Genomic DNA, 57,671 nt, shown 5'->3' on the forward strand with positions numbered 1-57,671 from the left:
AGCGAGTCTCAGAGAGCCAGTGGTACCTGGGTACCGCTGACGCTATCTACCAGAACATCGACATCGTTGATGACTACGGCGTGGAATACATCGTGGTGCTGGCCGGTGACCATATCTACAAGATGGACTACTCGATCATGCTTGAGCAGCACGTTCGAACCAATGCTGATGTCACCATCGCCTGCCTGACCGTGCCCCGTGAAGAAGCCAGTGCTTTTGGCGTTATGGCGGTTGATGAAAACAGCCAGATCGTTGACTTCCTTGAGAAACCTGCCGACCCTCCCTCAACTCCCGAGGATCCCGACGAGTCGCTGGTTTCAATGGGCATCTACATCTTTGACTGGGCTTTCTTGCGCGAGAAACTGATTGAGGACGCCGCCAACGAAACCTCATCCCACGACTTTGGGCACGACATCATCCCCCAGATCGTTGAGAACGGTAAGGCAGTTGCCCACCGCTTCTGCGATTCTTGCATCACCAGCGGCCTAGAAAAGCGCCCCTACTGGCGAGATGTGGGCACCATCGATTCTTTCTGGCAGGCAAATATCGACCTTACTGACTTTGAGCCGCCGCTTGACTTCTACGACCGAAACTGGCCGATTTGGACCTACGCTGAGATTACCCCTCCCGCTAAGTTCATTCACAATGAAAGAGGTAGGCGCGGTACCGCGGTGCAATCACTGATTTCGGGTGACTGCGTGATTTCGGGAGCAAGCGTGGAGAAGTCCCTGGTCTTTACCGGCGCCCGTATCCACTCTTTTGCTTCTGTCACTGAATCTGTAATTCTGCCCCACGTCGATATTGGCCGTAACGCTCATCTGACCAAGTGCGTGGTCGATAGTGATGTTACTATTCCTGAGGACCTGGTCGTGGGCGAGAACCCCGAAGAAGATGCGAAGTGGTTTACCGTTTCACCGGGCGGGGTAACTCTGATTACCCAAAAAATGCTGAACCAGCGTGAAGAAGCTCTAAGAAAGTAGAAGAGATATGGCACGACGTGTAAAACGCGTTCTTTCGGTTGCCTCAGAATGTGCCCCACTGATTAAAACGGGGGGTCTTGCCGATGTGGTGGGTGCTCTGCCTGCCGCCCTGGAGCCCTTTGGGTGGAAGAGCAAGGTGCTGCTTCCTGCCTACCCCGGTCTCTTAGAGAGGCTAGGACGCGGCACCCGAGTTTGGCGTGACGAGGACCTTTTCGGCGGGCCCGCTGCCGTCATTCGTGGGACTATCGACGGTCTCAACGTGCTTCTGCTCGATGCGCCCCACCTCTTTAATAGGGACGGAGGCCCGTACTCTGCCGACGGAAGAGACTACCCGGATAACCACGTCCGCTTCGCTGCTCTTTCGTGGGTTGCCTCTCAGATTGCCCAGCACGGTACTAGCGACCGCTGGAAGCCCGATCTGGTGCATGCCCACGACTGGCAGGCAGGGCTAACCCCCTCGTATCTCAAGTATGCCGGTGCGCAGGTACCCACCGTGATGACCGTGCATAACATCGCCTTCCAGGGGGTTGTAGGGGCCGATCAGCTGGACTATCTGCGCCTTCCCACCTGGGATTTCACCCCGGATTCCCTGGAATACCACGGCCTGCTCTCAACCCTGAAGGCGGGCATGGTGCACGCGTCGCGCCTGACGACGGTGAGCCCCAGCTACGCGCAGGAGCTCACATCACCCGACTTCGGCTTCGGCCTTGAGGGAGTTGTGGCAGCGCGTCGCGATCGAGGTGAGCTAGAGGGAATTATCAACGGGGTAGATACCGAGGTGTGGGACCCCGCAACTGACCCGGCTATCGTGCCCTACACCGCGGCAAACCCTGCTGATAAGGACGTCAACCGTCAACGCCTCCTCGATGAATTCGGTCTTGACGCTCCGTCGGGGCCCCTGGCGGTAGTAGTAACCCGCTTGACCCACCAGAAGGGAATAGACCTGCTGGTTGATGCTCTGCCCGGTTTCCTCGATCGGGGAGGGGCAGTAGCTATTCTCGGGTCCGGCGATGCTCACTACGAGTACGAGCTCACCCAGCTTGCTGCCCGCTACCCGGGAGCCGTTGGGCTGCGTCTAGGGTACGACGAGGGGCTGAGCCACCGTATGTACGCCGGCGGCGATGTGGTGTTGGTGCCCTCCCGCTTTGAGCCCAGCGGTCTCACCCAGATGTACGGTATGCGCTACGGCGCAGTTCCGCTGGTCGCCGCTACGGGTGGCCTGAGGGACACCGTCACCGACGCAACCCCCGAGAACCTAGAAAACGGCACCGCCACTGGTTTCACCTTCGGTGACGCCCGTCTGGGAGGTGTCATCGATGCAGGTGCCCTGAGCTTCGCTCTGGGCCGTGCCATCGACCTCTACGCTGATACCGAAGCCTGGCTTAAGCTACGTCATACAGCGATGAGCACCACGGTCAGCTGGGAGAAATCAGCAGCCGAGTACGCAAGGATGTTTGATACTCTCATTGCATGAGAATTGAAGTATGGGCACCCGGAGCAAACCGGGTCTGGCTCTGTCTTTTCGATAACCAGAATCACGAAACCCGCCATGAGCTCACCAGCAAAGATGGCGAACACTGGGTAGGCGATATCGCCGGTGTGCACCCGGGAGACCGCTACGGCTTCCGGGCCACCGGCGATTCGCCTGCTTTTGCTGAAGAAAAACTATTGATCTACCCCAGTGCCCGCCTCTTAGAGGCCCCGCTGCGCTGGGATCCCCTGATGAGTGCAGATATGCCGGGCGATAGTGCCCCGGTCGTACCTAAGGGGATCGTTCTTGACGATAACCCCCAGGGCCCGGACCCGGCGTCCAACCGACCAGCCGTACCCTGGGACGAGACCGTTATCTACGAGGCCCACGTCAAGGGGCTCACTCAGCTGCACCCCGATATTGCCCCCGATCTGCGCGGCAGCTATGCCGCTCTCGCAGAGCCTGCTCTCATCCAGCACCTGCGCACACTGGGCGTCACCACCCTTGAACTGCTCCCGGTGCAGGCCTTTATCGACGATCAGCACCTGGTGCAGCGAGACCTCACGAACTACTGGGGCTACCAGCCCATCGGTTTCTCAGCCCTTGAACCCCGCTACGCTTCCCACAGGGAAGAAGGGAACCTCAGCGCCGGTGAACGAGCCGATATCGAATTTCGAGAGGCAGTGCACACCCTGCACGAACACGGTATCGAGGTAATCCTCGATGTGGTCTTCAACCACAGTGGCGAAGGCGGGGACGAAGGGCCGATTCTTTCGATGAGGGGTCTCAACGACGCAGGCTACTACCTGCGCAACACCGACGGCGGCTACACCAACGACACCGGCACCGGGAACACCCTGGCCGTCCGTAATCCTCACGTCCTGCGTCTGGTGCTTGACTCCCTCCGTCATTTCGCCACCCGCTACGGTGTGGACGGGTTCCGTTTTGACCTGGCCACCACCCTGGGTAGAACCGAGACCGGTTTTAGCGCGCAGGCGGCTTTCTTCCAGGCCGTTAGCCAGGACCCCGTGCTCCGTTCTCTCAAGATGATTGCTGAGCCCTGGGACATCGGCCCCGGTGGCTACCAGCTGGGGCACTTCCCTCACCCCTGGCGGGAATGGAACGACTCCTTCCGCGATGGGGTGCGCCGGGCCTGGCGCAAAGACACCGACACGATGGGGCTGCTGGCTTCTGCCCTCTTGGGTACCGCTGGCCGGTTCGACCACAGCGGCCGTCCGGCTACGGCATCCATCAACTTCCTCACCGCTCACGACGGCTTTACCCTGCAAGACCTTGTGAGTTACGCCCATAAGCACAACGAGGCTAACGGGGAAGATAACCGGGACGGGCACAACGATAACCACAGTGACAACCTGGGCGTTGAAGGCCCTACCGATGACCCCGTTCTTCTCGACCGCCGAGACCGCCGTGTCAGAGCTCTGCTGGCAACGCTCCTGCTTTCCCAGGGCGTGCCGATGCTGCTGGCGGGCGATGAACTCGGTAACAGCCAGCTGGGCAACAACAATGCCTACTGCCAAGATAACGAGATCACCTGGCTGGACTGGCAACAGGCAGATACTGACCTGACCGCCTACGTTGCTGCCCTGACCGAACTGCGTCGCCGCTTCGTCCAGCTCCGGCAAAACACCTTTGTACACGATGACCGAGTAACCTGGTGGCATGCCGACGGCAGCCCCGTCCAGGGGGCCGACTGGCACAGCGAAGGGTTCGACTGCTTCCAGATGATGCTGGGAGATGACGACTCAGGCTACCTGCTGGTCGTTGTGAACGTAGGGGGCCAGTGCGACCTTGTACTGCCTGAGCACCCTCAGGGCCTTGAATGGGCACTTGAACTCTCATCAGACCCCGAGAGTGAGCACCCCCTGGGTGCTCAGACGGTCAAGGTGTTTTCAGCGCAGACCGCGGAGTAGCCCTACCGACCCAAGCCCGCGTAGTCCCAGCCAGCTGACTGCCAGGCGTCCTTATCCAGGGCGTTGCGGCCGTCAATAACGCGGGGGCGCTCAACCAGCGACGCTACGCGGGCAGGGTCGAGCCCTACAAAGTCTTGCCATTCGGTGAGTAGTAGAACGAGCTCGGCCCCTGCTAGGGCCTGCTCAGGGTCAAGGACGCCGGTCAGCTGGGGGTAGCGGTCGGCAACGCCGGGTAGGGCTTCGGGGTCGCTGATGGTGACCGCTGCACCGGCATCCGCCAGGCGCAGGGCTACCTCGAGTGCCGGTGAGTCGCGGATGTCATCACTGTTGGGCTTAAACGCTGCGCCGAGGACGGTGATGCGGGCTCCCTCAATCTCTCCACCGAAGGCCTTAATAGACTCGGTGACAACCCGGTCGCGGCGGCGCTGGTTAATGGCGTCGATGTCTCTGAGGAAGCTCACCGCATCCTGGACTCCCAGTTCTTCGGCTCGTGCCATAAAGGCACGGATATCCTTGGGTAGGCAGCCGCCGCCAAAGCCCACACCGGCACGCAGGAATTTATTGCCGATACGCTCGTCGTAGCCGATGGCATGAGCTAGCTCGGTTACATCGCCCCCGGTAGCTTCGCAGAGTTCGGCCATGGCGTTGATGAAGGAAATCTTGGTCGCAAGAAATGAGTTTGCCGCTACCTTGACCAGTTCAGCGGTGGGGTAGTTGGTCTTAATCTGGGGTATGCCGTCAGCCAGCAGGGGAGCGTAAACGGCGTCGAGGGCTTGTGCTCCTGCCTGGGCCGCTTGGGGGTGGGTGGGAAGTCCGTAGACCAGGCGGTCGGGGCGCAGGGTATCTTGTACCGCGAAGCCTTCGCGCAAGAATTCGGGGTTCCAGAGCAGTACCGCCCCTGCCTGCTCAGCGCGTTCAGCGAGACGGCTGGCTGTGCCGACCGGGACGGTCGATTTGCCCACGATAACGGTAGCAGGACGCCCGGGCTCAGCTGCTGCTTTTTTCTCGGCGGGGATCGCATCGAGAATCATGTCGAGGGCTGATTCGACGTAAGAGAGGTTAGCTGCCTTGCCCGATTCTGACTGCGGTGTGCCCACGGCAATGAAGTGAACGTCAATATCGGCAAGAGCGTTACTGGCCGGTGCCAGGGCGAAGCTGAGTTTCCCGCTCTGGAGGGATGCGGTGAGAAGTTCGGGAAAGCCTGGTTCAAAGAAAGGGGCTTTACCGGAAGAGAGGGTTTCGATTTTGTGGGGGTCAACGTCAATCCCGAGGGTTTGGTGACCCAGGTGGGCCATCGCTGCTGCGTGGACGGCGCCGAGGTAGCCGCAGCCAATAACAGAAATTTTCATGGTGTGTTTCTTTCGTGTGGGGTTAGAGGTGGGTCAGAGTGTGCTCGGCCCAGGTATCTAGCCAGCGGTAGGCGGTAGGTCTGAAGCTATAGACACAGGCGATGCGGGCACGGGCTACCTGCCGATAGAGGTCAAGTCGTTGGGGGCTGATGCCAGCTTCGGAGGCTAGGGTTTCGAGGAGCTGACTGATGCTGTGGGAGAAATCTGGTTGATAGATTCCCTGAACAGCCCGCAGCTCAAGATGTGCCAGCAGGTTACCTAGATCGAGGGCGGCTTCGCCGTAGGCGGCCGTGTCGAGATCGATGAGCGCCAGTGACGACCCGTTCCACAGCAGCTGCTTATCGTGAAGGTCGCGGTGCACCAGCACATAGTTATCGTCCGGGGCATCCGACGTCAGCTCAGAGAGCAGCCTGTCGATATGAAGCAGGAGCTGCTGCCCCGATTCGAGCGAAGCGAAAGAACCGAACGCTACTACATGCTGTTTCCACTGCTCCAGAACCCGAGCTTCCTGCTCCTTGCCGTGAGTAGCCGGGCTGAAGACTCCGGAGACTGCGGGAAGCCCAACACCGCTCCGGTAGGCTCTAGCTACCCGAGCCAGGAACTCCGGCCATATTCCGGTGAACCTGACCCAGGCGTCCTGCCCCTGATCTGCCCAGTCAAACAGGGATTGACCCGGCAGGAGCGAAAAGTCCAGGTGACCGGTGCCGGTAGCGAGTACCCGGGCCACAGAAAATCCGCTGGAGGCCGCTAACCCACCCACAGCTTCGGACGCTAGGGCGACCTGAGCTACCTTTGAAGGCTTCAGATGCTTAGAAACTTTCTGGGGGTGCCGCACCACAGCCCGTTTCCCCGCCCGGTGCACCAGGAGCTGGGCGTCAGGAGCCGAGCTATCGGCGGCAAGCGCCGGTAGCTTCGGGTCGGTACCGACAGGGGAGAGCAGCCTGATGTCGCCGTCTACATCGATGGTGCCCGCCCTCAGCTGATTTGTGCGAGCATCCACTAACTCGAACGTCAGGCCACCGGCGGAGCCGGGCCAAGCCCGTGTGACGGTGCTGCCAGCAGGAAGGAGGTCTGATGCTGCGCCGCTGAGTAGCTGCGAAAAGGCAGGGGAGTGCTTCATAGGAGGTTCTCGATTCGTGCCAGATTACGGGCAATATCAACACGCCAGGTGGGACTAGCCCGCCTCAGCGGCTCAACCACTTTCAGGGCAAGCGCATGGGCGCTTCCCAGGAGCAAATCTTCGGGCGAGATCCTTGCCCCACCGGCTGCCCGGTAACCCTCTAAAAAGGCGGCGGAAGCCTGCGGGGAACTGGTAGAGCAGTAGGAGCCCACGTCAAGGGCAGCTGGCCCCATATGAGACCGGTCAAAATCTGTCAGCCACAGCTGATTCCCCTCGTCAGTAATGACCTGGTCAGGTGAGGCATCCCCGTGCAGCAAAACCAGCGGACCATCAACCGGCGGAAGAGCCCTAGCTAGGCGCCGACACCTGCCCGCAAGCTCCGCATCAAGAGACTCTAAGACCGCAGCATGTACCGACAGCTGCCGAGACCCGCTGCTGCCAGCGTCAGCTGAAGGGGCTTTCTCCTCCAGCGCTCGCATGAGGGTAGCGGGCAGAGTAAGGACGCTGGCGTGGAGCTTGGCAAAGAGTTCACCAGCAGCCGCTGCCTGCTGCTCGGTCTGAGCACTGGCGAGGTCACGAGTACCCACATACTCGAGGGCAGGAAGACCGGTATCAGCTGAAGGCTCCAGCAGGGGAGGCACCGGCAAGTAGCCACTCACGAAACGGTGAACCGCTGTATCGGGTATCTGCCCACCAGCTAGCACCCGCTCTACCCGGCGTCCGCGCAGGACCACGAGACGGCGGGCAGGGTTATATCTTAGGATGCGGGGGCTCACCTGCCCGGACCCGGCAGGTGGTTCTAGGGCACCGGTTACCTGTAACGTCTCCATGAGCTTCGGGTCAGACAGAATCTGCCCGTACTGCACCACGGAACCCGCCTCAAAGCCACGAGACCCGATCGCACCTGTGCTCTGGGCAGCTACCGGGAAGAAACCCGGTGCCAGGTGCGGTAGAGCCGGACTCACCGGCGCATTGAGACCCAGCGCCTGAGCCTTAATCTCGTGGCGGGCAGCCTTTTTCGCACCTTCCGGCCACATCACGCGCAGCCAGCCTGGCGCGTCCGCACCGTCACCGGAGGTTCCCCGAAAACCAACGAGTAAAGACGTACCCGGTTTAATACGCACGGACGTCGCCTCAACCTGCTGCCCCACCTGTTCGCTGACCCAGCCGGGAGCCAATACCGCATCAAGAGCCGCTGACGTGGTTGAAGTAGCCACTAGAGACCTCCCATCCGAATGTCGTTATGATCCTTCTCGCCCGCAGAAACCCAGGTGCGGAAGACCTTGCTGGTCTTGAGCAACTCAGCCGGCGAGCCATCGAGCTGCACCTTGCCGTTCTCAAGCCAGACCACGCGGTCAGCACGCAGGGCAACCTCGGTATCGTGGGTGACCGCCAGGGTGGTCTTGCCGTCCACGAGCTGCTCAATAGCGTCCATCACCAGCCCCGCAGACTCGGGGTCAAGGCCGGTGGTTGCCTCATCGAGCACCACAATCGGTGTATCGCGCAGCAAAGCCCGCGCAATGGCGATACGCTGCCGCTGACCGCCCGACAGGGTACCGCCGCGCTCGCCGACCATGGTGTCGTAACCATCGGGTAGCTTCTCGATAAAGGGAGCGGCGTGGGCAGCGCGGGCAGCTGCCTCAATTTCCTCGTCGGTAGCATCGAACCGGCCGTAGCGGATGTTGTCACGGATACTGGCGGTAAAGAGCACAGCCTCCTGATGGAGCAGGGAAATATTGGCGCGAAGCTCCTCAATATCGGTGGTGGCAACAGTCGTCTGATCGATGCTGACGGTACCCCAGACCGGGTCCTGGGACCGGCCCAGCAGGGACACCAGGGTGGACTTGCCGGCACCCGAAGGCCCAATCACAGCCACAAATTCACCCGGCTCCACCGTCAGATTCAGGCCGCGCAGCACGGGGTTGCCCTCGTACTCGGTGTATACGTCGTGAAAGACCAGGCGACCTGTTACCTCGCCCAGAGGCTCAGGTGTCTCAAGCTGGGCGAGGTCGTTTTCCACGTCCATAAGGTCAGCGACGCGCTCGCCGCTTGCCGTAGCGCGGGCGATTCGGCCGGTGTATTTTGCCATATCGCGCAGGGGCTTCATGGTGGTTTTGAGGTAGGTGGTAAAGAGCACCAGATCCCCGATGGTCATGTGGTTTTCCATGACGCGCCAGGCGCCGCCCACCATCACGGCAGCGGTTGCAATCCCCACGATCACGTCGGTTCCGCGCTCCAGTCGCGCAGCCAGGCGGCGGGAGCGGACCCCGTCCTTCAAAGACTTCTTATTGGCCACCACGAAGCGCTGGCCGATGTGCTCCTGCAGACTGTAGGCCTGGACCACCTTAATGGAGGAAAGTGACTCCTGGGCGGTATTTGCTAGCTGGCCTTCTGCCTTGCGGGTGCGGCGGGAGGCTTGAGTGATCTTGCGGGCGGTGCCGCGGGAGATCAGCGGGAAGACGATGAGGGCTACGACCACGACCAGGGAGAGCACCGGGTCAATGACCATCATGACGATGAGCATGACGACCAAGGTGAGCATGTTAGCCATCAGAGGCAGACCTGCGGTGACCGCTACTTCTTGCAGCTTGGCTACGTCACCCACGATGCGCTGGACGGTATCTGCCGAGCGGTTGCGGGCGTGGAAGCCCTGGTGCAGGTCTTGTACGTGGTTGAAAACCCGGGCCCGCAACAGGGTCGAGGCACGGGAACCGACCAGGGTGAAGGCTACCGTAGCAAGGTAGTTGGTAAAGGCACGGAGCGCCACGATGAGGATCAGGACGAGGCCGCACCATAGGATGAGGGACCAGGACGCGGCGGGCCCGCTTTGCTGGGCACCCAGGCTCACCGACAGGGCGTCAACCACAAATTTGAGCGGCCAGGGTTCAAGCACACGAAAGGCAACCTCAAGAAGCAGGGCTAAAGTGCCACCTGCTGCCAGGGTTTTCTGCGGCTTTATATCGGGGCCGATCAGTTCAAGGGTGCGGCGCAGGGCCTTTTTCTGTATGCGTTTAGCCATCCTAGTACCCCGCCAGGCTCATGATGCGGGTGACGGCCTGCTCCCAGGAGTGCTTCTGAACAGCCAGTTCGCGGGCCCGTTTGCCGTAGCTGGCGCGGAGCTGATGATCGGCTGCCAGCTCATCGATAGCGCGGGCCAGGGCTTGCGGGTCAGAGCCGGGAACCAAGGTGCCTGCCCCCTCAATGGTTTCAGGGATCTGGCCGATACCCGTTGCTACCACGGGCAGACCGGCAGCCAGGTACTCATAGACTTTTAGAGGTGAAAAGTAGTGCTCGCTATTGTCTGAGGGAGCAGGGTAGGGGGCAACGCCGATCGCTGAGCCTGCAATGGCTGCGGGCATCTCTTCGGGGGCAATGGCACCGGCGAAATCTACCTCTAAGCCAAGCTGGGCTGCCTGGTTTTCAAGAGCTTCACGCTCGGGCCCGTCACCGAGGATGCGCAGTCTCCAGGGTTCCTTGGCCAGGGTAGCAGCCGCAATCAGGTCTGAGACGCCGTGCCAGGGCTTGAGGGTGCCCACGAAGGTGACAATCACGCCCCGGTCGCTTTCGGGAGCGGGGGTAATACGGCTGATGCTTACGCCGTTGGGCACAGTGGTTACCTGCGCTCCGGGCACCTTCTGCTCTGCCCATGAGCGCACCTGATCCGAGACAGCGATCACAGCTGAGGCTGCTCTTACCTGACGCGCTAGTGCATCGTGGGCCTGGTCTTCGTGGACGAGCACGCGGTGGGTCTTTTGCTCTTCGATCAGGGGAGCATTGACCTCCAGTACACCGGGCAGGCCGCTGTCGGCCAGGACCGTGGAGAAGAGGGAATAACGCTCGTAGACAAAGTCGGCACCCCACTCCTGGAGATCTGCCACCATGTGCGCTGCTACCTGCTGCTGGGCAATTTCGCGCTCACCGGCGTCCTTACTCTCAATGCGGTAGAGCTCAAGGGGCACACCAGCCAAATCCACGGGAACCTGCTTGCCGCTACGGGTAGCAAAAATTTTGACCTCGTGGCCACGGCCCAGTAGCTCGCGCACAACTTCCTGAATATGGACTGAAGCCCCCTTGCTACCAAAAACGGGAATGCCCGGGTCAACACAAACATAGGCAATACGCATGATTATTTCTTTCCTTCTCGATTAGAGGGCTGGTTCAAAGCAGCCAGGGCCCGGGCCTGGGAGCGGCTATCGAAAGACTGCTCGATGAGTGCGCGGGCGGCACGGGACAGCGCCAGGGTATCGACCTGACCGGTTGCTACCGCCTCGAGAGCATCAGCCAGGCCGGTAATATCTTTGGGTTCCAGTAGCAGACCGGTTTCGCGGTCGTGAACGACCTCAGGCAGACCGGTCACGCTGGTGGCAATGACCGGCGCACCGCTTGCCATGGCTTCAAGGACGACGGTGGGCAACCCGTCCATGTTGCCGTCGGCTGCCGGGATGCAGGGGGCCGCGAAGACATGGGCGTCGGCCAGCAGTGCGCAAACCTCCTGCTGGGTGAGGGGACCGGGGAAGGTAACCCTATCGCCCAGCTCTAGCTCAGCCACCTGCTGCTTGAGGGCAGGGGTCAGCTCGCCTGACCCACCCAGGGTGAGGCGGACGTCCACACCCCGCTCAACGGTGAGTTTGAGGGCGTCTAGCAGCTCGGCAAACCCCTTTTTCGTAACGTGCCTGCCGACCGCAACCACCTGCAGAGGCTGGCCGGGCTGGGGCTGAGGGGGAGTGGAGTAGGGAAAGCGGTCAAGTTCTAGAGCGTTGTACTGCAGCACGACGTTAGCGCCGGTACCTTCTAGCACCCGGTTGAGGTACCGCTGGTTGTAGCGGGAGATAGCGATCGTGTGCTGGGCATCGCCACAAATCCGGCGAAGCCAGCCCATATCAACCGACTCATGGAAAATATCTTTAGCGTGGGTTGTTACCGTGTAGGGAATACCGGTGAGCTGGTGGGCAACCCAGGCCATGCGCCCGGCCAAAGACGCAAAGTGGGCATGAAGGTGGGTAATGCCGTCCTGCTGGATGCGCTGGGCCAGCGTCACGCCCTGTAGCACGTCTGAGGCAGAAAGTTCTAGCAGCTGGGGGAGAATACGGCCAAAGCGCTCACGCATTGCTGCGGTGGGAAGGGAATGGGCGATTTGCTCCCAGAACCTAGCTGACTGGCTAGCACGCGGAATCCAGGCAACAGGTGCTTGAACCCGGGCCAGTTCGGGGTGAAAACGGGTGTCGGTGGTGGGGCGAAGAGCGTAAATATTCAGGTCTTCACCGGCAGCTTCACGCGCTAGAATTTCGGTCACCACAAAGGTCTCAGAAAACCTGGGGTAGACCTTGAGCACATAACCTATGCGGGGCATGAGTCCTCCTGAACCGGGGTAGGGCGGTGGCTACCCACCACAATTTCTGCAACAAGGGTGGCGGTGCGCCACAGGCCATCTCGTTCGATATGGGTACGATCCACCCGACGGTGAACCGCCTCCGCTAGCCAGTTTTCAGCTGCGGCGATAGTTAGCTCATGGGCCCGGCAGTAATCGACCACACCGTGATCGCTCATTGCCTGTGCCCTGATGAGCTGTTCGGTTCGCGGGGTTTCTCGGGGAACAATGAGCGCCGGCGTGCTTGATGCCAGCACCTCATTGGTGGTGTTATACCCGCCCATACACACCACAGCGGCAGCCTGATCAATATAGTGACTTAGCCCGGGCAGAGAATGCAGAACACCGGTGGCAGGGGCAGCTAACTGAACCAGACGATCAAACTTCTCGGTAGCCAGCTGGGGGCCGGTCACCACGAGATGATCGAAACCGTCGGGCACGCGCGCCTGCACGAGAATTTCTAGCAGAGCCGCGCCGTCCTCCCCACCACCGGCTGTGGTTAAAATGAAGGGCCGCTTGTGCTGAATCAGCTGGGGCGGTTCAGCTTCGCCCCGGCCGAGGGCCAGATAGCCTGTGAACTTAGCCTTATCGGCCAGCTCCTCCGGTATCTCACCCGCCTCAACCGGGTTGTGCACGGAAGGGTCGCCGTAAATCCAGAGGGAGTCGATGACCGACCTCAGGTCAGCAGGGTCTCCGTTCTTGTACCATTCGGCATGGGCTACCTGCGGGGCATCCAGCACCTCACGAAGACCAAGCACGACGTGGGCAAACGGGTTGCGCTCGCGAAGGGCCGCGAGCGGCTGCTGGAGTTCACGCATGACCCCAAAAATATGCCGGTCAATAATCACAACATCGGGGTTGAAACTCAACAGCGAGGCGTGCAGCAGCTGGGAACGTAGCTCGACCAGTAACGAGGTGGGGGCACCGAGAGAGCGGGAGGCGTACTCACCTTTTGCCTTACGAATACTCGGGATGAAAACCCAGTCAAAACCTGCTGGCAGAGGAAAGACACTGGCCTGAGGCAGCCCGGAGACCAACAGACCCGCGACAGGGCGGCCGGTGAGCTCGGGCACGGTACGCGCTATATGGTGGGCAATTGCCAGGTTTCGGCGCACATGCCCCAGCCCCTGCGAATCATGGCTGTAGAGCACAACGCGCACCGGTTCGGTGGTGTGAGTGTGGTGCATGAAGTGTGTTTCTCAAAGAGACCGGCCCCGCGAAAGGCCGGTCGACGAATGATTGTCTAAGAAACTTTACGGAGCTTTCATTAAGGGAACATGAAAATAAATCGCAGTCACTAAAGAGGGGACACAAGGACGCCGCCCACCCACCTTCTGCCTTACGGCAAGAAAGGTGCGCGGGCGGCGTCCTTATCTTGGGGAGCTAGCGGCGCCTAGCCCTGGGCGGCGGCGCGGCGCTCGTGTTCGCTGGGGTGGCCAGCTGCCCACAGGGCAGCACCCACAATGCCAGCGTTGTTCCGCAGCTGGGCCATGACCATGGGGGTGCGGATTTCATCCTCAAAGTAGGGCATAAACTTCTCGGGGTTCTTCGAGATGCCACCGCCGATGATGAACAGGTCAGGGGAGAAGAGGAACTCCACGTGGGAGAAGTAGCGCTGCAAACGCTTACCGTACTTCTTCCAGGACAGCTCGTGAATCTCACGGGCACGGGCTGAGGCACGGGACTCAGCATTGTGGCCGTCAATCTCAAGATGCCCCAGCTCGGTGTTGGGAATCAGCTGCCCGTTAATAATGAGGGCTGAACCGATACCGGTGCCCAGGGTAATCACGGCGATCAGGCCGTCCTTGTCCTTACCCTGGCCGTAGGTAGCCTCGGCCAGGCCGGCAGCGTCCGCGTCGTTCAGGGCGTAGACGGTACGTCCGCCCAGGGCCTCGCTCATGATGCCCTCAAGGTCAGCACCAATCCAGGACTCGTGCACATTCGCAGCAGAAAGGGTAACACCGTTCTTCACGATGGCGGGGAAGTCGATACCGATAGCCGCATCGGGCAGGGGAGCAAGCTCACGGCCCTGCAGCTCATCAACGATTTCACGAACCACAGATGCGCAGGCCTCGGGGGTGGCAGGCTGCGGGGTGGGGATGCGGAAGCGCTCGCCCACCAGCTGGCCGGTGCGGATATCAACGATACCGCCCTTCATGCCGGTGCCTCCGATATCGATACCGATAACCAGGTCAGCTGCGGTAGGTGCCGGGACCTCGGGGGTGACTGCGTCAGTCATGAGCGCTCCTTTGAGAGTGATGGTGTTTAGGGCAGGGTAAGGATGTCAACGCCGTCGGCGGTGACAACCATGGTGTGTTCAAACTGGGCGGTACGCTTGCGATCGCGGGTAACGACGGTCCAGTCGTCCTCCCACATATCCCATTCGATAGTGCCCAGGGTGAGCATGGGTTCAATGGTGAAAATCATGCCCTCTTCGATGACGGTGTTGTAGGCAGGGGCCGCATCGTAGTGGGGGATAATCAGGCCGGAGTGGAATTCACGGCCCACACCGTGACCGGTAAAGTCACGCACCACGCCGTAGCCAAAGCGGGCGGCGTACTTTTCGATGACGCGCCCGATGACGTTGATTTCGCGGCCGGGGCGTACCGCCTTCATGGCGCGGTTCAGGGCCTCTTCGGTGCGCTCAACCAGCAGGCGGGACTCTTCATCCACATCCCCAACGAGCAGGGTGCGGTTGGTGTCACCGTGCATATCGTGCAGGTAGGCGGTCACGTCGAGGTTGAGAATATCGCCGTCTTCAAGCACGGTGGAGTCGGGGATACCGTGGCAGATGACCTCGTTCAGCGAGGTGCACACGCTCTTGGTGAAGCCGCGGTAGTCAACGGTTGAGGGGTAGGCCCCGTGGTCGCAGATGTATTCGTGCACCAAGACGTCGATGTCGTTGGTGGTGGTGCCGGGAACAGCGATCTTTTCAGCTTCAACAATGGCACCGGCGGCAATTTTGCCGGCCGCCCGCACCTTTTCTACTTCTTCGGGGGTGTAGAAGTTTGAGCCCTGACCCTCGTTGGCTTCGGGCTTGCCCACGTATTCGGGGCGGACGATGTGCGCCGGTACCGGGCGCATGGGGGCTACAACGCCGGGCGTTAGGTTGCCCACGGGGGCTTTACCCGGCTCAGCGGGGAGGTTGTGGCTGTTAGATGATGTCGACATGCCTTCTAGCTTATCCGCTGCGCACCGGCTGGCCCGCCTAGGAGCGTTGCCAAAAGCTGTATCTTTTGCCTAACCGGGCGTAAAGTGGTGCGTGCAACATTCTATAAGAGAGAAGGCAGCACAATGTCACTGAACGACTACACCCCCGGCCCCCACGACACCCAGTACTGGTACAACCTGAGCACCGGCCAGGTCGAAGAGGGCCAGCAGTCCAAAATCACCGAGCTCTGGGGCCCCTTCAGCACCCGCGAAGAAGCAGAGCATGCCATGGAGAAGGCGAAGAAGCGCAACGAAGAATGGGACGAGGGTAAGGACGCCTGGTAAGGAAGGAATTTTTCACTAGCGTTGAGAAAGCTGACCCGGGCTCGCAGCGAAGCTGATGGCTCGGGGCTGGCGTGAATCACGTGTGAGCGCTAGCGAACCCGTGAGAGGGTCGGCAGCGAGCGCGAGCCCCGGGTTAGCTACCTCCCCAACTCTTGGCAACGCAGAATTTTTAACTGTCGAACCTGTGTTCCGCCGCCGGGTAGGCGCCTGAGCGCACGTCTGCCCGGTAGGCGCTTGCTCCCTCAAAGAGGGTGTCGTAGAGGTTGGCGTACTGCTTGACGAAGCGGGCCATCTTGCCCTGGCGCAGCCCGAAGGCGTCCTGCCAGACGAGCACCTGCCCGCTGACGTCCGCGCCCGCCCCGATACCGATGATGGGGATGCGCACTGAGGCGTCGATGTCGGCGGCAACATCGGAGCGGGTCATTTCCATGAGCAGGCAGAAGGCACCGGCTTCTTCGAGGGCCAGGGCTGTGTCTTTGAGCGCCTGACCGCCGTCGCGGCCCTGCACCCGGTAGCCGCCGAGGGCGTGTTCAGACTGGGGCGTGAAGCCGATGTGAGCCATCACGGGTATGCCCGCTGCAACCATGGCGCGCACGTGGTCTACGTGGTGGGCGGTGGCTTCCATTTTGACCGCGTGCGCTCCGCCTTCTTTCATGAAGCGCACGGCGGTTGCTACGGCCTGGACGGGGGATTGCTCGTAGGAGCCAAAGGGCAGGTCAGCGACGACCATAGCCCGCTTGGCTGCGGTAGAAACAGCTTTGACCAGGGGAATCATCTCGTCAACGGTAATGGTGAGGGTTGATTCGTGCCCCAGCACATTGTTGCCCGCAGAGTCGCCAATGAGCAGCAGTTCGATGCCGGCCCGGTCGAAGATGGTGGCGGTCAGGGCGTCGTAGCTGGTGAGCATGGCGAACTTTTCACCGGCGTCCTTGGCCTGCTGCAGGTGCACGGTGCGCACCTTTTTGACGGCGAGGACGCTTGCCTCAGCGTCCTGAGGGGTATTGGCGGGGGTGGGGTTTGAGGACCCGTAGGGTGCTGTTTCTTCGTTGAGCATGCTTTAACTCTAGTAGCCTGCAGGCGCACCGCAACCGGAGCGGGCCCGCTTTATCTCAGTCGGTGAAAGAAATGTTTAAAACACGTTACTGTTACCGGGGTCAGAGCGTGCCAGGTGGGCACGCGAGGCGGTTACGTTCTAGAGTTGATGCTAAGGATTCGTTTGCCCGCCCACCGGGGTGCGGGCGCCACCTTTAGACATGAACGGATAGGTTACATGGATCGTCAGCAAGAATTCGTTTTGCGCACCATCGAAGAGCGCAATGTGCGTTTCGTCCGCCTCTGGTTTACCGATGTGGTGGGCCAGCTTAAGTCTGTTGCTATTGCACCGGCTGAGGTTGAGAGCGCCTTTGACGAGGGTATCGGTTTTGACGGTTCATCGATTGAGGGCCTGTCTCGCGTGTACGAGTCAGATATGCTGCTGCAGCCTGACCCCTCCACCTTCCAGGTGCTGCCCTGGCGCGGGGATGAAGAGCCGACCTCCCGTATGTTCTGCGATATTCTCACCCCCGACGGGGAGCCTAGTGCCTCAGATACCCGCGGCGTGCTCAAGAACGTTCTCTCTAAGGCAGCGGGTATGGGCTTTACCTGCTACACCTCACCCGAAATTGAGTTTTACCTGCTCAAGTCAAAGGAACTGGGCCCCAGCGGCTTCCCCGAACCGGTCGACTCCGAAAGCTACTTCGACCACACTCCCGGCGGCGTGGTGCAGGACTTCCGCCGCAAGGCAGTGACCACCCTGGAAGAAATCGGCATCTCGGTGGAGTTCTCCCACCACGAGACCGGCCCCGGCCAGAACGAAATCGACCTGCGCCACGCCGATGCCCTGCAGACCGCCGATAACATCATGAGCTTCCGCACCGTGATCAAGGAAGTCGCCCTCTCCCAGGGCATCTACGCCACCTTCATGCCCAAGCCCTTCACCGAGCACGCAGGCTCCGGCATGCACACCCACTTCTCCCTCTTCGAGGGCGACACCAACGCTTTCTTTGAGGCAGGAGCTGAGTACCAGCTCTCCCGCACCGCCAAGCACTTTATCGCCGGCGTCCTGCGCCACGCCCCCGAGTTCACCTCGGTCACCAACCAGTTCGTCAACTCTTACAAGCGCCTGTGGGGCGGCGGTGAGGCCCCCTCCTACGTTTCCTGGGGTCACAATAACCGCTCCGCCCTGGTGCGGGTTCCCCTCTACAAGCCCAACAAGATGCAGTCAGCCCGTATGGAGTACCGCGGTATCGACTCAGCTGCCAACCCCTACCTGGCCTACGCCGTCATCCTGGCAGCTGGCCTCAAGGGTATCGAAAACGAGTACGAGCTGCCCAGCGCCGCCGTCACCGAAGACATCTCGGCGATGACCAGCGCAGAACGCCGCGCTATGGGCTACCACGCCCTGCCGTCCTCTCTCCACGACGCTATCCACCGCACCGAAGAATCAGAGTTCATGGCCGAAACCCTGGGCGAGCAGGTCTTTGACCAATTCCTGCGCAACAAGCGCCGCGACTGGAACGCCTTCCGCGCCGAAGTAACCCCCTACGAACTCAAGAACAATCTCGGTATCCTCTAGTGCCCGTATGCAGGCGCAACACCACAGACGGTGTTGCGCCTGCTGTAATTAATACCTAAGGAGACAGCGGTGACCCAGACCCCGCAGAACGAAACCCCCGAAGAAGCCGCCCGCCGCGCCGAAGAAGAACGCAAGGCCCAGGTGCGTCTGCTGAGCGAGATGGCATCGCTGGGGTTCTACGATGCGGCTAAAAGCGCCCGCTGGCTCAACTCCCGGGAACTCGAAGGTCTAGACCGCGCCAAACTGTTTGAGGGCCTGCGCCTAGCCCCTTCTCCCGATATCGCGTTGCCTGCCCTGGTCAGACTCATTGAACGCGCCCCCAAGGTGGCGCAGCTAGCTGCGCGGGGAGCGGACGCCGAGGCCCTCTACCGCTTACTGGGCGGGTCCGAGGCACTGGGGGAGTTCTTGGTTCGCCACCCCGAGCACGCAGACCTGCTAGAGATTGACCCTACGGCTTTTGACGGCCAAGATTTTCCCGTCTCGCTGCTGCCCGAGACCGACGAAGAATACCTCGCCCCTATCGCTCCGCTCGATACCGTCTACCGCCGCGACCTGCTAACGGCTGTGGGAGCCGACCCGGCTGCGTCCGCCCCGGTCGCCCAGCTCACCGGCAAAGAAGCCTACACCGCCCTGCGCGTTGCCTACCGCCGTCACCTGACCGAACTCGCGATCTACGACCTCACCAGCTTCGCACCGGTACAGTTCATGCCCACCGTTGGCCGTCTTCTGGCAGACCTGGCCGCAGCCGCCCTCGAAGGGGCCCTGGCAATCGCCCGCGCCGAAGTAGCCCAGAACCGCAGCGAACAGACCGTAGCCGCTGTAGAACTTGCCATTATCGGCATGGGTAAATGCGGCGCCCGCGAACTCAACTACATTTCAGACGTCGATGTGGTCTACGCTGTCGCCCATAAGCCCCTGGCCGACCTGCCCGAAGATTTTGCCCCCCTCGATGAAAATACCCTGACCCAGATCGGTACCGAGCTGGTCATGGCCCTCTCCAAGGCCATCATGGCCCCGGCCCCCGAACCCGCCCTTTGGGAGGTCGACGCCAACCTGCGCCCCGAAGGTAAGGACGGCGCCCTGGTACGCACCGTGGAGTCCTACACCACCTACTACAAGCGGTGGGCCGAAAACTGGGAATTCCAGGCCCTGCTCAAAGCCCGCCCCATCGCAGGCACCCCCGAGCTAGGCGTCCGCTGGGCACGAGCCATGCGCCCCTTCATCTGGGAATCTGCCGCCCGCGATTCCTTTGTAGAGTCAGTGCAGGCCATGCGCCAACGCGTCACCGACAACATCCCGGCAGCCGACGTCGACCGACAAATCAAGCTCGGCCCCGGAGGCCTGCGCGACGTAGAATTCACCGTTCAGCTTCTGCAGCTCGTGCACGGCCGCACCGATGAGAGCGTCCGCACCCAGAGCACCACCGACTCCATCGCGGCCCTCGCAAAAGCCAGCTACATCGGCCGCAAGGACGCCCACGACTTCGCAGATAACTACGCGACCCTGCGTGTGATGGAGCACCGCATCCAGCTGCTCTACATGCGCCGTACCCACCTGATGCCGGTCAAAGAAAACGACCGGCGCTCGCTAGCGCGCGCCATGAACTCCCCCCTGGCCCCCACCCAGCTGACCGAGCCAGAGATGCTCAAACAGTGGGCCGGTATCAAACGCGCCGTGAAATCCCTGCACGAGCGCCTCTTCTTCCGTCCGCTGCTAGCCGCCGTAGCCCACCTCTCCAAGGACGAAGTGGCCCTCACCCCGCAGGCAGCGCAAGACCGCCTGGCAGCCCTGGGCTACAAGGACCCCCGCCGCGCCATGGGCCACATCGAAGCCCTCACCAAGGGCCTACGCCGCTCAGCCGAAATCCAGCGCACCCTCATGCCCGTGCTTCTCGGCTGGTTCGCCAAGGGCGTGGACCCGGACGCCGGCCTGCTCGGCTTCCGCCGCATCAGCGAGTCCCTGGGCGGCACCCCCTGGTACCTGCGAATGCTCCGCGACTCACCGGCCGCAGCAGAGCGCCTCTGCACCCTGCTGGCGTCCTCCCGCTTCATCACCGACCTGCTCGAAGATACCCCCGAACCTATCGCCTGGCTCGACCGCACCGAAGACCTCAAACCCCGCGCCACCGACGTCATCATCGGCGAACTGCGCTCCCAGCTCACCCGCCACACCGACTCAGCCGAAGCGATCCGCGCCGTCCGCATGATGCGCCGCCGCGAAATTCTCCGCCTCGCCATGGGCGAAGCGCTCGGCATCAATAGCAACGCAGAAGTAGCCCACGGCCTATCCGACATCGACCGGGGCGCCATCCAGTCGGCTCTTGCCATCGCCGAACGAGAAACCTACATTGATGGCCGCACCCCGCTCACCGACGTAGCGGTCATCGCCATGGGCCGCCAGGGCGGGGCCGAAATCGGCTACGGCTCAGACTCCGACCTCATGTACGTGCACATACCGCGCGACGGGGCCGACGAAAAAGCCGCCCAAACCGAAGCCACCGACCTGATCAACCGCATGGTTACCCTGCTCAAACAGCCCACAACCCCGCCCATCCGTGCCGAAAAGGTACTCGAAATTGATGCCGACCTGCGACCCGAAGGAAAATCCGGGGCCATGGTGCGCTCGCTCGAATCCTTTAGGGAGTACTACGAGCGCTGGGCTGATACCTGGGAGTTCCAGGCCCTGTTACGTGCCCGCCCCTTTGCTGGCTCAGAGTACGTGGGCTCCGCCTTTATTGAGCTCATCGACCCCTACCGCTACCCGGCTACCTTCCCAGCAGAGATGGTCACCGAGATTCGCCGGATGAAGGCTCGCGTTGAGACCGAACGTATGCCGCGCGGGGCCGACAAGACCCGTCAGCTCAAGCTGGGCCGCGGCGGGCTGACGGACGTGGAGTGGCTGGTCCAGCTGCTTCAGCTCCAGCACGCCCACCGGGTTGAGGGCATGCGCACCACCTCCACTCTCAAGGCCCTGGACGCTGCCGTGCAGGCTGGGTTAGTTGATGAACGTGACGCCACCCTGCTCACCAATGCCTGGAAGCTTGCCTCAAAGATTCGCGGTCTCAACGTGCTGCGCACCGGCAGGGCATCCGATACCCTCACCACCACACGTTCTGACCTTGAAGCTATTGCCCGCTGGTGCGGCTATGCCCCCAACTCTGCCCGTGTGCTTGAGGACGACTACCTGCGCATCACCCGCCAGGCCCGTGCCGTCTACGAGAAGCTGTTCTACCCGGGGTAAAGATTAGTTGCTCACTTTGGAACTTGCCGTACTTGAGTTCCGGGCTCGTAGCGAAGCTGCTGGCTCGGGGCTGGCGTGAATCGTCGCGTGAGCGCTAGCGAACCAGACGAGAGGGTCGGCAGCGAGCACGAGCCCGGAACAACTGCTATGTTCTAGTGCTTCTCAGCCTTTGATATCTGGTCTGCGAGGTCTTCGGGAGACAGGTCTGCATTCGAAAAGGCCTCGTTGAGGGGCAGGTGCAGGCGTAGACCGGTACCGGGGCAGATTTCTACGTGGGCGCTGCGCAGTTTGAAGTCGACTACGTGGCCGCCGCGGGTGCGCTCGTCGTCGATGAAGTGGGCGTGGCAGCCTGGCACGCCGATGCCTTGCTCGTAGATGGGGGTACGGAAGCCCACGATGGTGCCGGAGACATCATCAAACTGGACGATGTCTTCGCCTTCAACGGCGTCAACCATCTTGGGGTAGGGCTTTTCCTGCTTTTTGACCGTGCGGGTGCGTACCCATTCGAAGTCACCCACGATTTTGATGGCGTACATGTAGTTATCCGACAGGGTGAAGTTATCGAGTACCTGACTGGTTGAGGTCCGCAGCAGGTTGGTGGGCAGATCCCGCTTAATAGCGGGCACGAAGTTGGTGATCACTGCAAAGGGGGTCTTCTGATCGAGCGAGGCCAGCGAGATAGAGCCGTCATAGCGCATCTGGTAGCAGGTACCATCAAGCACGATCATTTCACCGTCTAGCCCGTCAAAGGTGCCCACCCCGAAGTTGCCGTGCCCCAGAAGTTCACCGATGGTCATATCCCCGTCGTAGATGCCGTCGAGTAGCTGGCTCATCAGGCCGGTTTGGAAGACCTCGTTGCGGTAGATGGTGCTGCGGCCTTCAAGAATGGAGCTTTGGGGGCTCATGGGTCTCTCCTTGAGTAAGCGGGGGTGGTGCGCAAAAGCCGCGCTGCGGCGTCCTTGCGGTGCGGACGCCAGCGCGGCTTTGTGCTTGTGAATGTCAGTTTACCGGGGCTTAGACGCCGTAGTACATCTGGTATTCGAGGGGGTGGGGGACCAGCAGCAGGGGAGCGAGCTCGTTGCTGCGCTTGTAGTCGATCCAGGCTGAGATGAGGTCTTCGGTGAAGACGTCGCCTGCCAGCAGGAAGTCGTGGTCCTTTTCGAGGGCGTCAAGGGCTTCTTCAAGGTTGGCGGGTGCCTTCTTGATGTCTGCTGCTTCTTCGGCGGGCAGCTCGTAGAGGTCCTTGTCGATGGGTGCAGGGGGTTCGATGCGGTTGCGGATGCCGTCCAGACCTGCCATGAGCTGGGCTGCGAAAGCCAGGTAGGGGTTGGAGGAGGGGTCGGGTGCGCGGAACTCGAGGCGCTTTGCCTTGGGGTTGGTGCCGGTAATGGGGATGCGGATGCCGGCGGAACGGTTGCCCTGGGAGTAGACCATGTTGATGGGGGCTTCGTAACCGGGAACCAGGCGCTTGTAGGAGTTGACGGTGGGGTTGGTGAAGGCCAGAACTGATGAGGAGTGCTCAATCAGACCGCCGATGTACCAGCGGGCGACGTCTGAGAGGCCTGCGTAGCCGCGCTCGTCGTAGAAGAGGGGCTCGCCGTCCTGCCAGAGTGACTGGTGGCAGTGCATGCCTGAGCCGTTGTCGCCGAAGACGGGCTTGGGCATGAAGGTGACGGTCTTGCCCCACTGGTCAGCGGTGTTCTTGATGACGTACTTGAACTTGAGCAGGTCGTCTGCTGCCTGGGTGAGGGTGGAGAACTTGTAGTTGATCTCAGCCTGGCCGGGGGCGCCTACTTCGTGGTGGGAGCGCTCTACTTCGAGGCCTACCTCGTCGAGGGCTACGCACATGGCGTCACGCAGGTCAGCCTGCTTGTCGACGGGGGAAACGGGGAAGTAGCCGCCCTTGGTGAGGGTCTTGTTACCGAGGTTGCCGCCCTCTTCCTTGCGGCCGGAGTTCCAGGGTGCCTCGTCTGAGTCGATCTTGAAGAAGACTGACTGGGGGGTAACTTCGTGCTGGACGTTTTCGAAGACGAAGAATTCTGCTTCTGATGCGAAGAAGGCGGTGTCAGCGATACCGGTTGACTTCAGGTATTCTTCGGCGCGTTCGGCGACGCCGCGGGGGTCGCGGTGGTAGGACTCGCCGGTGCGGGGGTTGACGATGGAGCCGGTAACGACCAGGGTCTTCTCAAGGCGGAAGGGGTCAACGTAGCAACTGGTGACGTCGGGGATCAGCTGCATGTCTGATTCGGCGATGCCCTGGAAGCCGCGGATTGAGGAGCCGTCGAACATCTGGCCTACGGTGAAGAAGTCTTCGTCGATAGCCTTAGCGGGCAGGTTGAAGTGCTGCTGTACGCCGGGCAGGTCGCAGAAGCGGATGTCAACGAACTTGATGTCTTCGTTCTTGATGAAGTCGAGGACTTCCTGTGCGGTAGTGAACATGGTCGTTTGTTCTCCTTGAGTTGTTTTCGACCCATGGGTGCCCGGTTGGGTGGGCTCCCTCGCTGTTGTTTCTAGCCTAGGGTGTATTTTTTGCCCTAAAGTATCGCTTTTGTTTCGCGTGTGTAACGTACCGGCGCTTGAGTTGCGTTGGTGTTACGTGGGTTTGGGTGGCTAGGTTCCCCTTTTCTAGTGTAGGTGGTTTGGGGCCGGGTTTCTCAGAGGGTAGGACGCCTGCGCCCGGTTTTCTTGGGGCGGAAAGGGGGTAGGAGCCGGTAAGGTTAGTTGGGTGGTTACGAGAAGAGATTTAGGTTCTTGGATAGAGGGGGCTCCTACCGACCAGGAGTACCCCGGGCAGAATATGGGCAGGCCGCGGTCGGGGCGGGGTGCTATCGCTCGCCCGGTGCGCCGTTTGCTGGCCTTTTGGATTGACTGGCTGCTCATTGAGGGCATGTTTTTTGTGCTGGGGCAGACGGTTTTTCCGGGCGTGAATACCGCTGTGCTTGATGTTGCCCAGCTGGTTATTTTCTGGCTCTATATGGTTGCTGCTGTCGGTTTTATGGGGCATACGGTGGGGCATTTTGCCCTCGGTATGCAGGTACAGCGACTTGATGGTAAGCCCGCTGGCTGGCTGACCGCTCTGATTCGCCAGTCTATGGTCATGCTGGTGCTGCCCGTTGTCATTATGGATGCCGACCAGCGCGGCCTGCACGACCGGGCCCGCCATACTATTTTGGTGATGATTCGATAAATGAAAGACGATATGACGAACCCTACCGGCGAAGAGCCGCCGAAAGAGAACGACCCGGCGCTGCCGTCCTTTCTGATCCAGCCCAGACCAATCGACAAGGTCTTGCTGAGCCTACTCGCCTTCATGACCATTTTCTCGATGGTCATGATTCCCCTGCGACCTAATCTGCTGGTCAACGCGCCCTGGCTGGTTTCTTTGCTGACCGGTTCGGGACTGGGGTTGCTGATTACCGCTGCCCAGAATCAGGGAGCTGCCCTTATGCTGGCAGCCCTGACCGCAGCTGCTGCCGCCAGCCACATCAAGTTCATGGCGGTCTACTTCTTTATGGGGAAGCACTGGGGGCAGGATTTCATCACCTGGCTGTTCGCTAACCACACCCCCCTGTGGTGGCGCAAACTTGAGGGGTTTGTTGAGAAGCACCTCTTTCTGAGTCTGCTGCTGGGCTTTATCCCTTTCTCACCGATTCCGGCGACGATTCTGGTGGCTATCGCCGGTATCCGTAAACTCAAGGGCTGGGTTATCGGCCTCTACATCTACCTGCTAGCAATCGGCAATAAACTCTTTTACCTCTACCTGGGGCTGCGTTTCGGCGAGGGTATCCAGCCCACCCTTGAGACCATCGACCGCTACATGATGCAGATAACCCTGGCACTGATTGCCTACGTTTTCATCATGAACTGGTGGCGCGGTTCAAAGAAGAAGCCCGTGCAGTAAAAGCCTGTACGCATCAAGAAGGGGCCCGCTCAACATCTGTTGAGCGGGCCCCTTCTTGATGGGAAACCTGCGGCTTAGCGCATGCCTCGACGGTCGGGGCGCATACGCATGGGGTCAATACCCTTAGGAATAGCGTTCAGCATGTTGTTGTGCTTGGAGAGCGAATCAATGCGGTTAGCTACCTGGTGCATTTCCTGCTGGGTGAGCTTCTTGGGCAGCTTGTTCATGGTCTTGGTGAGCTGCTTGAGTTCAACCTGGCCGTCAGCGTGCCCGGTGTTGATGACGGTTACGGGAACGGTCGGTACGATCTTGGCGTACTTGAGCTTTTCCTTCTGGACCAGGCCGTTGACGCGGCCGGTAGGGCCTTCGGTGACCAGGACGATGCCGGGGCGGCCGATGGCGCGGAAGACGACGTCCTGGGACTTGTTAGCGGCAACGGGCTGCTGCTCGAAAATCCAACCGCGGCGCAGGGTTGAAAGAGCTGCACCGGAGCGACCGGGCTGGCCTTCCAGCTGGGCGAAAGCTGCCTTTTCTGCCCGGCGGGAGAGCACCATGACAGAGAAAAGAACGCCCAGGGGGATACCGATGAGAAGGAAGGTAATCCAGTTGTTGAGCAGCAGGCCGATCAGCAGGAAGACCAGGACGGTGCCAAAGAAGACCAGAGCAAGAATCCAGGGGATGTTGGGGTCCTGCTCGCGGGTCATAGCATAGACCTGCTTCATCTGAGCAAACATGCCGGGGCCGCGCTTGGCGCGGCGCTCTTCGCGAGCCTTCTTCTTTTCTTCGCGGGTCTGTGCGCGGGTGCTGCCACGGGATTCAGCCACTGTGTTTCCTTCGTGAGTCGATTCTGGGCGGGCGGGTGCGATACGCGCCCTAACTTACCCATTCTATACGGCAAGCGCCCACCGATGAAACCGGTGGGCGCTTGAAACCCTAGGGGGTAGCGTCCTTTAGGCCCCTGCTGCTACCAGGGAGCTAGCCTCCTGCATAGCAAAGCCTGAGTCGTCGATATGCGACAGGTGCTCAGGGATTTCGCGTCCCTGCTTCTTCATGGCACGGGCCCAGAGCTTACCGGCCCGGTAGGACGAGCGCACCATGGGACCTGCCATTACACCGGCAAAGCCAATCTCTTCGGCCATCTTTGAGAGCTCAACGAACTCGGCGGGCTTGACCCAACGCTCGATGGGATGGAAGAGGGGGCCCGGGCGCAGGTACTGGGTGAGGGTAATCAGGTCGCAGCCGGCATCGTGCAGATCGCAGAGGGCCTCGTAGACCTCTTCGTTGGTTTCACCCATGCCCAGGATCAGGTTGGACTTGGTAATCAGACCGGCTTCCTTGCCCTGGGTGATGACGTCCAGGGAGCGCTCGTAGCGGAAGGCGGGGCGAATCTGGCGGAAGATACGGGGGACCGTTTCAAGGTTGTGGGCGAACACCTCGGGGGCTGCGTCGATGACCTGTTGAACGTCCTCTTCCTTGCCCTTAAAGTCAGGGATCAGAATTTCAACACCGGTATTGGGTGAAACGCGGTGAATCTGGCGGATGGTTTCGGCATAGAGCCAGGCGCCGCCGTCCTCAAGGTCATCGCGTGCAACACCGGTGACGGTGGCGTAGCGCAGACCCATTTTCTTGACGTTGAGGGCCACCTTGAGGGGCTCGGTGCGGTCGATGGCAACGGGCTTACCGGTGTCAATCATGCAGAAGTCGCAGCGGCGGGTGCATTCGGAACCGCCGATGAGGTAGGTTGCTTCGCGGTCTTCCCAACACTCGTAGATATTGGGGCAGCCGGCTTCTTCACAGACGGTGTGCAGACCGGAGCCGCGGGCGAGGTCAACCATTTCCTTGTATTCGGGGCCGACCTTGGCCTTGGTCTTGATCCATGAGGGCTTCTTCTCGATGGGAACCTCTGCGTTACGGGCTTCAACGCGAAGTAGCTTGCGGCCTTCTGGCTGGGCGCTCATGAGATGGGGTTCTCCTTTGGTGGTAAACCTGTGGTGGGTGTGCTGGCGGCTTCTGCCGGGAAGCGGGTTATGCGCTGGTGGCCGGTGTGAAGTCGGCGGCGAGCTGGTCGGCGTAGCGAGCCAGCTCTTCTTCTACACGGTCAACAATGTCGGCAGGGGTTATATTCCGGCCGAGTTGTTCGCTGATGGTGGTGACGCCCGCATCGGTGATGCCGCAGGGGATAAAGGCACCGAAGGGGTCGGTGGGGTTGTTGCAGTTGATAGAGAAACCGTGCATGGTGGTGTTCTTGGCAACGCGGATGCCGATAGCTGCAATCTTTTTGTCCTGTACTAGAGCACCGTCACCGAGTACCCAAACGCCGGAGCGCCCCTCAACCCGCTGGCAGGTAATGCCCAGGTCAGTCAGGACGTTAATCAGCACTTCTTCGAGCACCCGCACATAGCGAACCACGTCGATGGGGTCGGGCAGCTGCACGATGGGGTAGCCGACCAGCTGGCCGGGTCCGTGCCAGGTAAGCTTTCCGCCGCGGTCAATTTTGATGACGGGCACACTGCTATCAGCCGGATATTCGTGGTCTTCGGTGCGCTTACCGGCGGTAATGACTTCTTCGTGTTCTAGCAACAGGACGGTATTTTGCCGGACGCCGGTGGCGACTTCTTCGTGGACGGTACGCTGGTAGTCGAGCGCCGAGGTGTATTCCACATAGTCGGGGGCAAGCCCGACTCGTTCAAACAAAAGTGCCATACCTTCTAGAGTAGCCCTTTTGGTGGTGGGGCGAAAATACTCAGGGAGGCTCTTATCTTCTGAACCCGCCGTGTGGTGCTGTGACGCTAGATGACGTTTTTATCCACAGGGTACCTTCATGCGGTTGACTAGTGTAAATGCTGACCCTGTGGATACCCCCTGTGGTAGTGCCGCAAGGTGGTGTATAGCTAAAGCATGAGCACCCCCACAGACCTACCCCAGCTGCCCCAGGCGTCCGCACCGCCTACCACTGAAACAGAGCAGAACCTGCTTATCCCGGGAAACCTACCCGACATCACCCCGCGCTATCGTATCGAAAGCGGGGCCAAACACAGCACCTGGCTTGTAGACTGCGGCTACCAGAGCGCAGCACAACTGGATCTGCAAGCCGGCCCCTACACCCTCACCCGGCTTACCGAGACCACAGAAGCCAGAGTGAAAGCCGCTGAACGGCTCTGTTCTTTAGTCTCGCACCCCGCGGTGTTGAGGGTAGACGCGGTGACAACATCGCAAGGATCACATCATATCTGGTACGAACCTGCCGAGGCAGGATCCCTGGCAGACTACTGCCGAGCCAAAGGCAAACTGCCTCTTGGGCAGGTCACCACAGTGGCTAGGGGGCTCGTTCAGGCACTGTCCTATCTGCACGAACAGGGGTTTGCTTACAGCGCCTTGACAGCTCAGGACTGCGTGCTCACAGTAAGGGGTGAGCTGAAACTTCTCGCTCCCGATTGCGACACCCGAGCGTTGGAGCCAGCAGTACAGAAGAGTAAGCAGGCCGATGATATTGCAGCCTGCGCCGCCCTGATCTGGCTCTGCCTCACCGGTGAGGAGCCTAAAGCCATGCGCCTGAGAGCCCCCCTCAACCTGGCTGTTCCCCAGGCAAGCGACGCCCTGGCCCAGACACTTGAAGATGCTATCGACTCTCGTGCCCAGCAACCCCAGCTGACTGATCTGCTAGCACTTATTGAGCTGGCTGCTGATCCTGAGCCTCTTGAACTTCATCTGAGTGCCCATCAGAGCGTCCGCTCTCGTCTTCCCGCCTACAGGCCCCCTGCCCTTGCTGAACCCCGCCGATCGCTGGCCCAGCGGCGGCAGGTCTACGGGAAACTTCCTGATTTCTCCCGGGGGAGTAAGGCCAAGGCCCGCAAGCCATTTCGCAGTAAGCCTGCCGGTCAAGGCGCAAGCCAGCTGCCTCTAGGAATATTTATTCGAGAGCGGTGGGCCATGAGCGGTGCTGTTCTGATAGGGGCTCTCGCTTTAGGTGGGGTAGGCTACCAGCTCTCCTTTGCAGAGGGACAGGGGGAGGACGCCACTACGGCAACTAGCCAGGCCCCTCACTCTCTGCCTGCCCTAGAGCTACCAGAATCAGGCCAGCAGCTAGCCGGTGGGGCACAGCAGATAACTGATGGGCAAGAGCGGGCTCCTGCCTCTGAGCTGACCAATGACGAGCTTGCCCTTGAAGCTGCGCAACTTGTGGCTGCCCGTAGCCAGGTACTGGCTACCGGTGCTACCGAGCGTATCAGCGACTACGCGGTGATGGATTCACCCCTGGCAGAAGCCGACCGGCAACTACTGACCAGCCAAGGCGCCGCTGACTTAGCTGGAATGAGCACAGAACTGCTTACTGTCGCTAAGGTTACCGAGACTGAGCAAGGCTTCAAGGTCCGGGGAACGGTTCAAGCGACCGGCTATACCCCGACTGCCAGCGGCGAGGAATTAGCAGCCCAGGGTATCAAAGTGGAGGAAGGAAAGGTGCTCCAAGAAGTAGAGCTAACCCTGCAGATTCAGGGGGAAGGCTACCTGCTAGCTCAAGCTCAACCGCTAGCTCTAGAACAGCCTAAGCCTTAGCCCGCTTTCTGCCTCTCCAAAAAACTAGGGGCGGTGTACCTCAACCGGTACACCGCCCCTGATGCTAAGAACCTACCGGTTCAAAGCAGAATATTTAGATCTGGGGGTACTGCATGAAAACAGCGATAGCAATATTGACCAGAGCCAGGCCACCAACAGTGTGGGCCAGGGCAATATTCTTGCCGTTTTCGGGAGTGCCCAGGGCACGAGCAGCCTTGTACTTCTTCTGACCCATGAAAGCAGCGACAGCGATAACCAGGGCGATGACCATCTTGATGCCGATCATCATGTGGTTCAGAGTCATGTTTTCTGACATCTGGATGAAGTAGAGGGCAAAACCGGTCACGACCTGAAGAAGAGCTGCGTGGAACTGACCGGGCAGGACGATGCCCTGCTTAAAGGTCCCTAGCCAGAGGCCGAAAACCATTGCTGCACCAACGATGTGCAAGAAAAGAAGAATTGAAAATGCGATAGCCATGATAACAAGTCTACGTAATACCTGTTTATTTAGCGACAGTTCGCCACCAAAACTAGTGTGGGAGTGACCACGCCAAGAAAAGGGAGAAAGAAAAGTGCCCCGCTAGCACTTGCTAACGGGGCACCTGAGAACCTAGCTCACAGAACTAAGGCTCGCGGCTTAGAGACCAACCTCAGCTTCAAAGGCTGCTTCTTCAAGACGCTGCTTGAGGAAGGCCAGGAAGCGGCCGGCGTCCGCACCGTCTACAACGCGGTGGTCGTAGGTCAGTGAGAAGTAAGCCAGTGAACGGATAGCGATAACATCGTTACCTTCGGCATCCTGGATAACAGCAGGACGCTTGTTGGTGGAACCGATGCCCAGGATCGCTACGTTGGGCTGGTTGATGATCGGGGTGAAGAAGACACCGCCGGTCTGACCGGTGGAGGAGATGGTGAAGGTGGAACCTGACAGCTCCTCGGGGCCGACCTGGCCGTCGCGCGCACGCTTGGCAACGTCGTTGATCTTCTTGGCGATACCTGCGATGTTGAGATCGCCGGCGTCCTTGACAACGGGAACCAGCAGGCCCTTGGGGGTGTCAACTGCCAGGCCGATGTTCTCGGAGCCGTGGTAGGTGATTTCCTTGAAGTCATCGCTCATGGATGAGTTGAACTGGGGGAACTGCTGCAGAGCTTCGGTCACTGCCTTGGTGAAGAAGGGCAGGAAGGTCAGCTTGGTACCCTCACGAGCCTCGAAACCGGCCTTAGCCTTGTTGCGCAGGGCAACCAGGCGGGTCAGGTCGATTTCCTGAACAGTGGTCAGCTGAGCTGAAACTGCCAGGGACTCAACCATGCGCTTAGCAACGGTCTGACGGATGCGGGGAGCCTTTTCGGTGGTGCCACGCTTTGAAGAAGCAGCAGCCTTGGGAGCTTCCTTCTTGGCAGGAGCCGCAGTTGCGGGAGCTTCAGTAGCGGGTGCTGATGCTACGGGAGCGGCGCCCTTCTTGGCTTCAGCGGCGGCCAGGACGTCCTGCTTGCGGATACGACCGCCAACACCGGTGCCCTTGATAGTGGACAGGTCGATGCCTTCCTGCTTGGCCAGCTTGCGCACCAGGGGAGTGACGTAGGCTTCGCCGTTGTCGCCGGAGGGCAATTCAACAGCGGGAGCTTCAGCAGCTTCATCGGTTGAAGAAACAGCGGGTGCTTCCTCTTCCTTCTTTTCTTCAGCTGCGGGAGCTTCTTCCTTCTTCTCTTCTGCGGGGGCAGAAGCGGCTGAGGCGTCACCGATGATAGCCAGAACCTGACCTACCTCGGCATCCTCATCTTCCTGAATGCGGATTTCGAGCAGGGTACCGGCTACAGGTGAGGGAACCTCGGTGTCAACCTTGTCGGTGGAAACCTCAACGAGGGGCTCGTCAACAGCTACCTCTTCGCCAACTTCCTTGAGCCAGCGGGTGATGGTGCCTTCGGTGACGGATTCGCCAAGCGCAGGCAGAGTAACCTCGGTGCCAGAAGCTGAACCTGAGGACGCGGGAGCGGCAGCGGGTGCCTCTTCCTTCTTTTCCTCAGCTGCGGGAGCTTCTTCCTTCTCTTCAGCCTTGGGGGCCTCTTCGGCGGGCGCATCGTCAGAGGAACCTGCACCGGAGCCATCGCCAATAATGATGAGGGGAGCGCCGACCTCGACGTCCTCGTCCTCTTCAACGAGAATCTTCTCAACAACACCGGCTACGGGTGAGGGAACCTCGGTGTCAACCTTGTCGGTGGAAACCTCAACGATGGGCTGGTCAACCTCAACGGTTTCGCCAACCTCAACGAGCCAGCGGGTAACGGTACCCTCGGTTACGGATTCGCCCAGTGCGGGCAGTTCTACGGTGGTGGACATAGTCCTTCGTGCTCTCCTTGTGAGTGATAAAAATCTGTGGGGAAGGCGCTGGCCATAACCAGTGGCGACGGCCAGCGCCTACCGCAGGGGGCTTTGCTTAGCCGTGCAGGGGGGCGCCTGCCAGAGCCATTGCAGCTTCACCCAGTGATTCGTTCTGGGTGGGGTGGGCGTGGATGAACTGGGCGACGTCCTCGGGGAAGGCCTCCCAGACAACCCACATCTGGGCCTCGCCAATCTGCTCGCCCATGCGCTTACCAACGGCGTGAACACCGATGATGGGGCCGTTCTTTTCGCGAACAACCTTGACCAGACCGCCGGTGCCCAGGATGGAGGACTTGCCGTTACCGGCCAGGTTGTACTCGGCAACCTCAACGTTTTCCTTACCGAACTTCTCTTCAGCCTTGGGCTGGGAGTAGCCGATGGAAGCGATTTCAGGCTCGCAGAAGGTGACCTTGGGGATGTTGATGTCTTCAACGACCTGGGGGTTGAGGCCGGCGATTTCTTCGGCAACGAAGCGACCCTGCTGGTAGCCGCGGTGAGCCAGCTGGACACCGGGGACGATGTCACCGATGGCGTAGATGTTACCGACGCCGGTGTGCAGACGCTCGTTAGTGATGACGAAGCCGCGATCCATGGTCAGGCCCTGCTCGTCGTAGCCGAAGCCCTCGGTGTTGGGGCCACGACCCACAGCCACGAGAACGATGTCAGCTTCGAATACGGTGCCGTCTTCAAGGGTGACCTTGGCGCCGTTGGCGTCCTGCTCAACGTTCTTGAAGAACTTGCCCAGTGAGGACTTGATTCCGCGCTTCTTGAACTCGCGCTCGACGACCTTGATGATGGAGGGGTCTTCGTTGGGGACCAGGTGGGGCAGGCCCTCGATGATGGTCACCTCAACGCCCATGGAGTTCCACATGGATGCGAACTCGGAGCCGATGACGCCGCCGCCCAGAACGATTGCGCTCTTGGGTAGGTAGTCCATCTGCAGAGCTTCGGTGGAGGTGAGGACGCGGTCGCGGATCTCGATACCGAAGGTCTTGGAGACAGAACCTGAGGCCAGGATGATGTGCTTGCCCTTGTATTCGGTGCCAGCGACGGTGATGGTGTCCTTGCCGGTGAGCTTGCCTTCACCCTCAATGACGGTGACCTTCTTCATCTTAAGAAGGCCGGTCAGGCCCTTGAACTTGCCGGCGACGATGCCGTCCTTGTAGTCACGAACCTTAGCCATGTCGATGGACTCGAGGGTGGTGTTTACGCCGTACTTTGAAGCGTGCTGAGCCTCGGATGCGAGTTCAGCAGCGTGCAGGTAAGCCTTGGTGGGAATGCAACCGGTGTGCAGGCAGGTGCCGCCCAGGTTGCTCTTTTCGATGAGACCTACGGTGAAGCCCAGCTGTACTGCGCGCAGAGCTGCGGAGTAACCGGCGCTACCGCCACCGAGGATAAGGATATCGAATTCTGTTGTTGCCGAATCGGCCACGTTGACGCTCCCTTGCATGGGTCGCGGAGGCATAAGCCCCCTTATGTACTGTCGTTTTCTAGCTTATCCCTTCAACGCGTCCACCTGCCACTATTGGCAGGTGTTTTGTTGCTCGGGTGGGCATGATTACACCCCGTTACCCGCTAAAACACAGGCAACAGGGTGTCATCTAAAAGTTCTCTGGCAAGCAACCGGCTTAGGCGTAGGCCTCGATGAACTTGATCAGGGTGGCGATAGAGTGACCGGTGCCTTCCTTGGGGGTGTAACCGTAGGGGCCCTCCTCGTTGAATGAGGGGCCAGCGAAATCAAGGTGAGCCCAGGGAATCTTGGCTCCGTCCTTCTCACCCACAAACTCTTCAAGGAACTGGCCTGCTACCAGCATGCCGCCGTAGCGGGAGCCAATGTTCTGCAGGTCAGCTACGGGGGACTTGAGGCTCTTGCGCAGGTGTTCGGGCATGGGCATGGGCCAGTAGTCTTCGCCGGCTTCGGTTGCTGCATCGACAACCTGCTGGCGCACGGTATCGTTGCCCATGACTGCTGCGGTGCGCACGCCCAGAGCCACCAGCTGGGCGCCGGTGAGGGTTGCGATGTCGAGCAGGACGTCGGGTTCGCTCTCGGAGGCCAGCGCCAGACCGTCGGCCATGACCAGGCGACCTTCGGCATCGGTGTTCATGACTTCTACGGTGTGACCGCTGCGCATGGTGAGCACGTCTTCGGGGCGAATCGAGTTGCCACCGGGCATGTTCTCAGCCAGGCAGAGGTAGCCGTGGACGGCAACCGGCAGCTTGAGTTCGGAGGCTGCTGCCACAACGTTAAGGACGGTCGCCGCACCCGCCATATCGGACTTCATGGTGGTCATTGACCCGGCGGGCTTCAGAGAGATGCCGCCGGTGTCAAAGGTGATACCCTTACCCACGATAGCGACGGTCTTTTCGGCATTATCAGGGGTGTACTTGACCTCTACCAGGCGGGGCTTGCGTTCTGATCCCTGGCCAACACCAGCGATACCACCGAAACCTTCAGCAACCAGCTCATCGTAGTCCCAGACCTTAGTTTCAATCTTCTCAAGGCCTTCTAGACGGGCAAGAGCGCGCTCTGCAAAAGTCTCGGGGTAGAGGTGAGACGGGGGAGTGTTGACCAGACGACGGGTGTGGTCAACGGCCTCACCCAGAATCAGAGCGCGGGTGAGGGCACTTTCTGTCTCAGCGGGGGTGAGTTCGCTGACAATCAGCACCTCAGCAACAGGAGCCTTGACCGAATCAGCGGTTTTAGCGCGCATCTGGGTGTCGGCAAAGGCGCCATAGGCGGCGCCCTCAGCCAGGGCAGCAACATCTTCTACAGACTCTGCGCCCAGGGCCAGAGCAACGGTTTCTACGCCGGCAAGCTGGCGGACGGCTGAGCCCGCTGCGTAGCGCAGGGCAAGGCGGTGGGCGGCGGCGTCCTCTTTCTGTGTGCCTAGGCCGATGAGGGCAACTACATCAGCACCTGCTTCATCAAAGCCGGGAAGTCGGACGAGCTCGTCCTGCCCACCACTGACTCCCAAATCCTCCAAAATGGCCTCAAGACCCTCGGCTGTTTCGGTGTCGAGGGGGTTGCTGGCCAGTGAGGGGCCTTCCTTGCCGGAATAAACGCCGAGTACCAGCACGTCGGCTTCGAGGGCCTCAAGGTCGGGGGCCGTTACAGAGAATGACAGGTCGTGAGAATCGCTCACAGGTTTCTCCCTTCACAACAGAAATAAGAGGGGCGGGCATAGAATAGGTGACCGCGTTATCGTGTATAAGCGTAGGCCAAAACTGCGGCCAAATGTAACCTGCACAACGTTGTGAGGGGTAAATAACCCCAGAGCGAACAGCACAAGGTGCCGGGGCTAGGTTTAAGCCCCGCTGGGAATAGCTCTGCATATTCCCTGCGTTATACCTGCGACATTAGGCTACACTGTGCCCATACCCTGGAGTACTATAGAGACTCACAGAAGACGGGCAGAAAGAAGGGGGCTAGGAAGATGACGCAGGAAGATCGGCTGTATATTGCTCACGCCGGGGCGTTTGAAAACAATCGACTGCGAGGTTTGCCCCTCGTCATTGCTCTCTCCCACCCACAGGACGCTGGTGGAACCGCCGGGCACCTCGGTGAAGTGCTCTTGCACGAACTTGAGAATGTCCCGGTCATCGAGTTTGATGCTGACCGCCTGCATGACTACCGTTCCCGTAAGCCCCGCATTACCTTCAAAAAGGATCACTACACTAATCCTGTTCTCCCTGAGCTCAAGCTGTATGCGGTAGAAGACCGCTTGGGCAAGCCTTTCTTGCTCCTTACCGGCGCTGAGCCTGATTTGTTATGGCAGCGGTTTACGGCAGATGTTGTTGATATCGCCCAGCGTCTTGAGGTCTCGGTAGCACTGACAGTGACTGGTTTCCCCATGCCGGTACCCCATACCCGTCCTATTCCTGTCACCGCGCACGGGTCCCGGAAGGATTTGACGGTCGGTATTTCTTCTTTCCAGCCGGAGGCCCTGGTCCCCGGGTCGGTATCGAGCCTGTTGGAGGTGCGCCTGACCGAGGCCGGTATTGGAACGGCCGGATTCGCAGTGAATGTGCCCCAGTACCTTTCGGAGTCGGAGCTACCTCAGACCGCTCTTGTCGCTATGGAGCACCTATCGCTGGCTGCCAAGCTAAGCCTGCCCTCGGATCGCCTGCGTGAGCTTTCGGAGAACGTTCAGCTACAGATTGACGAGCAGGCGAGTGCTAGCCCTGAAATTCAGATGATGATTCAGCGACTTGAAGAGTCCTACGACGCCAATGCTGCCCAGGGCTTTGGCAGCCTGCCCCTCTCCCAGCGGGCAGCAGGCAAGGTGCCGAGCCGGGATGAAATCGGTGATGAAGTCGAGGCATTCTTGGCTCAGCTTGATCACCGGTCCCGGGAAGCGGACGAGGACGGCCCCCGCGGCCTGGGCCCCTCAGGTTCCTAAACCGGTCCGGGTCTGACCCCGCGGTGAAGCTACCTGTGAAAACCCGCTTTAAGGGCGTCATAGATACGTCATGGGTTCACCGATTTATGGAAAGTATGCGTTCCGTGAGGGCTTGATTATTTCTTTTGACATGGGTGGACGCCGGACGACCGGTGGGTGGAGAATATCCACAGATGTGGTTGAGCTCGTCTTAGATGTTCTTCTCTATCAGCCTGGTAGGTATGACAGAGATTCACCACACCCCAGAAGAACCCGCCGTTGCCTACCTCAGCTCGGAGCGCGACGTCCTTGCCCTTGCCCTGCACCTTTTAGGCTACTGGCCTGAAAAGTCCATCATGCTCTTGGCCCTGAGTGACGGGGGAGCAGGGCCCCTGCTACGCGTTGATATGCCGGATGTTTCCGACGTAGCTCCGGATGACTTTCTCACCTACCTCTTCGACGCTTTCCCTACCCACACCCCTACCGGCGACCCTATTACCAGTGCGTTCTTGCTGCTCTTTTCAGAGGGGGCAGCTTCAGGAGAGGTGGTTGTCTCGACTGAAAGATCTTTTCTTGAAGCAGCCCAGCTCTACACGCAGGTAGCGCCAATCCACGCAGCGGGCCATGGGCTGAACCTACTCGATGTGCTTGCCGTTGGGCAAGAAGCCTACTGGGCTGTAAATCCGGCTGAGGGGGAGCTGGCGCCCGCAGGTTTCCTAGAAGAGGTTCTCACAAGCCCGCTGTATACCGAACTGGTAGCTCGGGGGTCGCTTGTTGCGGGCAATTCCCATGAAGCGCAGGAACTAAAGAGCCGCACAGCACTGGAAACTGCGGACCCTGAAAGCCAAGAACACTGGCAGGTTTATGCAGAAGCCTATAACGCCTTCTACATAGAAGAGAAGCAAAAACAAAGCCCCCAAGAAACCCACCAAATCGCTGCTGAACTAGAGCTGTGGGAGCAGGCTATAAATGCTGTCTCATCTTTGTTTGATGGGTCGAATGGCGGTAAGGGACTATACGCCGGGACGCTAGCCGACACTATACGAGCTGAGGTGATTCCCGATGCTGCCGGCTTCCTTATCGCTTCTCTCGATAGCTTTGCTACCCTTCAGCTCGTGATTTTTCAGGCCTGCCGTACTCTCCAGGACTCCCTAGCGGCGCTGAAGGCTCTAGAAGAGGGCAGCGAAGAATTGGGGCTGAGTAAGCTGCCCGCAGGCGATAGGGTTCTGCCTCTACCGTCGACTCTGCACCGGTACAGGCTTGACCATCTCAGTCAGCCTGAATCGTGTGTACGCGAGCAGATAAACAATGTGGAAGATAGCCTGAAAGAGATGGCCGAAACCATCTTTGGTGTAGTCCCCACCCCACCAAACTGGAGACGCCTGGAAGCTTTGGGGTACCTGGCAGCGGTGATGGAAAGTTCCGCTACAGGAAAAGCCGAGGCTTCCCTTCTTGCCGCACAGTCCTGGATCAGGTGGATGCGAGGAAGCTCCACAGAGGCTTTCCACCTGCTGGAAGCTATCGATACCACCTATCGTGATGGGGGCTCTCTACCTCTGAACTATCTCTTGAGCGTCAGCGCCTTTCCTGCCTGGCTTACTCTGCCCGGTGGAGTCCCGGAGACCTACGTGACCAAGAACAGCAGATAAGCGGCCGTGCCTTCTTCGCTAGAAAACCTAAAACATGTCATACTTGACTATTGACCCCGCTCTAAGTGTCTCTCAAAAATACAGCTTTCTATCGGGAATATAAGCCCCCACCCGGGCGTTATACTCCCCGAAAGATACCCTGGAAACTGTATTGTGTGAATTGATCACTTGACAGGGTCTTAGGTGTTTTGACCGCGAACACCGCATCACACTCGCTACGGTCAACTAGCTCAGAAAGGTTTTCTGTGTCACCAGCCGCACGCAAGAAAGCAGCCAGCGAAACCGCTGCAACCAAAGCCACCGCTAAAAAAACCTCAACTCGCGCCAAAGCAAAAAAGGCTGACGAGGCAGCAGACGCCGTAGAAGCAGACGACGAAGAAAGCGCCGCACCTCAGCGAGCCCCTAAGAAGACCGCAGCTAAGAAGGCTGCCCCCAAGAAGAGCCGCAAGGCTAAGGACGAGGACGACGATTTCGCCGACGACGATATCGACCTAGACGACGAAGATCTCGACGCCGACGACATCGAAGATGCCGATGAAGATGACGACGAAGACGAGGCAGATTCTGTCACCAAGGAAGAGAAGAAAGAGGCCGAAGCTGTAGCAGCTAAGGGTTCTGGCTTCGTTCTGACCAACAACGATGAAGATGATGCCCCTGCCGTCCGCGTTGTTACCCCCGGTGCTACCGCAGACCCCGTCAAGGACTACCTCAAGCAGATCGGTAAGGTTGCCCTGCTGAACGCTGAGCAGGAAGTCGACCTGGCTATGCGTATTGAGGCAGGCCTTTACGCTGAGCACAAGCTCAAAGAGAACCCCGACATGGATCCGCAGCTCAAGAAAGAACTGCGCTGGGTTATCCACGACGGTCGTCGAGCCAAGAACCACCTACTGGAAGCTAACCTGCGTCTGGTGGTCTCTCTGGCCAAGCGTTACACCGGCCGCGGTATGCTTTTCCTCGACCTCATTCAGGAAGGTAACCTGGGTCTGATTCGTGCCGTTGAGAAGTTCGACTACTCAAAGGGCTTCAAGTTCTCAACCTACGCAACCTGGTGGATCCGTCAGGCTATCACGCGTGCAATGGCTGACCAGGCCCGTACCATCCGCATCCCTGTGCACATGGTTGAAGTTATCAACAAGTTGGCCCGCGTCCAGCGTCAGATGCTGCAGGATCTGGGCCGCGAACCCACCCCTGAAGAGCTCGCTAAGGAACTCGATATGACCCCCGAAAAGGTTATCGAGGTTCAGAAGTACGGCCGCGAGCCGATTTCCCTGCACACTCCTTTGGGTGAGGACGGCGACTCTGAGTTTGGCGACCTGATTGAGGACTCCGAAGCAGTAGTACCTGCTGATGCTGTCTCATTCACCCTTCTCCAGGAGCAGCTGCACTCGGTTCTTGATACCCTCTCTGAGCGTGAAGCAGGCGTTGTCGCTATGCGCTTTGGTATGACCGACGGGCAGCCCAAGACTCTTGATGAAATCGGCAAGGTCTACGGCGTTACCCGAGAGCGCATTCGCCAGATTGAATCAAAGACTATGTCTAAGCTCCGTCACCCCAGCCGTTCCCAGGTTCTGCGTGACTACCTAGACTAATAAGTCCACTCGCATTGATGCGACACTAGAGTGCCCCTGAGCTACCAGGCTCAGGGGCACTTACTATTACCGGTTGAAATACTCTTATTGGACGAGCGAGCGTGGGACGTAACTTTAGGCGATAGCAAGTGTTGCAATTTTCCATTCGCTGCGTCGGCGTTCAGCTCGAAGAGCTACCGCGCGAGTTCGACATTCATCGGTGACTAAGAGACTTAGCTCGTAGGCTGAAGCCGATACTTTCTGCACGATGACGCGTCGAGGCCGAATCCTGGCTGGAGGCTTGCTGGGGTACATGGATTCAGGGTAGTGACGTTTGCGGTACAGTATCGCGGCTTTAGCGTGTTCTAGTTGTTTCTCTAAGGTGCGGTAGCAAGCAGGTGTCATCCAGGGGGCCAGATGGTGCTTGGGGCGCCGCCCCATAAAGACTTCGATAGCGGCAGTTCCGATTCGAACACCTAGCTGCTCTACCGCTTGCTCTTCATGGTTGAGGAAGGAGATGCTTACCTCGGGCTCTTCTGGGTGGCCTTTTTCAAAGTAGGGAGCATATTTTTCAGCGTATTCAGTTGCTTCTACAATGATAAATTTGTGGTCGTCTCGTTCTGGGAAAGCGGTTTTCACGGTGATGCTCCTTTACATAACTATTGGGGTAGGGTGATGGTTTGACCTGGGAAAATAAGGGTGTCTAGGGTGGGGATTGAGTCTTGATTAAGCTGCCAGATCGCGTGCACGAGTGCTAGTACTTCAGCCCCTGACGCATCGGGGGCAAGCTGGTTTTCTGCGATGCTCCACAGCGAGTCACCCGGGGTTACCGTGTAAGTGACTGCTGTGCGTTCTGAAAAATCCGGGAGCGTGCGAGTGCTACCTGAAAAGAGGGGCGAAATGGGCTGGTAGCTCGTAGTAGAGATCGGAAGAACTGTAAGCGTTGTTTGTTCCTGAGCCTGGCTCTGGGAAAAGAAGGGTGACGCTGTAGACACCAGGGGAGACCTGGCTGATAGCGCATCGACGTTGTGAGCGGCTTGAGAAGCCCGGGCAAACAGGGGTGAGCTTGCCTCACCGCTACGAACCGTTGCTGAGATCGATTGCTCAAGTGGCAGAGCGTATGCCTGCGTGGGAGCTAAAGCTCCTAAACCTAAAGAAGCGCCAGCAAGTGTTTTAAGGAGCCCTGGCGCCCACGCTGGAAGTCGTAAGTGAACGGTAGAGCGCCGGGCATGAACTAGGGCACCGTAGTAGTAGACCAGTCCTGCAATCCACCAGAGAGCGATACCGAGACACAGCAGACCGGCAATAGCGCAGGCCAGCAGACTGACCCAGGTTCCGGGATCATGAGAAATTATCCCTAAGCTCTGATGGTCTTCTACTAGAAGTAGGTGAAGTAGCACGCCAGATATGCCAGCTCCACCCAGTGCTAGGAGGGGGACCAGATTAGCTACGCATAGAGCAAACGCCCGTGAGTTCACTTCTTTCACCTCAAATCATGTTATTTGATGCAGTTTGATGATTTATGAATCATATTACTTCTCTTTGTGATGTATTCAAGAGGGTTGTAGCAAATTTTCAACAAATTTTCGTTGACGGGGTATCCTCAGTGCATGGCACACTTAGATTTGCTCTTCCGGGACTACGAAATCCAGATGGAAGCACAAAAGCACCGTGACTACGAGATAGATGCTCGAGAGTTACGTCAGATAGAGCTTTCTCGAGTTACTGCAGCTGATCGTTTAGCTGCCCAGCTCGGGCAGCAGCTGACGGTACACGGGTCTACCGGAGATATTTGGCGGGGACGGCTAGAAACTCTGGGGCTGGGCTGGCTTCAGCTAGCTATAGAGGGTGCCGATATCATTCTTCCTCTGTCTGAAATTCTTTATTGGGAGGGCGGAAACCACCGGGCATTTGGTGAAGCCACTGACGTTTCACGTAAGCTCACGCTGGGGTCTGCCCTACGAGCTCTCAGTGCTGCCCATCGCAATATTCACATCTATCATGCAGGCGGGAATGGTCTTACCAGTGCCGGTAGGGTATGGGCTGTTGGTGCTGATTACTGCGAAATTGTGGGCGTCAAGGCACAAAAAGAAAACGCACGCGGAACCCAGGGGGCTCCACGCAGCGTCCTCTTCGCTTCAATTGCCGCTATCAGGGTAGCGGGATAGATAGTCTGTTTAGGAGATTTCGGCTCGCTCGACTTGCTCGGCGCGGATAGCTTCTTCAGTCATTGCATAGCGCTCGCTGATATATGCCTCGAGCATGCTTTTTTCAACCCGCCACTGATTTCTACCGCCAATCTGAATGGCCTTCAGCTCCCCCGAGCGTACCAGAGCACGAGTCTGGCTGGGAGATATATTAAGAATTTCACCAACGTCGGTCAGTGTGAGAAAGCGCTGTTCAACCATGTCTGGTTCCTTCTGAGACGGGGGAGTAAGTGGGGGACTCTTTGCTTTAGTTTAGTGCATTTTGAACCACCTTGATAGAAGAATCAAGACCTGTGGATAACTTGCAAGATTTTACGTAACCTTGACATAAATTATGCCGAATCTTTGAATTTAATACTCTGATTAGGGAAACTGCTGTCAACGAGGAAAACTTTCTGACTCAAAGAGGTGTCATGATGGCTCAAGAAAATCTTTCTCCCCGTTTCAGAAAGCCGGGGTTCCGCGACCCTAAGCTGCTGGCGGGCGTCCTAATTATTCTTCTCTCGGTTCTGGGCGTCGTTGGCCTCGTCCGAGCTACAAATCAGACCCATCCCTACTACGTTGCTAGTAAAGATATTGGTATTGGCGAGAAGATCACGACCGAGAACGTTACAGTTGCACAGATTAAGCTCGGGGATTCAGCCGGTATGTACCTTTCAGCTGAACAGGTAATTGCTGACGGATCAGTCGCTACCCGCCCCATAGCTGCAGGTGAACTTCTCTCATCTCGTTCACTGTCCAACGAGGTGAGCGACGGTCGTAGACTTGTTACTTTACTTCTCGATCAGTATGCGGTTGCAGAGTACGTTCCCGGTGACCGGGTAGATATTTGGGTTGCCTACAAAACAGAGGGAACTAACACTTACGGCGATCCCACCGCGATAGCCGAGTCAGCTGAGATCCATTCTGTTACCGCTCAGGAATCGGTCATCGGAGGTACAGGGCGTTCAGCTGTAGAACTATGGGTACACCAGGAGGTCCTACCCACTGTACTGGGCGCAACAAGCAAGGGAGCCGTGATTAACCTGGTCCCATCGGCTTACGCGGCAGGAGGAAACTAATGCAGATTCCAATTGTTGTTGTTGGCGATGAAGGCGGACGTTTCATCTCTGCAATTGAATCTCAACGTGGACAGGTGAGTGTGGTTCGGCATGTGCACGATATCGGTGAGATGCTGGGGCTGGCACAAAGTGGTCTTGCCCGCGCCGCGCTTATTGTGACCGGGGGAGAAGAACTCACTTTTTCCATGGTCAAATCTTTGCATCACCTCGAGGTCGCAGTTTGCCTTGTCACGGATCGGGGAGACTATCCCGGTATCGAAGGCGTCCACCCGATTGATTCTCTAGCCGATACCGCAGAGATCGTGAGCGAGATAGAAAAGGCACTTGATACTCTACTGACCTCAGAGCCAGACAGTGAGCAGGGCAGCCAGACACAGTACGAAAGCCCTGCGTCCTCAGCCCAGATCAAAACTCCCCAGACAAGGACTGAAGAGGAGCAGGACGCACCCGCCCACTCCCATGCGGAAGGGAAAATAGTTGCGGTGTGGGGTCCCTACGGTTCCCCTGGACGCACCACCTTAGCTATCAATCTGGCAGCAGCCTATGCAGAAACAGGGCACTCAGTCTGCCTGGTAGATGCAGATACCTACGGTGCATCCGCCGGAGCGGCGTTAGGTCTTACCGATGACTATTCAAGCCTGGCTCAGCTCTGTCACCACGCAGATCGCGGCGGTCTAAACCGGCAACAGCTTAAAGAGCTCACCCATACCGTCTCGCACCGTTCCCACTACTTTGACATCGTTACCGGCATCAACCGGCCAGACCGCTGGGTCGAGGTGCGTTCAAGTGCTCTCGACCTTGTGCTCAATACACTGGTGGCAACGTACGACCTGGTGGTAATTGATACCTCATTTTGCCTAGAAGAGGACCCATCCTTGAGCTTTGACGGTCTTACTCCACAACGAAATGATGCAACTCTTACCAGCTTGGCACGAGCCAACCACCTGATAGCTGTAGGTTTAGCAGACGTGGTAGGCGTACCACGACTGATCAAAGCCTACGATGCCCTCAAGGCAGCTCTTGCTGCATCCTCTGAAGAAAAAATCAGCATCGTCTTCAACCGTATTCGAACCGAGGCCCTGGGCAACTCAGCTCAGGCCGCCCTTGAACACTCCTGGGAACGGTTCGGCCCCAGCCTACCCATAGCAGTTCAGCTACCAGAAGACACCGCAACCGCAGATAAAGCTCGACTACAGGGAACAACAGTCTTTGAGGTAGGCCCACAAACAGAGCTAGCCAATCAGCTAAATAAACTAGCTCAAACGACTCTAGAGGCTCTTGGGCTAGGAAAACCAGCCTCATCGCTAGAGCCCGAACAAAGTCTAAACATGATAGAAAAGAAGAAGCCCTGGGCGCGCTTTACCCGCCGCCACAGACCATAATCTGCTCCGTTCATACCATCAGGAGGCACTATGTCCCTCACCGAAATCCTCATGCGCACAGGTGCCTACGGACCGGGCGATATTGAGTGGCTCCATCTGCTCACCAATGAGTGGCAAATTATTGCAGACACCGGTTATTGCGACCTTATGCTCTGGGCTCCCCATCCCGACACCATCGAGGGCTACTTTTCCCTGTCCCAGCCGCTGCCGGCGTCCGCTGGTTTTATCAACCTTGCTCAAATTCGCCCCTCAACTACCCACACCGTTTTTCACACTGACTGGGTGGGTAAAGAACTCAACCCGGCCCTCTGCGAGCGGGCGGTTGCAAGCTGGAACAGTCAAACCCCCAAGACCCTTAACGACGAGCACAACCTCACCGATATCGTCCTTGATACAGAATTTATTCCGCTGATACGCAATGACCGCCCCGTAGCCCTACTGTCGGTACACCGAGAGAGCCTGGGAACCCGCAAGCGCCAAAAAGCGGAACGGGTCTACCGCGATGTCTCCCACCACCTTCTGCAGATGGTGTCACGCGGCGCCTGGCCCGAGTTTTCTGCTCCGGTAGGAACAGCCCACGGTAACCCCCGGGTGAGCGACGGCCTGGTCATGCTCGATACAGACGGGCGGGTCACTTACGCCTCGCCTAATGCTCTGTCTATCTACAAACGTCTCAACTATTCGGGAGACATGCTCGGCGCGAGCCTACTCGATATCACCCGGGCCCTGCTACCAGCGAGCGAGAAGGCGGACGAAACCCTACCACTGGTTCTCACCGGTCGGATGCCCTGGCGCGCAGAAATTAAAGCTAACCGCAAGAACGTTACCTTCCGGGCGATTCCGCTACGACACTTCTCTAGGCTGGGAGAGGAACGCTACGGGGCCCTGCTGCTCTGCCGTGATGTCACCGAGCTGCGTCGGCGAGAGCAGGAGATGATGTCGAAAGACGCTACTATCCGCGAAATCCATCATCGGGTCAAAAACAACCTTCAAACTGTTTCAGCCCTGCTTCGCCTGCAATCCAGACGTATGACTACACCAGAGGCAAAGGAAGGGCTGGAACAGGCGATGCGCCGCGTCTCCACTATCGCGCTAGTACATGACGCACTCTCTCAGGGGCTAACTCAGGACGTAGACTTCGATGACCTGATTAGCCGACAGTTCAGGCTTGCTGCTGAGCTTGCTTCACCCGGGCAGCACGTTGCTACCCGAATCGAAGGATCTTTCGGAAAGCTGCCCAGCCAGATAGCCACACCTCTTGCCCTCGTGATCAATGAGGTTGTGGCTAACGCAGTAGAGCACGGTCTAGCGGGGGAAACAGGCACTGTTACTCTCGGCTGCCAACATCGCTACTCAGAGGGGCAAGAGCACAGCATTATCGTGACGGTCCACGATAGCGGCACGGGAATCAGCGCAGAAAAAATCAGAGAACTAGAGGGAGCCGGCACCGGAACCGGGCTAGGGACTCAAATCGTTAAGACCCTGGTTGCTAGTGAGCTCAACGGCACTATCCACTGGAGTCTTGCCCCAGAAGGTGGAACTTTGGTGACGATTGAAGCCGCCATTCTGTAGCTCAAGTAGCACCACATAAAGAGGAGGGGCGAACCGATAAACAGGTTCGCCCCTCATCAAGAACACTTACGTGAGATTGCTGCTACGAAGCCCTGCGGGCTCGGGCAGCACGTCGCTTCATAGCGCGACGCTCATCTTCACTCATACCGCCCCACACACCAGAATCCTGGCCTGTTTCGATAGCCCACTGCAGGCAGGTATCCATCACAGTGCAGCTGCGGCAGACATTCTTAGCTTCTTCAATCTGAAGAAGGGCGGGCCCGGTGTTTCCTACGGGGAAAAAGAGTTCAGGGTCTTTCTCAAGACAAGCAGCACGGCTACGCCAATCCATTAGCATGCTCTCCTATAGGGTTTACCGGATTAAAGCTGAGGCAAAACGGCTCAGCAACTAACAAAAAAATCTGGCCCCTTTCCTAGAAGGAGCCAAACTTGAACCTCAATAACTTTCCCACGATATGGAGCGTCATACAAGGGGGTTGTGAGCGAAAATCTATGCGCAGGCCTGAGGTAAATGTCACAGGTGGGAGTGTAAGGGGGTGCCGGGGTGAGAGGTGACACTCCCGGGTGCCTATTCTAGATAGGAGACCCTTTCTTAATACATAGAGAAATGAGATAGACGTGGCTTCTTCCAGCGTTTCAGCCGTTCCTGTTCCTGTGAAAATTTTGGTTGGGCTAAGCCTCCTTCAGGCCCTGTATCTGGTAGTCACTGCTCTCGTGGGGACTTTCTCTTCGGCTGATATCGGGGGAGCATCAGTTATCGCATCCTTCTACTTCATTATTGCCCTGGCTCTTGCTGTCGGCGCTGTTGCAGTGTGGAAGGCCCAGCGGTTTGGACAGCCGCTTGTGCTTGTCTGGCAGCTCTTTGCTGTGATCATCGGTGTTCAAACTGCCCTGGGAGGAGAATACCTGGTAGGTCTAACGACGGTAGTTATCAGTGGAGCGGTCATTATGCTACTTTTTGCTCGCTCTACTCTTGGATATTTGGCTCCTTCCTCCCGGTAACAGGTTTGTCTGGGGAGGCGGCTTGAAAAGCCACGACATCGGCGTGGTCAATGATGATTCCCCGTCCTGCCGGGAGCTGACCGTGAGTTTTAAGGTCGAGGGGGAGGCTTACACCCGGGTAGAACGACAGATCTGCGGGGCTGTGCGGGGTAAGGACGATACCGGTAGATGTACCGTTGAGAGCGGCAAGAATCGGTGAACTGCTCCACCGCGGCCAGGGGGTGTAGGCCACGACAACAGATTCAAATTTGTCTTTCTGGGTCAGTATTGTCTGCTGTATGTCGTGGCTGAGTGTATCGAGGTCGTCGATGAGCAGAATGGGACGGATTCTTAGGTTTTCGCTCCTGCCGATAGCTTGATTGATATCTTCTGATGTGGTGCCAGCGCCCGATGAAATAACAATAAAGAAATACTCTGGGTTAGCGTGGACGAATGTATTGAGCAGAGTTGTTTTACCAGACCCCCGTGGGCCGCTGATACTGATAAACCCTCCTCGCAAAGGTGGGGTGAAGGCCACCGAGCCATCCCTGAGAACACCGCAGGCGAGTGCGCCGGCATGGGGCTTGAACGATGGCGGGAGCGCGCCTGCAGAGCAGAACAAGGGGAGCGGACGCCAGGAACGCGGTTGCTGGTAGGAGCTGTTTACCTGGTGATCAACACCTTCCGGGGTACAGACTTTTGGAAGCTCTGGCGGAGCACCGAGCTCTACCCACGCAAGCGTGCCTGCCTGCACCTCTCCTTTTGAAGAGTCATAGATAACCTTTCCCTCCACCGCAAACTGCCCGCTGCCTGGTAGGGTGTAGTCCCTGTTATGGGAGCGTAAGGGATCATTTTCCACAGCAGACCGAGTCATGAGGGTGTGCTCAAAAAACTGCTGGTATTTACCTCGCACGCCTGTTACCGAAGTGCACAAAACCTGAATTGTTGGTTGATTGCTGAGGGTAAGGAGCTGTTGTAGGTGGGCTTCTGCTATAGGGTGCCGCTGGAGCGTGTCTAGCAACGTTTCTAGTGTATCTATGATGAGAAGCTGGCCCGGTTCCGGGGCATCTGCACAGCAGGCTAGAAGGTGCTGTACATAGTTGAAATCCTGGTAGGTAAAGACTTCAAATTGCTCCGTGTATTCCTTACCCCAGTTTTGTATCTCTCGTGCACGCTGTTCTGACGGCGTCAGGCATAATACAGCGTACCCTTGAGAAAGAGCTTGCAGAAGAGATACTCGAAGCACACGCATCCATTCATTACTGGCTCCCTGCACTAGAATCGGGCCGTCCTCAGCTGACCAGATCAAGGGGGCCTGAAGCCCTAACTCTGCTATCTCGTACTGACCAAGTAAGAGGGTAAAAGGCCCAGCGGACGCTGGTAATTCCGTGTGGTCAGGAGAAGCAAGCACAGCTGGAACCGGCTGATACGTCGGTAGCTGATGTGCCTCCCGGTAAGCTCGGTAGATAGCGGTGTTGGTGGCGTCGAGTTCTGTATCGCTGAGCGGCTGATGGCTGGTGGACTGCTGCGAATCAGATAAGTCGAGCATAAAACGTACTCGACAACGTCCTTGGGGATCTTGCCTGTAAAGACCTGTGATTAACGGAGCTTGAAACTCAACCATCTCGTTATCTGCACTTCGTAGAAGACCTCGCCCTGGGAAACGGGCGGAGATATGAGAAGCTTCTTCCGAGCCTAGAACGTTATAAGATTCCTGAGCAGAACTTACCCTAAGACACATCACCGTTGAGATATTTGCCCTGATATCGGGAGAAATTGCTCCCTGCGGACGCTGGGTAGCCAAGATGAGGTGGTACCCCAGTGACCTGCCAATCGTAGCTATCTTCATCATTTCGCTCATAATGTCTGGGTAATCATCGACAAGCATGCGAAACTCATCGATGCAGATAATTAGCTCCGGAAAATCAGGCGCTGTGCGGGCGTTTCTGCAGAGGTCGATATAATCGTCATAGGAACTGACGCCCAACTGCTTCCAGACCTGTTTGCGGTGGGTAAGGTCTGCCCGCAAGAACTTCATAGTGCGCATTAGCTGAGACGCGTCAAGGTCAGAGATGAGCGAAACACAATGGGGTAGAGACGCTAGAGGGCCTAAACCAGCACCACCTTTGAAATCTATGAGGACGAAGGAAAGACGCTGAGGCGGGTAGCTGAGGGCTGCAGACCATAGCAGGGAACGAAGAAGCTGGGACTTACCTGAACCTGTAGTCCCTGCACAGAGAAAATGCGGGCCATGATGCACAAGGCCGAGTTTTAGGTCATCGTTACTTTCACAGGCTAGCCCCGCATACAGAAAGATCTCTTCTGCCCATAGATTCCCCGGCTGGTTACCCTCCGGCAGCTCAGGGAGAGCATAAGCAGGTAGTTGAGAAGTATTCGTTGCTGCAACGCTAACTCTCTGGAGAAGAGAGGATGTAGTGACTCTTCCCCAACTCGCCAGGAGAGCACAGTAACGCTCTTCGCTGATTCCGTCTAAAACGACGTCATGCCAGCTCGTTGACTGAGAAAAGAGCTCTGCAGGCTCTTTATGAAGCCCTTTGTTGGCTAAGGGAAAGGGGAGAAGCTGTGGAGGTAAGGACGGCGGCAGATAGGAGCACACCAAAAAACCTGTTTCTAAACTACTGAGCTCTGCAAGAGACACCGTGCACACGTTTGCTGCTGCAAGAAGCGGGTCAATGAGACGCAAAAACCAAGTAGCCTCCTGCTCCTGAACAAGAAGGTAGACCGGCTGATTCTGAGCCAAGAGCTGGCAGAGGGTTAAACGCTGGGTCGAAAGAGGAAGCCCAGAGACTAGGGGCGCAAGTTCTTCTACGCTTATGACATAAGGGGCTCCCTGGACTTCAGGGAGGCTCCCTAGCTCACGTTGCTTGCCTCTAATTCGTACTGGCCGGGTGCCGCGTCCTATCACGATGCCTGTATCAGCATCAACCTGGTCAGCCCCGCGGTAGCGGGCTATAGCGTCCTCTTCCTCCCGAGCAAGCTGCGTTATCTGACGGCGCACAGAGGATCTTTCGCGCCCCTGAGAAAAAGCGTGAAGTCCCATTAAGAGTGAGGACCCACAGGCCATGAGAAGAACAAGCCACAGCTGGGTCAACCAGGCAATCAGAAGGCCCACAATGAGAGGTAGAACCATCGTTGCTACCAGTAGCAGCTTGGACTTAGGGGCGGGAGCATCAATGTCTTGAACTACCGGGTCACGAAAGAGGGGAGCGCGGTACTCATACTGGTCAAGCACAAGGACGCTCCCACCCAGAATAAATTTTTCCCCTACCTCAAGTTTGCGGTGGGAGCCCTCATCCGAGAAATACACACCGCTAGCCGTCACCTCTAGGAAGCCCTCAATCGGTGCAAGCGCTGGGTCGTCGATTGTGAGCAGGGAGGCCTGCCTACCAATTTCCCAGCTACCTCGAGACAGCGGAAACTGAGAATGAGAATCTGGCCCGTGCACCACACGTAAGGTAAACAGGGCCTTCTCATCTGGGAACGGGAGAACGGTTGCATGGGGTGCAAGGGGCAGCACCGTGAGCTGGGCACCACTAGTCCAGGGCGGCTGGCCGGGAGTAAGCTCCCTGATATCTTGCCCCTGAACACCCCAACTGAAATTATCGCTACCCCACACATTAGAGAGTTCTCGGTGGATATCTACCCCAGTTGTGCCGGGTGAATAATCAAACTCCACTGTCCGGTAAGATCCCGCCGGTGGCTGCTGGACGCGCACTAAAAGCTTCATAAAGCTACCTAAGTTCTGGAGACCTGCCATTGCAAGGGCACAAAACGGAAAAACAAACTCTCACCATTGTTTTTCTGTCTTTCCGCGAAAAAAGTTGAGGTTCCTCTGCACACAGCACTAGCACAGGGGAAGACCGGGGAATAATCACACGATCTTTACAGCCTGTTAGCGGGTAGTAGCCGACTATATCCGGTACTTTTGTTATTAACTGTGTTTACCTTGCGCGCAAGGAACACGCCGAAGTTAAGCTTCTACGCTGTAGTAGCAGAGCACGGTTGCCAGACTCCCCACGATAGCTGTGCAACCCCTAACAAGGAGTAAGTTAAGTGAACGCTGATCTCGTAGTCGTAGGCTCTGGCCTCTTTGGCCTCACCATTGCAGAGCAAGCTGCTACCCAGCTTGGCCTCAAAGTAGCCCTGCTCGACCGCCGTCATCACATCGGCGGTAACGCATACAGCGAAAACGAAGAGAAGACAGGAATCGAAGTTCACCGCTACGGCGCCCACCTCTTCCACACCTCTAACGAACGCGTCTGGGAATACGTCAACCGTTTCACCGGCTTCACCAACTACACCCACCGTGTTTACACCAACCACAACGGTATCGTGTACCCCATGCCCATCAACCTGGGCACTATCAACCAGTTCTTCAACGCCGCCTACTCACCGGCAGAAGCCAAGGCCCTGATTCAGGAACAGGCCGGTGAACTCGCAGGAACCGACCCCAAGAACCTGAACGATAAGGGGATCTCTCTCATCGGGCGTCCGCTCTACGAAGCCTTCATCAAGCACTACACCGCAAAGCAGTGGCAGACCGACCCCGCTGACCTGCCCGCCTCCATCATTTCTCGCCTGCCCGTGCGCTACAACTACGATAACCGCTACTTTAATGACAAGTACGAAGGTCTGCCCGTCGACGGCTATACCGCCTGGCTTGAGCGTATGGCAGCCCACCCCAACATCGAAGTTCACCTCAACACCGATTTCTTCGAAGAGGGCCATGAGTACTCACGTTCCAAGGTGCTCGGCCAGGTTCCCGTTGTCTACACCGGCCCTGTAGACCGCTACTTCGACTACGCCGAAGGTGACCTCTCCTGGCGTACCATCGACCTTGAAGAAGAAGTCCTTGACATCGAAGACTTCCAGGGTTGCTCCGTCATGAACTACCCCGATGCAACTCACCCCTACACCCGCATCCACGAATTCCGTCACTTCCACCCCGAACGTGACTACACCAAGGATGCCACCGTTATCCACCGCGAGTACTCACGCTTTGCTGAAAAGGGCGACGAGCCCTACTACCCCATTAACACCAGTGCAGACCGCGACATGCTCCTGAAGTACCGCGAACTTGCTGGCGGAGAGCAGAATGTGCTCTTCGGTGGACGTTTGGGTACCTACAAGTACCTTGACATGCACATGGCTATCGGTGCTGCACTCTCCATGTTCGACAACAAGCTCCGCCCCCACTTCGAAAAGGGCGAAAAGCTGGTATCTGGCGGAATCGAGGCCTAAAACTTATGCAGAACACCCAAGAGACCCCTATGAAAACCCTGCAGCGCGTTATCTTCCCCGAACGCGCTCAGATGGACACCGTATCGCTTTACGTCGATTCGGGTATTGCAACCGGCGTGCAGCTCTCCACCATGAACGGTGCCTTGAGTCAGAACGACTCTTTGAAGGACGAGAAAGCTCCGGTCAAGAGTAGCGGCGGTTCAGCAAACGAAGCACACACTGAAGACTTCATCGGTCGTCGCTCCACCCTCGTGCGCCCCGGTACCCGCCTCTCCTTTGGCACCTACTTCAATGCCTTCCCCGCATCCTACTGGAAGCGATGGACTGACCTGACCTCCGTCCGCCTGCATATCCAGACTCACGGCGAAGGCACCGTCATCGTGTACAAGTCAAACGCTCGTGGCTCGCTGCAGCGTGTAGACTCCAAGCGCGTAGAAGGTGCTGCCACCACCCAGTTTGACCTCTCGCTGAAGCCCTTCGGTGATGGCGGCTGGTACTGGTTCGAACTCGCCGCTGGCTCTGAAGCTCTGGTGCTGGAATCAGCAGAGTGGCAGGGCGCTGATAACGGCAAGGCTCCCGGTCGCATCACCCTGGAAATTACCACCATGAACAAGCAGGAATTCTGCCTGAATAACCTGCGTTCTCTGGCTGCCAACCCCGAGGTTCTAGAGCATCTTCAAGAAGTCCTCATCGTTGACCAGGGCTCTCAGAAGCTCCAGGACGAGCCTGACTTTGAAGAAGTTGCTGCTACCTTGCAGGGCAAGCTTCGTATTATTAACCAGGCGAATCTGGGTGGTTCAGGTGGCTTCGCCCGCGGTATGTACGAGGCTGTAGAAAACGGTTCTGACTACGCCCTGCTGCTCGATGATGACGTGGTTGTTGAGCCGGAATCTATTATCCGACTGCTCACCTTCGCTGATATGTGCCGTAAGCCTACTATCGTAGGTGGCCACATGTTTGATCTGTACAACCGTACCGTTCTTCACACCTTCGGCGAGGTCGTCAACACCTATCGTTTCCAGCCTGACCTGCCCCACCAGGACCAGTCCCTGGGGCATGACTTCCTGCACTCCAACCTGCGTAGCACCCCTTGGCTGCACCGCCGCACTGACGTAGACTACAACGGCTGGTGGATGGACCTAATTCCTACCCAGGTCATTCGTGAAATCGGTCTGTCACTGCCCGTCTTCATCAAGTGGGATGACGTTGAATTCGGCCTGCGCGCAAAAAAGGCCGGCTACCACACCGTCTCACTTCCCGGTGCCGCTGTTTGGCACGTATCGTGGATTGATAAGGACGACCTCGTAGGCTGGCAGGCTTACTTCCACATCCGTAACCGCATCATTGCTTCGCTGATTCACTCACCCTATGAGCGAGGCGGACGCCTGCTGCGTGAGTCGCTCTATGCAGACGTCAAGCACCTTATCTCGATGCAGTACTTTACCGAGCACGGTCGTATTATGGCGCTGAAGGATGTCCTTGCCGGCCCCGATCAGCTACATGATCTCCTTGCCCAGCGTCTGCCCGAAATTCGTGCTCTGACTAAGGAGTACACTGACGCCCAGTTCAAGGAAGACGTCGAGTCCTTCCCTGAGCCTCGGATGGCAAAGCCCCCTCGCAATGGCCGTGGTTTTGCTGCTCCGTCTTACCGTACTCTTGCTCCCTGGGCCTTGAAGACTGTCACTAAGCAGCTGGTCAAGCCTGTGCGCGATGAATATAAGCAGAACCCCCAGGCTCATATTGCTCACCAGGATAACCGCTGGTGGCGTATGTCCCAGTACGACTCGGCTCTGGTATCAAACGCTGAAGGTACCGCAGTTTCGTGGTACCGCCGTGACCCAGAACAGCTCCGTTCAAAGCTCATCGAGTCATCTAAACTGACCGCTCAGATTCTGCGTGAATGGCCTACTCTGCGCAAGCAGTATGCCGAGGCCGCAGAGCGTATTACTTCTATCGAAGAGTGGAAGAAGACCTTCGACAAGCATACGGAGTCAGAACTTACTCGATGAATGATTCGATGAATAAACAACTCGTAGCCCCCGGTAAGGGCCGTGGGCTACGGGATGTTTTTGCTAACAGATTTTTGCTAAAACTCCTGGTTGATAAGGAGATACAGGTAAGGTACCGGGGCTCGGTGCTCGGTATTCTCTGGTCCTATATCAAGCCTGGGGTGCAGTTTGCCGTCTTCTATATCGCCTTAGGTCTTTTCTTGGGGCTAGAACGCGGTATGCAGAACTACGCCATCTACCTATTCTCTGGAATGATCGTTATTAACTTCTTCTCTGAAGGGTTTAGTAACGGGGCTAAAGCCATGGTAGTTAACGGGGCGCTCATCAAGAAGATTTATCTACCTCGTGAACTGTTCTCGGTTTCAACGATTTGGGTGGCTCTTATCCATTTCCTTCCTCAGATTCTGGTGCTTCTTGGCGCGTGTTTTGTAGCTGGCTGGAGCCCTGATCTGAAGCAGCTGGGGGCGGCCCTGGTCGCCATGATTATCGTGATGATCTTTTCAGCGGGCTTGGGCCTCATCTTCGGTGTAGCTAACGTTTTCTTCCGCGATTCTGAGAATATTGTGGATATGCTCCTGATGGTTGCTACCTGGTTCTCACCGGTCCTGTACTCGTGGACCATGGTGCGCGATACCCTTTACCCCTGGGTAATGAACGTGTACATGATGAACCCGCTCACTGTGGCTGTTGAGCTCTTCCACTATGCTTTCTGGATGCCTACCCTTTCAGCTGAGTCTGCTGCACTGCCGGTATCTCAAATCCCTCCGCACCTTCTTACCCTGTGGGTACCTGTTGCCCTGGGTGTTTCTCTCGTGACCCTGTTCCTCGGTGACTTACTCTTCCGTAAGCTAGAGGGCAACTTCGCCCAGGAGCTCTGATTTACGTGGATATCAAGAAGTTTGATTTACCACCCGTGGCAGATAATGCTCCTGTGGTTATCAAGGTTGAGTCTCTGGTGAAGCGCTTTGTGCTGCGCCATACTCGGTCGATGAAGGAGGCCTTTGTCTGGCTGATGAAGGGCCGTAAGGGGGACTTGAATGAGAAGTTCAATGCTCTTAACGGGGTTTCTCTGGACATTCGCGAAGGCGAGCGCGTTGCCCTGCTGGGCTATAACGGTTCGGGTAAATCTACCCTGCTCAAGCTGATTTCGGGTGTGATGCACCCGGATGAGGGCAGGGTATTGACCGGCGGACGCATCGCTGGGCTTATCGAGGTTGGAGCAGGTTTCCACCCCGATTTGACCGGGCGTGACAACGTATATCTGAACGCTGCCATCCTTGGTATGAGCAAGGAACAGATCGAAGCAAAATTTGATGAAATTGTTGAATTCTCTGAAATTGGCAACTTTATCGATACCGAGGTTAAGTTCTACTCGTCGGGTATGTACCTGCGACTGGCTTTTGCTGTAGCTGTTCATACTGATCCGGAGATTTTCTTAGTAGATGAGATTCTGGCTGTGGGTGATGAACCTTTCCAGAAGAAATGTATCGCTAAGATTCGAGATCTGAGCGCTGAAGGGAAAACCCTGGTTGTGGTGAGCCATGACCTTGATTTGGTGGCAAAGATCTGTGAACGCGGAGTGGTCCTGGACCATGGCTCTAAGCAGTTCGATGGCCCTATTGACGAAGCGATTGAATTCATGAGGGCAAAATCCCACTAAGGGAGCCTTCCCCAAAAATGCCCACAAGCTAGATAGCTTGTGGGTATTTTTGTGCGTTGTTACTAGTCAGTAACTAGTTGTGTGTCAAAACATTACGTTTATCCGTAGTAGGTTTGAGGTGCTGTGGAAAAACTTTAGCCTTCATGCGTTATGGCTTGTCAGGTGCAACTTCATTGCATTCTTGTTAGCTGGGTAAAGGCGTGCGGGGCACAGTTATCCACAGGTTAGCCCTGGGGTGTTTGATTGTTTTACCTAATCAACTGTATCTTGTTTGGTAATTCATCGACTGATCGCAATGGAGCGTAAGGGGGACAGATGTCTATAGCGCAAGCAGAAGAGCTGGTTGAAGCAGACGTGCGTGACTTGATTCGCCGAAGCAGTATCGACCCACTCGTACAGCAGGTGGAAGCCAAGGAGCTCATCCAGCAGGCCATTGCTGAGTACGAGCGCCAGATGCTACGGGGTGTAGTGCCGCGACTTGAGAATGCTGACTCCCTGATCAGCTCCCTTTTCGACAAGGTATGCGGCTTTGGCGAGATTCAGCAGTATCTTGATGATAGCTCTGTTGAAGAGATCTGGATTAACGCTCCGGACGAGATTTTTGTGGCTCGTGCTGGAGAGTCTGAGCTCACCGGGCTTACCCTGAGCGAGGAACAGATTCGTGCGCTGGTAGAGCGTATGCTCAAGACCTCGGGACGACGTCTTGATTTGAGCACACCTTTTGTCGACAGCTCCTTGCCGGACGGTTCTAGGCTCCATGTAGCTATTCCTGATGTTACCCGCCGTCATTGGGCCATCAATATCCGTAAGTTTATTGCGCGAGCAACTCGCTTGAGTGATTTGGTTAAGCTGGGGTCTCTCAGCCTAGATGCGGCAAAGTTTTTAGATGCAGCCGTGGCCAGCGGGTTAAATTGCCTGGTCTCTGGTGCTACTCAGGCTGGCAAAACAACCATGTTGAACTGTCTGTCAGCATCTATTGGCATGCGGGAGCGCGTTATTACCTGTGAGGAGATTTTTGAGCTCAAAATTCCCCTCCGCGATGTTGTGAATTTGCAGTGCCGTCAGCCCAACCTGGAAGGGCACGGCGAGATTCCGCTCCGGCGCCTAGTGAAAGAGGCTTTGCGTATGAGACCCGACCGCCTCATCATTGGTGAGGTGCGCGAAGCTGAGTCTCTTGATATGCTCATCGCGCTCAACTCCGGGCTCCCGGGGCTTTGTACTATCCACGCTAACTCAGCTCGCGATGCAATCACGAAGATGTGCACCCTTCCACTCTTGGCCGGTGACAACATTTCGAGTTCGTTTGTCGTCCCCACCGTGGCTTCTTGCTTTGATGTAGTGGTTCACTGCGACCGTAATCTGCGGGGCAAACGGCAGGTACGAGAGATTCTTGCTGTTGGTAACCGGGTCGAAAACGGGGTAATTGAAACCAGCACACTGTTTAGACGAGAAGGTGACCAGCTGGTATGTGTTGCTTCTGAGGTGCCTTCGCCTGAGAAATTTATTCGTGCTGGCTACGCCCCTGAGACCCTTCTTAACTG

At 57.9% G+C, this 57,671-nt stretch carries 44 protein-coding genes and 1 pseudogene (2 of these 45 cut by a window edge); 22 read left to right on the forward strand and 23 right to left on the reverse strand.

What is annotated here, in order from left to right:
* The 3 genes in view from glgC to glgX are tightly spaced (at most 7 nt apart) and all read left to right on the forward strand, a layout consistent with a single transcriptional unit that may run on beyond the window.
* Window positions 1–980, forward strand: the 3' portion of a protein-coding gene (gene glgC / locus L6758_RS00485) for a glucose-1-phosphate adenylyltransferase (RefSeq protein ID WP_237195348.1). 319 nt of this gene lie to the left of the window's left edge; the window shows 980 of its 1,299 coding nt (coding positions 320–1,299); the start codon falls outside the window, past its left edge; the stop codon is at window positions 978–980.
* A 7-nt stretch (window positions 981–987) separates the two neighbouring features.
* Window positions 988–2,454 (forward strand): glycogen synthase GlgA, encoded by a 1,467-nt coding sequence (glgA, locus tag L6758_RS00490; RefSeq protein WP_237198417.1) that lies wholly within the window; start codon window positions 988–990, stop codon window positions 2,452–2,454.
* Window positions 2,451–4,382: a glycogen debranching protein GlgX gene (gene glgX / locus L6758_RS00495; RefSeq protein WP_237205035.1), complete on the forward strand. Its 1,932-nt coding sequence runs from the start codon at window positions 2,451–2,453 to the stop codon at window positions 4,380–4,382. The genes glgA and glgX overlap by 4 nt, the downstream gene beginning before the upstream one ends.
* A 2-nt stretch (window positions 4,383–4,384) precedes the next feature.
* On the opposite strand, the gene L6758_RS00500 is transcribed toward glgX, so the two are convergent.
* The 9 genes from L6758_RS00500 to map all read right to left on the reverse strand — a co-directional run bounded on the left by L6758_RS00500 (window position 4,385) and on the right by map (window position 15,390).
* Window positions 4,385–5,731, reverse strand: a complete 1,347-nt coding sequence (locus L6758_RS00500) for a UDP-glucose dehydrogenase family protein (RefSeq protein ID WP_237205036.1) — start codon at window positions 5,729–5,731, stop codon at window positions 4,385–4,387.
* A gap of 22 nt (window positions 5,732–5,753) precedes the next feature.
* Entirely contained in the window at window positions 5,754–6,851 is a 1,098-nt protein-coding gene (locus L6758_RS00505; RefSeq protein ID WP_237205037.1) for a phosphotransferase, read from the reverse strand.
* On the reverse strand, window positions 6,848–8,068 hold the full coding sequence (locus L6758_RS00510) for a phosphotransferase family protein (protein ID WP_237205038.1): 1,221 nt from the start codon (window positions 8,066–8,068) through the stop codon (window positions 6,848–6,850). Before L6758_RS00510 ends, L6758_RS00505 begins: the two co-directional genes overlap by 4 nt.
* The gene (locus L6758_RS00515; protein ID WP_237205039.1) at window positions 8,068–9,870 is read right to left on the reverse strand and encodes an ABC transporter ATP-binding protein; all 1,803 of its coding nucleotides are present in this window, start codon (window positions 9,868–9,870) and stop codon (window positions 8,068–8,070) included. Before L6758_RS00515 ends, L6758_RS00510 begins: the two co-directional genes overlap by 1 nt.
* A 1-nt stretch (window position 9,871) precedes the next feature.
* Window positions 9,872–10,975: a glycosyltransferase family 4 protein gene (locus L6758_RS00520; protein WP_237205040.1), complete on the reverse strand. Its 1,104-nt coding sequence runs from the start codon at window positions 10,973–10,975 to the stop codon at window positions 9,872–9,874.
* Window positions 10,976–10,977: 2 nt separating this feature from the next.
* On the reverse strand, window positions 10,978–12,201 hold the full coding sequence (locus tag L6758_RS00525) for a glycosyltransferase (protein ID WP_237205041.1): 1,224 nt from the start codon (window positions 12,199–12,201) through the stop codon (window positions 10,978–10,980).
* Window positions 12,189–13,406, reverse strand: a complete 1,218-nt coding sequence (locus tag L6758_RS00530; RefSeq protein WP_237195365.1) for a glycosyltransferase family protein — start codon at window positions 13,404–13,406, stop codon at window positions 12,189–12,191. Before L6758_RS00530 ends, L6758_RS00525 begins: the two co-directional genes overlap by 13 nt.
* A gap of 206 nt (window positions 13,407–13,612) precedes the next feature.
* Window positions 13,613–14,458: a polyphosphate--glucose phosphotransferase gene (gene ppgK / locus L6758_RS00535; protein WP_185173136.1), complete on the reverse strand. Its 846-nt coding sequence runs from the start codon at window positions 14,456–14,458 to the stop codon at window positions 13,613–13,615.
* A 26-nt stretch (window positions 14,459–14,484) separates the two neighbouring features.
* A complete protein-coding gene (map, locus tag L6758_RS00540) occupies window positions 14,485–15,390 on the reverse strand; it encodes a type I methionyl aminopeptidase (protein WP_237195367.1) in 906 nt (301 codons plus the stop codon).
* 123 nt (window positions 15,391–15,513) lie between these two features.
* On the opposite strand from map, the gene L6758_RS00545 reads away from it, so the two are divergent.
* Window positions 15,514–15,714: an SPOR domain-containing protein gene (locus L6758_RS00545; protein ID WP_237205042.1), complete on the forward strand. Its 201-nt coding sequence runs from the start codon at window positions 15,514–15,516 to the stop codon at window positions 15,712–15,714.
* A 169-nt stretch (window positions 15,715–15,883) separates the two neighbouring features.
* Here L6758_RS00545 and panB read toward each other — a convergent pair whose 3' ends face one another.
* Entirely contained in the window at window positions 15,884–16,768 is an 885-nt protein-coding gene (panB, locus tag L6758_RS00550; protein ID WP_237205043.1) for a 3-methyl-2-oxobutanoate hydroxymethyltransferase, read from the reverse strand.
* Window positions 16,769–16,984: 216 nt separating this feature from the next.
* Between panB and glnA (L6758_RS00555) the strand changes: the two genes are divergently transcribed.
* Window positions 16,985–18,328, forward strand: coding sequence for a type I glutamate--ammonia ligase (gene glnA / locus L6758_RS00555; protein WP_237198424.1), 1,344 nt, complete (start codon window positions 16,985–16,987; stop codon window positions 18,326–18,328).
* 69 nt (window positions 18,329–18,397) lie between these two features.
* On the forward strand, window positions 18,398–21,568 hold the full coding sequence (locus L6758_RS00560; RefSeq protein WP_272878575.1) for a bifunctional [glutamine synthetase] adenylyltransferase/[glutamine synthetase]-adenylyl-L-tyrosine phosphorylase: 3,171 nt from the start codon (window positions 18,398–18,400) through the stop codon (window positions 21,566–21,568).
* A 152-nt stretch (window positions 21,569–21,720) separates the two neighbouring features.
* On the opposite strand, the gene budA is transcribed toward L6758_RS00560, so the two are convergent.
* Both budA and glnA (L6758_RS00570) read right to left on the reverse strand, forming a co-directional pair.
* Entirely contained in the window at window positions 21,721–22,473 is a 753-nt protein-coding gene (gene budA, locus L6758_RS00565) for an acetolactate decarboxylase (protein WP_237205044.1), read from the reverse strand.
* Window positions 22,474–22,582: 109 nt separating this feature from the next.
* Window positions 22,583–24,007 (reverse strand): type I glutamate--ammonia ligase, encoded by a 1,425-nt coding sequence (glnA, locus tag L6758_RS00570; protein WP_237205045.1) that lies wholly within the window; start codon window positions 24,005–24,007, stop codon window positions 22,583–22,585.
* A 358-nt stretch (window positions 24,008–24,365) separates the two neighbouring features.
* Between glnA (L6758_RS00570) and L6758_RS00575 the strand changes: the two genes are divergently transcribed.
* Together L6758_RS00575 and L6758_RS00580 are read left to right on the forward strand one after the other, a co-directional pair.
* Window positions 24,366–24,755, forward strand: a complete 390-nt coding sequence (locus tag L6758_RS00575) for an RDD family protein (protein ID WP_237185413.1) — start codon at window positions 24,366–24,368, stop codon at window positions 24,753–24,755.
* Between the two features lie 12 nt (window positions 24,756–24,767).
* Complete coding sequence (locus L6758_RS00580; RefSeq protein WP_237205046.1) at window positions 24,768–25,469, forward strand: hypothetical protein; 702 nt, start codon at window positions 24,768–24,770, stop codon at window positions 25,467–25,469.
* 74 nt (window positions 25,470–25,543) lie between these two features.
* On the opposite strand, the gene L6758_RS00585 is transcribed toward L6758_RS00580, so the two are convergent.
* The 3 genes and pseudogenes from L6758_RS00585 to lipB form a co-directional block, all read right to left on the reverse strand.
* A complete protein-coding gene (locus L6758_RS00585; protein WP_237205047.1) occupies window positions 25,544–26,293 on the reverse strand; it encodes a DUF4191 domain-containing protein in 750 nt (249 codons plus the stop codon).
* 126 nt (window positions 26,294–26,419) lie between these two features.
* Window positions 26,420–27,427: a lipoyl synthase gene (gene lipA, locus L6758_RS00590; RefSeq protein ID WP_185173127.1), complete on the reverse strand. Its 1,008-nt coding sequence runs from the start codon at window positions 27,425–27,427 to the stop codon at window positions 26,420–26,422.
* 67 nt (window positions 27,428–27,494) lie between these two features.
* Window positions 27,495–28,175: pseudogene (lipB, locus tag L6758_RS00595) on the reverse strand (lipoyl(octanoyl) transferase LipB); the annotation flags it as partial.
* 192 nt (window positions 28,176–28,367) lie between these two features.
* Between lipB and L6758_RS00600 the strand changes: the two are divergent.
* Entirely contained in the window at window positions 28,368–30,023 is a 1,656-nt protein-coding gene (locus tag L6758_RS00600; RefSeq protein WP_237205049.1) for a protein kinase, read from the forward strand.
* Between the two features lie 94 nt (window positions 30,024–30,117).
* Here L6758_RS00600 and L6758_RS00605 read toward each other — a convergent pair whose 3' ends face one another.
* The 4 genes from L6758_RS00605 to L6758_RS00620 form a co-directional block, all read right to left on the reverse strand.
* Window positions 30,118–30,501 carry a hypothetical protein gene (locus L6758_RS00605; RefSeq protein ID WP_237205050.1) on the reverse strand — a complete coding sequence of 128 codons (384 nt, stop codon included), beginning with the start codon at window positions 30,499–30,501 and terminating at the stop codon, window positions 30,118–30,120.
* Window positions 30,502–30,660: 159 nt separating this feature from the next.
* A complete protein-coding gene (gene sucB / locus L6758_RS00610; RefSeq protein WP_237205051.1) occupies window positions 30,661–32,358 on the reverse strand; it encodes a 2-oxoglutarate dehydrogenase, E2 component, dihydrolipoamide succinyltransferase in 1,698 nt (565 codons plus the stop codon).
* A 97-nt stretch (window positions 32,359–32,455) separates the two neighbouring features.
* A complete protein-coding gene (gene lpdA, locus L6758_RS00615) occupies window positions 32,456–33,850 on the reverse strand; it encodes a dihydrolipoyl dehydrogenase (RefSeq protein WP_237205083.1) in 1,395 nt (464 codons plus the stop codon).
* 178 nt (window positions 33,851–34,028) lie between these two features.
* Entirely contained in the window at window positions 34,029–35,543 is a 1,515-nt protein-coding gene (locus L6758_RS00620) for a leucyl aminopeptidase (protein WP_237205052.1), read from the reverse strand.
* A gap of 291 nt (window positions 35,544–35,834) precedes the next feature.
* On the opposite strand from L6758_RS00620, the gene L6758_RS00625 reads away from it, so the two are divergent.
* The 3 genes from L6758_RS00625 (at window position 35,835) to L6758_RS00635 (ending at window position 40,017) form a co-directional block, all read left to right on the forward strand.
* The gene (locus L6758_RS00625) at window positions 35,835–36,800 is read left to right on the forward strand and encodes a proteasome assembly chaperone family protein (RefSeq protein WP_237205053.1); all 966 of its coding nucleotides are present in this window, start codon (window positions 35,835–35,837) and stop codon (window positions 36,798–36,800) included.
* 221 nt (window positions 36,801–37,021) lie between these two features.
* Entirely contained in the window at window positions 37,022–38,428 is a 1,407-nt protein-coding gene (locus L6758_RS00630; protein WP_237205054.1) for a DUF4192 family protein, read from the forward strand.
* Window positions 38,429–38,616: 188 nt separating this feature from the next.
* Window positions 38,617–40,017 (forward strand): RNA polymerase sigma factor, encoded by a 1,401-nt coding sequence (locus L6758_RS00635; RefSeq protein WP_272878576.1) that lies wholly within the window; start codon window positions 38,617–38,619, stop codon window positions 40,015–40,017.
* Between the two features lie 114 nt (window positions 40,018–40,131).
* Here L6758_RS00635 and L6758_RS00640 read toward each other — a convergent pair whose 3' ends face one another.
* A complete protein-coding gene (locus L6758_RS00640) occupies window positions 40,132–40,635 on the reverse strand; it encodes an Rv3235 family protein (protein WP_185173117.1) in 504 nt (167 codons plus the stop codon).
* Window positions 40,636–41,606: 971 nt separating this feature from the next.
* Between L6758_RS00640 and L6758_RS00645 the strand changes: the two genes are divergently transcribed.
* On the forward strand, window positions 41,607–42,164 hold the full coding sequence (locus L6758_RS00645) for a hypothetical protein (RefSeq protein ID WP_237205055.1): 558 nt from the start codon (window positions 41,607–41,609) through the stop codon (window positions 42,162–42,164).
* A gap of 9 nt (window positions 42,165–42,173) precedes the next feature.
* On the opposite strand, the gene L6758_RS00650 is transcribed toward L6758_RS00645, so the two are convergent.
* Entirely contained in the window at window positions 42,174–42,404 is a 231-nt protein-coding gene (locus tag L6758_RS00650) for a helix-turn-helix domain-containing protein (protein WP_237195397.1), read from the reverse strand.
* A gap of 212 nt (window positions 42,405–42,616) precedes the next feature.
* Here L6758_RS00650 and L6758_RS00655 point away from each other — a divergent pair, with 212 nt between their 5' ends.
* Genes L6758_RS00655 through L6758_RS00665 form a run of 3 tightly spaced genes read left to right on the forward strand, consistent with a single transcriptional unit; the run spans window position 42,617 to window position 46,218 of the window.
* A complete protein-coding gene (locus L6758_RS00655; protein WP_237205056.1) occupies window positions 42,617–43,264 on the forward strand; it encodes an SAF domain-containing protein in 648 nt (215 codons plus the stop codon).
* A complete protein-coding gene (locus L6758_RS00660) occupies window positions 43,264–44,646 on the forward strand; it encodes an AAA family ATPase (RefSeq protein ID WP_237205057.1) in 1,383 nt (460 codons plus the stop codon). Before L6758_RS00655 ends, L6758_RS00660 begins: the two co-directional genes overlap by 1 nt.
* Before the next feature lie 30 nt (window positions 44,647–44,676).
* Window positions 44,677–46,218 carry a sensor histidine kinase gene (locus tag L6758_RS00665; protein ID WP_237195411.1) on the forward strand — a complete coding sequence of 514 codons (1,542 nt, stop codon included), beginning with the start codon at window positions 44,677–44,679 and terminating at the stop codon, window positions 46,216–46,218.
* Between the two features lie 82 nt (window positions 46,219–46,300).
* On the opposite strand, the gene L6758_RS00670 is transcribed toward L6758_RS00665, so the two are convergent.
* Window positions 46,301–46,549 carry a WhiB family transcriptional regulator gene (locus L6758_RS00670; RefSeq protein WP_135013289.1) on the reverse strand — a complete coding sequence of 83 codons (249 nt, stop codon included), beginning with the start codon at window positions 46,547–46,549 and terminating at the stop codon, window positions 46,301–46,303.
* Window positions 46,550–46,932: 383 nt separating this feature from the next.
* Here L6758_RS00670 and L6758_RS00675 point away from each other — a divergent pair, with 383 nt between their 5' ends.
* Window positions 46,933–47,220 carry a hypothetical protein gene (locus tag L6758_RS00675; RefSeq protein ID WP_237205058.1) on the forward strand — a complete coding sequence of 96 codons (288 nt, stop codon included), beginning with the start codon at window positions 46,933–46,935 and terminating at the stop codon, window positions 47,218–47,220.
* Here the strand turns inward: L6758_RS00675 and L6758_RS00680 are convergent.
* Complete coding sequence (locus L6758_RS00680) at window positions 47,186–50,947, reverse strand: FtsK/SpoIIIE domain-containing protein (RefSeq protein ID WP_237218592.1); 3,762 nt, start codon at window positions 50,945–50,947, stop codon at window positions 47,186–47,188. The genes L6758_RS00675 and L6758_RS00680 overlap by 35 nt on opposite strands.
* A gap of 326 nt (window positions 50,948–51,273) precedes the next feature.
* Here L6758_RS00680 and glf point away from each other — a divergent pair, with 326 nt between their 5' ends.
* From glf to L6758_RS00705, 5 genes are all read left to right on the forward strand, one after another.
* Complete coding sequence (glf, locus tag L6758_RS00685) at window positions 51,274–52,461, forward strand: UDP-galactopyranose mutase (protein WP_237205060.1); 1,188 nt, start codon at window positions 51,274–51,276, stop codon at window positions 52,459–52,461.
* Between the two features lie 29 nt (window positions 52,462–52,490).
* Entirely contained in the window at window positions 52,491–54,470 is a 1,980-nt protein-coding gene (locus L6758_RS00690) for a glycosyltransferase (protein ID WP_237195425.1), read from the forward strand.
* 8 nt (window positions 54,471–54,478) lie between these two features.
* Window positions 54,479–55,348, forward strand: a complete 870-nt coding sequence (locus tag L6758_RS00695; protein WP_377126142.1) for an ABC transporter permease — start codon at window positions 54,479–54,481, stop codon at window positions 55,346–55,348.
* 5 nt (window positions 55,349–55,353) lie between these two features.
* Window positions 55,354–56,130, forward strand: coding sequence for an ABC transporter ATP-binding protein (locus tag L6758_RS00700; protein WP_237185394.1), 777 nt, complete (start codon window positions 55,354–55,356; stop codon window positions 56,128–56,130).
* Between the two features lie 315 nt (window positions 56,131–56,445).
* Window positions 56,446–57,671, forward strand: partial view of a CpaF family protein gene (locus L6758_RS00705; RefSeq protein ID WP_237195430.1) — the 5' portion only. The gene runs 19 nt beyond the window's last position; only the first 1,226 of its 1,245 coding nucleotides appear in the window; the start codon lies at window positions 56,446–56,448; its stop codon lies off the right edge, out of view.

Origin of the sequence: Rothia nasimurium (assembly GCF_928382285.1) — a bacterium.
In the GTDB taxonomy this organism is placed as follows: domain Bacteria; phylum Actinomycetota; class Actinomycetes; order Actinomycetales; family Micrococcaceae; genus Rothia; species Rothia nasimurium_E.

Bases quoted from the DNA above. Each gene is read 5' to 3' on its own strand.
- panB (WP_237205043.1), bottom strand. From the start codon at position 16,768: ATGCTCAACGAAGAAACAGCACCCTACGGGTCCTCAAACCCCACCCCC.
- lpdA (WP_237205083.1), bottom strand. From the start codon at position 33,850: ATGCAAGGGAGCGTCAACGTGGCCGATTCGGCAACAACAGAATTCGAT.
- L6758_RS00690 (WP_237195425.1), top strand. From the start codon at position 52,491: ATGAAAACCCTGCAGCGCGTTATCTTCCCCGAACGCGCTCAGATGGAC.
- L6758_RS00645 (WP_237205055.1), top strand. From the start codon at position 41,607: ATGGCACACTTAGATTTGCTCTTCCGGGACTACGAAATCCAGATGGAA.
- L6758_RS00600 (WP_237205049.1), top strand. From the start codon at position 28,368: ATGAGCACCCCCACAGACCTACCCCAGCTGCCCCAGGCGTCCGCACCG.
- L6758_RS00655 (WP_237205056.1), top strand. From the start codon at position 42,617: ATGATGGCTCAAGAAAATCTTTCTCCCCGTTTCAGAAAGCCGGGGTTC.
- L6758_RS00630 (WP_237205054.1), top strand. From the start codon at position 37,022: ATGACAGAGATTCACCACACCCCAGAAGAACCCGCCGTTGCCTACCTC.
- glgX (WP_237205035.1), top strand. From the start codon at position 2,451: ATGAGAATTGAAGTATGGGCACCCGGAGCAAACCGGGTCTGGCTCTGT.
- L6758_RS00625 (WP_237205053.1), top strand. From the start codon at position 35,835: ATGACGCAGGAAGATCGGCTGTATATTGCTCACGCCGGGGCGTTTGAA.
- L6758_RS00545 (WP_237205042.1), top strand. From the start codon at position 15,514: ATGTCACTGAACGACTACACCCCCGGCCCCCACGACACCCAGTACTGG.
- lipA (WP_185173127.1), bottom strand. From the start codon at position 27,427: ATGAGCGCCCAGCCAGAAGGCCGCAAGCTACTTCGCGTTGAAGCCCGT.
- L6758_RS00660 (WP_237205057.1), top strand. From the start codon at position 43,264: ATGCAGATTCCAATTGTTGTTGTTGGCGATGAAGGCGGACGTTTCATC.
- L6758_RS00670 (WP_135013289.1), bottom strand. From the start codon at position 46,549: ATGGATTGGCGTAGCCGTGCTGCTTGTCTTGAGAAAGACCCTGAACTC.
- L6758_RS00575 (WP_237185413.1), top strand. From the start codon at position 24,366: ATGGGCAGGCCGCGGTCGGGGCGGGGTGCTATCGCTCGCCCGGTGCGC.
- L6758_RS00500 (WP_237205036.1), bottom strand. From the start codon at position 5,731: ATGAAAATTTCTGTTATTGGCTGCGGCTACCTCGGCGCCGTCCACGCA.
- L6758_RS00680 (WP_237218592.1), bottom strand. From the start codon at position 50,947: ATGAAGCTTTTAGTGCGCGTCCAGCAGCCACCGGCGGGATCTTACCGG.
- budA (WP_237205044.1), bottom strand. From the start codon at position 22,473: ATGAGCCCCCAAAGCTCCATTCTTGAAGGCCGCAGCACCATCTACCGC.
- ppgK (WP_185173136.1), bottom strand. From the start codon at position 14,458: ATGACTGACGCAGTCACCCCCGAGGTCCCGGCACCTACCGCAGCTGAC.
- L6758_RS00520 (WP_237205040.1), bottom strand. From the start codon at position 10,975: ATGCGTATTGCCTATGTTTGTGTTGACCCGGGCATTCCCGTTTTTGGT.
- L6758_RS00605 (WP_237205050.1), bottom strand. From the start codon at position 30,501: ATGGCTATCGCATTTTCAATTCTTCTTTTCTTGCACATCGTTGGTGCA.
- L6758_RS00580 (WP_237205046.1), top strand. From the start codon at position 24,768: ATGACGAACCCTACCGGCGAAGAGCCGCCGAAAGAGAACGACCCGGCG.
- L6758_RS00530 (WP_237195365.1), bottom strand. From the start codon at position 13,406: ATGCACCACACTCACACCACCGAACCGGTGCGCGTTGTGCTCTACAGC.
- L6758_RS00650 (WP_237195397.1), bottom strand. From the start codon at position 42,404: ATGGTTGAACAGCGCTTTCTCACACTGACCGACGTTGGTGAAATTCTT.
- glnA (WP_237205045.1), bottom strand. From the start codon at position 24,007: ATGTTCACTACCGCACAGGAAGTCCTCGACTTCATCAAGAACGAAGAC.
- glgA (WP_237198417.1), top strand. From the start codon at position 988: ATGGCACGACGTGTAAAACGCGTTCTTTCGGTTGCCTCAGAATGTGCC.
- map (WP_237195367.1), bottom strand. From the start codon at position 15,390: ATGTCGACATCATCTAACAGCCACAACCTCCCCGCTGAGCCGGGTAAA.
- sucB (WP_237205051.1), bottom strand. From the start codon at position 32,358: ATGTCCACCACCGTAGAACTGCCCGCACTGGGCGAATCCGTAACCGAG.
- L6758_RS00515 (WP_237205039.1), bottom strand. From the start codon at position 9,870: ATGGCTAAACGCATACAGAAAAAGGCCCTGCGCCGCACCCTTGAACTG.
- glnA (WP_237198424.1), top strand. From the start codon at position 16,985: ATGGATCGTCAGCAAGAATTCGTTTTGCGCACCATCGAAGAGCGCAAT.
- L6758_RS00665 (WP_237195411.1), top strand. From the start codon at position 44,677: ATGTCCCTCACCGAAATCCTCATGCGCACAGGTGCCTACGGACCGGGC.
- L6758_RS00505 (WP_237205037.1), bottom strand. From the start codon at position 6,851: ATGAAGCACTCCCCTGCCTTTTCGCAGCTACTCAGCGGCGCAGCATCA.
- L6758_RS00525 (WP_237205041.1), bottom strand. From the start codon at position 12,201: ATGCCCCGCATAGGTTATGTGCTCAAGGTCTACCCCAGGTTTTCTGAG.
- L6758_RS00695 (WP_377126142.1), top strand. From the start codon at position 54,479: ATGAATAAACAACTCGTAGCCCCCGGTAAGGGCCGTGGGCTACGGGAT.